Origin of the sequence: Bacillus sp. ok061 (assembly GCF_900108285.1) — a bacterium.
GTDB classification, from domain to species: Bacteria; Bacillota; Bacilli; order Bacillales; family Bacillaceae_G; genus Bacillus_A; species Bacillus_A thuringiensis_S.
The window spans coordinates 1-57,671 of record NZ_FNUW01000018.1; the positions used below are offsets into that span (position 1 = coordinate 1).

Here is a 57,671-nt window from a genome sequence, read left to right on the forward strand (position 1 = left end):
ATTTCCGAAGTGTTTCATAAGACGGTATATTGAAAAGTGCCGCTGTTTCTCTGATAGATGTCCCGTGTTCATTCATATAATAAAGTACATCTAGTTTATACTGGGCTGGGTAGAATGTATAGCACTTTTCAAAGGCCTTTTCACCTGAAGACTCATATCGTCTAATCCACTCACGAAGTACGCTAGGGTTAACTCCTATAGATTTAGCAATTGTTTTTCCACTTTCTGTACCATCTAAATATCGTTTCACCGCTTGGATTTTTTCTTTTGAAGAAAATTTAGCCATAAAAAATGCACCTCCAATTGTTAGGCTGTGTCTAACAATTGGGGTGCACTTCATAATTAGATGGCTTTTGTATGTTACTCTATCGTTTCAACTTCACGTGGATTTTTCATCTCTTCCACATACACAACTCTAAATCCGTGATCTTCTAAATCTTTCAATAATGTCTCTAATTCACCGTCGTTAAACTCTTCTCCTAATGTAAACATAATTCTACGAACTAATAAGGCATCATTATCAAAAGTCATCAAACTTTGAATACCAGTGTATTTCTTTAAAACTGTCGATAACTTTTGGATTGCGCCATTATAGTCTTGCGTTCCAATCATGACAGAGTATTTACTAGAGTGAACGCCCCATGCATCCTCTAATAACTCAAAAACTTTTTTATGCGTTAAAATTCCAAGGAAAACCCCTTTTTCGTCAACTACTGATAAATATGGCAATTTTTTTATTGTAAAAAATACTTTAAAGAAAGATGAATCTTCTCTCACAAATCCTTCTTTATCGTTTAATAAATGTATTACACTCTCATCAAGCGATCCTTTATATTCTAAAATATCTACTTTATATATATTCCCTAAAAATTTCTCTTTTTTTTCATCTAAAACTGGTACACAACGATACCCCGTTTTATTTAAATGCTCTAACGCCTCCCCTATCGTAATCGAACTTGAGCACAGTAAAACTTCCCTTTTTGGCACGTAATTCCCTTTAATCCTCATAAAAAGCCTCCTTATATTAAAATACTTTCTGTGCCATAACTATATTATATTTTCAGAAAAAAATAAATAATTTATTTTATTTTTCTGAAAATTATTCATTTTCTTGTCATAATTTATTCATGAATCCTTCACTTGCACTTTCTTCCGCATCCAAAACCCTCTCTCTGAATTCTGAATCACTTCAACGTATCATTGTACGGACCTAATTGTTTTTTAGAAAAGTAATAATTTGTCTCCTTACTTTTCATTAACATATTTCCTTTTATAATTAAAAAATAGGTAGCTATTAGAAAGTAGATCACCCCAAATAACCAATCCAAATTTGTAGCCAGATTGTGTAAAAGAATATATCTCATATATACATAACCAATTGGAACATGTAGTAATACAACCGCACCTAATCCCGGATTATATATGGTTTTAGCTTTTATATTCGCAAAAATACCATGCCATATGAATTGAAAAAATCCCATTAAAATAGGTGCCAACCCAAGCCATATTATATTTTGAAAGAAAACCGGGAGTAAATAAAAAACATACGCAATCAAAATATTTATTACCATAGCAGATTGCGTATTTAATGGATAGCGATCTGCTATATCACTTTTAAATATAACTACATTAAACAGACCAGCAAAATAACCTGGCCAACGATACTCTTCAAATTGATGCACTAAAATGGCCACAAAACTTAACCATAACAGTACTTTTATTTCACTCATTTCTCCCAAATTCGCGACTAAACAAACAACGACAACAACAGCGACAACTAACCCTATATCACACCAATGCTTTCTAAAGAAACTAGCCACCTCTATCACCCACTATCTCAATTTTTATAAAAATAGCGTTCAAATAGGAAATCAATCTGTTTTTCTACAGATGGTACTTTTATATCTGCCCCTGATTCGAGAATTGGCATCATTAATGTGGGAAGAAAAATGGATCCAAATATTTGTACTGTCATCATCATTAAAATTTCCTGATCCGTTTCATTTGTTATTTCGCTCAAAATATTCTTCACTTTACTAAAACCTAGCCTCTTCAAAAAATCCCCATATTCGTATTGAGATGTAAATACCGTAGTTCCCATTGCAATAATCTTCCTAACTAACTCCGGATATTGCCGAATTACTAGTACATAATCCAATAAAAATATTTTTAATCTTTCTTTTGCTGGCACTGTAATATTATCTAAAATAGAAAAAGTGCCTTGAAAGCTAATTAATAAGACTCTAATCGTCTCACTAATCAACTTTTCTTTTGAACCAAAATGGTAATTTACAAGCGCAATATTTACATCTGACAATGCTGCAATTTTTCTTATCGTTACCCTTTCAAAACCTTCTTTTTTAATTAATTCCAATGTTGTATTTAAAATCTTTTCTTTCGTTGATACGTTTTCATTTCCCTCCAATTTATATCCCCCCCTCTAGAATTCATTAGTTAAACAAAGATTTAAACACCGTTTAATTATATGGTATCACTTTCAAATTAAAAAAATCTATTTAATCCTTTCGACACTTCCCTACATTTCTCTTCATTCCATACAAAAAGTGTGAAAACGCAAAACTGTTCACGCTTTTTGTATTTGTACTGTTACATACCCGTTTCTGCTTTATATTCCACACATAAAATAGATTTCTAAAAAGAATTTAAAACTATCCATGTACCGATACGTAAAGAAAAATATATTGTAACTTGCTCCAAAAACGGCTAAAATAAGAATAATAATTTTCTGAATATTCCAAGAGTAGGTGGTTATATGTCCTTATTACGCTCACATATATACAAATTAATAATTGGTGTTATTGTTATTTTTGCCATAAGTCCAATTCCAGCTCTTTTTATTACACACAATTACTCTTATCAAAATGGCTTTATTAGCATTTTTCAAAACTTCGCACAGCTTTCTTCTTTATCAATTCCAAAGGTTGATTGGATGCATGAATCTATCTTTTTCTCAGCAAACCAAATGGTACATACTTCTAATCATTCAACACCATTATTCCCTTACATATGGGAAATATATTTTATATCGATTGTTCGTTTTACTTTTACCCTTGCGATCGGATTTTTCATAAGTTTGGGTATCGGCCATTTATTTTTCAAATTACCTAACTCCTTTAAAAAGTTTACTACCCTATTGAATTGGATTCCTTACTCTTTTTGCACTGTAGTATTACAATGTTCAGTCTTATTACTACTTCTATACGTCGCACAATTTATAAGCCTTCCTTACTACTCATCTTTTATCATCATATGTAGTACTTCCATGATTATCGTTATGCAAGCAGTAAAAAAATGGCTTCCTTTCTTAAAAAACACAAATGAATATGAAATAAAACATGATTCTTTTCTTGTAGATACATTGTTTTTAGCGCTTACTTCGAATCATAAATCAATTTTAGGTTCCATTATTCTTTCATTCGTTTTTATGGAATGCGTTTTTCATGCAAATGGACTGTTGCAATTTATCGTTCAATTTGGCGGAAATTCACCCATAATTGTTACAATCGGCTTATTACTACTCTATATCCCATATAGCATACTTTCTTTTCTTCAAACACTATGGACCACAAACTACTCCAAGCAACAGTCATACACTTTAACAAGAAGTGTTCCAAAACCTTAATTTGAAATTACCCTCTATAATCTAAAAGTAGGGGGTTATTCCTTTTGTATAGCGGACAAAATAACAGCAAATTCAAAAACTATTACAGAAACATACCAATATTTACCCTTTTCCTTTGACTATTCTTTTCATTTGGATTTATTATAAAAGTATAACATAATTGCAGGAGGTGACATCTTTATTCCAAACCTTGGAATAGAGAACACACTTGGACATATTAAATATTTTTCTCATCTTTGTACTTATTCTTATTTCTGGCTTTTTCGTCGCATCAGAATTCGCTGTTGTAAAAGTACGTAAAAGTCGAATTGACCAACTTGCAAATGAAGGTAATAAACAAGCTTTAGCTGCAAGAAGTGTCCTATCTAATTTAGATGTTTATTTATCAGCTTGTCAACTCGGAATTACGATCACTTCTTTAGGGCTTGGTTGGCTTGGTGAACCGACTGTGGAGCATATACTACGACCGCTCTTTGAAAAAATTAATATTACTGGAACAATGGCTAACACTTTATCTTTTGTTATTGCTTTTAGTGTTATTACATTTTTCCACGTTGTATTAGGTGAGTTAGTTCCAAAGTCTTTCGCAATTCAAAAAGCAGAAGCAATCACACTCAAATTTGCAAGACCGCTTATTTTATTTGATAAAATTATGTATCCATTCATTTGGCTACTAAATAGTGCAGCTATATTTTTCACAAAACTACTCGGATTAGAACCTGCGAAAGAAAATGAACTTGCTCATTCTGAAGAGGAATTGCGACTCATTTTAGGTGAAAGTTTTAAAAGCGGTGAAATAAACCAAACCGAATATAAATATGTAAATAACATTTTTGAATTTGATGATCGAGTTGCGAAAGAAATTATGGTTCCTCGTACCGAAATGATTTGCTTATCTACTGAAAATACGTTAGAAGAAAATATGGATATCGTCGCTACTGAAAAATATACACGCTATCCAATCATTGAAAAAGATAAAGATGATATCATTGGGATGATCAATACGAAAGAAGTATTCCATGATCAAACGAAAGGTATTTATAAACCACTTGAATCTTATATACATCCTGTTCTAACTGTATTTGAAACAGTTCCAATTCGTAAAACGTTAGTCCACCTTCAAAAAAATCGCGTTCAGATGGCAATCGTTATGGATGAATATGGTGGCACTGCCGGACTTTTAACGATGGAAGATATTCTTGAAGAAATCATTGGAGAAATTCAAGATGAATTCGATGCGGATGAACCACCTATGATTGAAAAGCGTACACCTAAGCTTACTGTTGTAGATGGAAAGGTACTTATTTCTGAAGTAAATGATATGTTTGGCCTACATATTGATGATAGTGATTTAGATACAATCGGAGGGTGGATTCTCTCTCAAGCAGTTGATTTAAATATTGAAGCTGGCTATTCCATTGAATACGCTGGTTTTCAATTTAAAGTATTAGAACTTGATGGACATCAAGTCAAAAAAGTTGCTGTACATAAACTAGATATTAAAAAGGAGCTATAAAGTGACTGTTTTACTAACAATTTGTATCATTGCCTGTTTCATTGTTTCATTTCTCGCCTTTATTTATCCAATTATCCCTGGCATACTAGCTGTCTGGGCTGGATATTTGATTTACCATTTCGGTATAAATGGAGGAGAATTAACAACTTCTTTTTGGATTATTCAAGTCATTTTCACTCTTTTCATTTTCGTTGCTGATTTTATTGCAAATGGATATTTCTTAAAAAAATACGGTAGTTCTAAATGGGGCGAACGTGTCGGAATGATTTCTATCATTGTTGGATCGTTTTTCTTCCCACCATTCGGACTTATTATCATACCGTTCTTATCAGTATTTATAACAGAACTAGTGCATAAAAAAGCGCCAAAAGATGCCTTTCTAGTTGGAGTCGCTACTGTAGTTGGTTTTTTAAGCAGTACAGTAGCGAAAGCAATTCTCCAAATCATTATGATTATCATCTTCGTATGTTATATCATCTTTTAACCATCCCGAATTCGGGATGGTTTTTTAATATGCAATACCTACTCGCCTATTTTCATATATGTTTTTCTTACATAGATCCCATGCAAAGTGTGCCGTATCACCCACTGTAATTTTTGATCCACCTTCTGGCAATATATCTTTTTCAGTTCGATATACCTCTGTCGCCTCACCATCTATTAAATGTGTCGGACAAACAACTGTCCAACATAAATTATTACTATTACTTAGTACCTTATATGCAGCCAAATGATCTTCTGCTGCTGTTGTCGTTTTCCTTTTGGATTCCGTTGATTGGAAACGATATAAATTTGGATTTGCTCTTGCTTGTAAAATACCGGCTGTTCCTATTGTAATAATTTTATGAACCCCTGCTTCTTCCATTTGCTTTATAATTTGTGGCATACTCTTCGCTAATGTTCCATTTTGATCCGTTCCAAGTGCACTAATTACTATATTGCTTCCTTCTATCGCTTTCTTTATATCATTTTCATTCAATACATTACCTTCTATCACTCGTAACCTTTCATGATGTATTTCTATTCTATTTAAATCACGTGCTAATGCAGTCACTTCAGCTGAATCCTTTAATGCTAAATTTATTATGTTTGAACCTACTCGCCCTGTTGCTCCCAATATACATACTTTCATTTGTTTTCCCCCCTCTTTCATTCTCTTTCTATTTTTCAATAATCTCTGTTAATTTACAATCAAAAAGCTTCCTCACATATGAGAGGAAGCTTTATTATTACTTTATTTCTTTTCTTTAGAATCAGTAGACTTCTCGGTTCCACTTGTTTCTTTATCCTTTTTGTCCTCTTGTTGTGTTGTTGTGTCGTCTTCTTTCTTCTTGTCCTCACCTTTACTGCAACCTACCATTAATAAAGAACTTGCAAGTGTCATAGCAGTTAATGATTTAACCCATTTGTTCATTTGCGTTTCCTCCTTGTGATAGAATATGTACAACCTCATATTACTCTCTATTTTTAAAGGAGAGATTGAAAAACAGTAAATATACGGTAAATTTTTGTAAATTTTCTGATAACAAAACCTAATTTTAATTTATATATTTCATTTCCAATTGATACACAATAAAACTAGTTTTTTTCTCTCAATGGACGTAAAAAAACTAAGGCGCACACCATTCCGCCTTAGTTTCTCATGCAAACTTTTCATTTTCATATAGATCTGTAATCTTATATTCTTTCTTCATAACATATTGCCACACACTATAAGCATAACGGTTCATTTTCAGGAAACAATTTTCCAAAAATGAGCGAAACTCCGGATTAGCAACTTCCACTGCAACTTGAGCAAACTTTAAAGCTAATCGTTTCAAGTGCGCAATATAACAGGTTGCAATATGAATGTCCCCTGTATATTTACTAACTGTTTCCTTTTCCATTTCATGCAAATCAAACTCCGTTGTTTCACAGGTTATATGCTGCACATTCTCTCCTTCTTGAAAATTTACTTGTTCATTATATGCTTGTAACATATATGGTAAATGGTGCTGTAATAGATTTTTTAATTCTTCGTCTCTAACCTTTCCAGCATACTCTCCAACCTCATATATTAGCATATAACTATATCTCATTAATTCTTTCATACAGTCCATTAAAGCGCCTCCCTTCTCTTTTGTCCATATGCTCTATAAATATGATGCTAAAACATTCGCTATTCTTGCTAAAAACCAATCCCATCTACTAATTTTCTCAAAATCTTCTTCAGAAAATCGTTTTGATTTATGAAAGTCTACCTGTAATCGACTCCATACTTCATCAACAACTGTTTTATCATATATGATACAGTTAGACTCGCAATTTAAATAAAAACTTCTATTATCAAAATTCGCTGTCCCAATATCAACAATTTCTCCATCAATGATTGTTACTTTCCCATGAAAAAATCCATTTCGATATTGATAAATCTCCGCTCCAGCATGTAACATATCTTTCAAATATGGATAGGCAGCTTGTTTTAACATTATGGCATCACTTTTAAATGGCACGAGAATTTTTACGTTAACACCACGATTCAATGCAGCTTTTAACTCTTTCACCATTTCTTTACTTGGTACAAAATATGGTGTAGCGATAATTAAAGACTTTTTAGCCTTCTTTAAAAGTGCCCCATACTTTTTCCATAAGCTTTTTCCATTTGAAAATAAATATTGATATTTCACATTCCCTAATGTAGGTATACTTTCATGTATAGGCATTTTTTCTCCTGTATCTTCTTTCCAATCTTCGGCGAACTTTCTTTCCATATCCGATGCACCATCACCATGGATGCGCACGTGATAATCACGCCATGGCCCAAACTTCGGATCTTGTCCAAGGTACTCCTTTCCGATATTAAAGCCACCAACGTATGATACCTTTCCATCTATCGTAACAATACGTCTATGATTCCGTTGATGCAAAGAATAGAACACATTTTTCAGTTTCAGTTTTTTACTAAATGTAAACTTCACACCGTTTTCCTTTAATCGGCTAATTACCTTTTTCTTCAGCTTATATCCGCCTATCCGATCGACTGACAATTTCACTTCTACTCCGCTAGATGCTTTGTTCTCTAATAACTGTAAAAATTCTTGGCTTATTTCATCTTTTCCTACAATATAAAAATGGATATATATATACTTTTCTGCATCGTTTATATCCTCAAATAATTTTCTATATAACTCTTCACCGTTCGTATATAGTTGAAATTCACCTAATCGATCTTGTCCTAATTCATATTCACTAGCCATTTCCTTCCCCATTTCCACATCGATGTTCATCCAAATGAATACACCTATTAAACAAAGAAATATAGCGAAAAAGTGCCTCATGGATAAATTCCTTTCTCCACTTACTGTTATTTCTATATCTTCCCTTTTTTATTACATTATCATTCAAGAAAATATGTCATTACATGATATATGTCCATATCAAACAATAGCTCATTTGCATATTGTATGTTGTATCTTAAAATAAAAGGAGGAAATAACAATGGGCTTCGCACATGGTAATGGATTTGCGCTATTAGTCGTATTATTTATCCTCTTAATCATCGTCGGTGCTGCTTGCTTCTGCTAAGTAGCTACTGTCATATGATATGTGGATGAAAAAACTATAAAAGCGGACACCTATTTTTAGGTGTCCGCTTTTCATTTTAAAACCATTTCCGCCTGCTATAGTAACTTAAATGGCTAAATATTCATCTCAAAAGGTTAACAATGTGGCTACTTTCTTACTCTCCGCCTTACGTATATGACGCTGTTCTGCACGTAAGACAGCAATACGATGTAATTCTTTCTCTTCTTCTGTTTCAGGAATAACACGCGGTACAGGAATTGGATTATTTTCCTTACTAAGTGCAACAAAAGTAACGAATGACGTTGCTGCTATACGCTTCTCACCTGAAATTAAATCTTCAGCCACTACCTTCACAAATACTTCCATCGAAGTTCTTCCCGTCCAAATTACGAAAGATTCATAACTAACACAATCTGAAGAACGAACAGGATGTAAGAAATCGACCCAATCCATAGATGCTGTGACACATTCCTTTCTTGAATGTCTGGATGCTGAAATAGAAGCAACCATATCCATCTCCGCTAATATCTTTCCACCAAATAGCGTGTTATGATCATTTAAATCCGTTGGGAATACTCGGCTCGTTTTGAACACTCTTGACTCATTAGCAGTTTTTCCTTTTACTTCTGTCATTGTTATCACCCCTTTAATGATTTATCCCTAATATTTCAATAATCACTATACGAAATGAACTACACGTTTAATATTAACAACATTCAGAACTTTTAGTCCACAAAAAAGAACCGATTTTATCAATCGGCTCCTCTAAATACATATTGTTCTTTCGGCTGTTCAACTTTATTCCATTTTGTTACTTCTAATACAGGAATATTCGCATGAAACGGCTGATAAAACTCAGTAGTTATCTCTCCTTCTACTTGAATCCAGTCATCATTATTCCACTCTACACCTTCTGGTTTTTTCACTAACATACCATACACACCAGAATCTGCTACGCAATGTATAATACCGAAACGGAATAAGAAGTATTGTTCTTTTTTAGAAGAATCATCTCTAAAAACAAACCCTTTAAAAGATAATTTTTTCCCAGTAAACTCGCCAGGATAATTATAAATTGTTTCCATACCCTTTAGGAAGTCTTCGTCTTTCAAATTAATATTGTCTTTCGTAACAAACTCTTTCTTCCCTTTTTCCATTACACCGCGGTATCCTTCTTTCCCGTAATAAATGCTCGTATCAGGTCTTAGAAATTGTCTTGTCATAAATGGATCCTTACTTTCTGCTTGTGCAACAGGAAAATGAAATCCTTTTGCCTTAACAATATCTGAATCTAACGTTGCAATCGGGAAAAATAATCCTGAGATAATTGGAAAACAAAACAAGGAGTACGAAAATGCTTTTTTCCACCATGTATTCTCATCTTTTGAATGATCATGCCCGCAATGGCTATGGTCACAACTGCAATCATTTTTTTCTTTTTCCTTTTGGTGCTCTTTTTGGAAAACGACGATAATTTGTACAATCGTTAAGAAACCTAAAATAATTGCTGCTGTTGTTGATAAATAAGCATACTTCATATTGATATACTTCGTAATGTTACCAGAAATATGAAGCTGCGCAATTAATATTGTAAAACCTAATAATATATACGCTCGAAACATAACCTACCACCCCATCGCATAAATGAGTAGTGAGCTTGCATAAACAACGAGTGTAACTGTAACTGTAACGACAATTACAAATTTCGTTTTAAATGTCGCAAGCATCATAAACATATTTTTAATATCCACCATCGGTCCATAAACAAGGAACGCGACAAGTGATGCTGTTGAAAATGTACTTTGGAATGATGAAGCAATAAACGCATCCGCTTCTGAACAAAGTGATAATATATAAGCAAGTCCCATCATAACAGCTGGTGAAGAGAACGGCCCTTGTCCTATAGCAAGAAGTGTTGAAGTTTGTACGAACGTTTGAACTGCAGCTGCAATTAACGCACCTAATACTAAATATTTTCCCATCGAGAAAAATTCTTCAACAGCATGCGTACATACATCCCACATTTTTTTACGTAATGGACGCTTATGATTCACTTCTGGGAAGTGATCATCTCTTAATTGATGTTCTTTAAACATAAATGATAATATAATTCCAACGATAATTGCTACAATAATCGCTACAATAGAACGATACCATACCATGTGCATACTACTTCCAAAGGCAACGTATGTTGCAAATAAAACAACTGGATTAATAATTGGCCCAGTTAACATAAATGCAATCCCCGCATATGGCGGAACCCCTTTTCCGATTAATCGTCTTACAATCGGAACGATTCCACATTCACAACCTGGAAACAACATCCCTAAAAAAGTAGCTACTAAAACAGACAGAAATCGGTTTTTCGGCATCCATTTTGCTACCATATCTTCTGTCACGAACATTTGAATAAATCCTGAAATAAATACACCAATGAGCACGAAAGGAAGTGCTTCGATCAATATGGAGATAAAAATTGTATTCATTTGCAGGAATGCTTTCGGTAATTGAAACAATTCCATGATGTATTTCCTCCAACTTTTCATTAACAATATGTAATTTTAACCCCATTTCATTAATTGGACAAGGTTTATATGGAATACATACCCTTTATATACATTACATTGTACAAGTTATATTCTATTCAAAATTTGAGATTTCATAGCAAAAAAGCTGCTCTAGCGTAGTTATATAACTATGCTAGAGCAGCTTTTTTATCGTTAAAAGTAACGTTTCTTCCAAAAAACAAAAGCTAACGTGAAAGATAGTGTTACACATATGATGAGTACAATTACAAAACCGTGGGCTTCCCCTTCAAACGGAACCTTTACGTTCATTCCAAAGAAACTAGAAACCATCGTCGGTAAAGATAAAATGATCGTAATTGACGTTAACAGTTTCATAACACTATTTAAATTATTTGATATAACGGAGCTAAAAGTATTCATCATTCCACTTAAAATGTGACTATATATTTCCGCCATTTCAATAGCCTGTTTATTTTCAATTAATACATCTTCTAATAAATCTTGATCGTCTTCATACATTTTTAAAAATGTACTATTACGCATTAACTTTTGAATTACAATTTTATTAGCCTTTAATGACGTTGTAAAGTATACTAAACTTTTCTCAAGGCCTAATAATGTGAAAATCTCTTTATTTTTCATTGACTGATTTAATTGATGCTCTAAATCAATTGTTTTTCGATTTATTTGCTTTAAGTATCTTAAATAATAAGTAGAAATCGTATATAAGAGCTGAAGTGCAAAGCGCGTCTTCTTAAACGTATAAAATTCTTTAATACGTTGATTAATAAAACGTTCAAAAATTGGATTCTCTTCTAAGCAGATTGTAACAAAACAATCTGGCATCACAATCATACCTATTGGAATCGTGTCATAAATCGAATTTCCTTCTTCGTCATGTCTAACTGTCGGAATATCCACGATAATTAAAGTATTATTGTCTTCCTTTTCAATACGAGAGCGTTCTTCATCATCCAAAGGGTCTTTAATGAAATCTAAGTCTACATTTAAAGTTTGTACTAGATATTGAATTTCTTCTTCTGTTGGATGAAGTACATTAATCCAGCACCCCTTTTGCATTTCCTCAATCTCTTGTAGTTTTCCGTTTCGGTCTGTTAAATATATATTTAACATACTATCACCCCGATTCTTTTTACATGTAGGAATCTACCTCTCTTAAATCACAGTTTTTAAACCGCCATTCTCAGCATATGAAACATACGTTTAAATTTCAATAGAAAAATTATTTTGAAAACGTTTTTATAAGAAAAATATTATAAACATAGAAAAAGACAGAGTGCTCTCTGCCTTAAAAGCTTATGTTGCCTTTATAACATATTTAGAAAGCATCCACAAGTTAAACCCGACTGAAATCGTATAGCCCGCGTATGTTGAAATGATAAAACTTACATAATCGAAATACGGAAGCAATACAATATTTAAAACTATCTTCACAATAATTCCAATCACTAGTCCTAGCACCGTCTTCTGCTGTTGATTGATTCCTTGTAGCATAGCAGCCGTTACTGTAAAAAGAGAAAATAATATGCAAGCAGGAGCATAATACTGTAAAATGATTCTCCCCATCTCTGGATCATTTCCAGCACCGAATAAAAGAGTATATACAGGCTTGGCTAACACCATCATTCCAATTGCCGCCGGTACCGTAATCGCTACTACTAATACATTTGTTCTCGTAAAATGTTTGTACAATAGCTTCGTATTTCCTGCTGTGTAAGCTTTCGTCATCTCTGGTACGAGAGACATACTAAAAGCTGTCGCAACGGATACCGGGATGAGCACAACCATTTGAACAAGACCAATTATCGCATTAATTTTTTCCGCTTCTCCTTGCATATACCCTATTTGTATAAGTAGTTTATTAATTGTAAATGTATCAATCGTCTGATACAACGGAATTGCTAAGCCCACCACAACAAAAGGAATAGAATATGTAAAGAGCTCCTTATACAATGAGAAAAAGGATTTTGTTGTTTGTGGTATACTTGCCATCTCTTTTTTCTTTAAATGCCTTCTCCTTCTTATGTAATATGCACTTAAAACAGTTAATCCACCTACAGCTCCCATAAATGCACCGAACGTTGAAATACCAACCGCTAATGAAACAGACGCTTTTAAAACATATAAAACGACAAAGCTTCCTATCAAAATGGTTAAGACGCGAAAAAATTGCTCCACAACTACGCTTAATGCAGAAGGTCCCATTGACTGAAATCCTTGAAAAAAACCCCTTAACAAGCTCATTACTGGTACAAGTATTAACGCAAAACTTACAATTTGAATATTATTTGTAACCGCTGCTACACTATTCCCCGTTTGATCATTCCCATCGATTACAAGTTTAGCTAAATGTGGAGCTAGCATATATAAAGCAATACACGAAATTACTCCCATTATAAACATAAACACAATTCCACTTTTCAATACTCTCTTAACCGTATGATAGTCATTCAGTTGATCATATTTTGATACCATCTTTGAAACAGCTAGCGGTAATCCCATTGTTGCTATGCTGAGCATGATGGTATAAGGACGATATGCATATGTGTATAGAACGTAACCACTCGTACCGACCATCGCTGTAAATGGTATAACATATATAAACCCTAACATTTTTGATATCATCGTTGCCATCGTTAAAAATATTGTTCCACGTATAAACGGTGACCCTTTCATCACATTCCTCCGCTACGCTTTATTATTATACATTATGGACAACTCTTTTTTTTTAGAACCGAAACAAGTCAACTACCCCCACTGAGATGAAGCGTTTCAGTGGGGGCTTGAGTTAGAACGCTAGGTCTTTTCGTCTATCGATAGACAGTTTGACGCTCTAGCATTCATGCCACCTTACGGTAACACCCCAAGTAAGTTTTTGATTAGTACTGGTAACGAACGATTATTTCCCACTTGCACCACCCTTTCGAAAAAGAGCAACTCTTCCTTGCAGAAGAAGCCACCACTCAGATGAATCCGGCGTGTGCTACAAGCCCCGACAAGTCGAGTACACATGGATGGTTGACACACCCACTAAGCTATGCGCGAAGCAACAGCCTTACGTTTTTGCACTTCTAATAGAATCGGTGTTTTCACTTTGAGATTGTCATCCCATTCTACAACTTTTGATTTTTGCAATGTATTCAATGCACCATTAATATCAGCGTGGATACATATTCCTGCTTTACTTTGGTACAGACCACGAGTGATTCGTTTTCCACTAAAGCGATAATACGTACTATCATCCTTAGACCAAACTGGAACCGGATCTTTATCAAGAAAACTAGCTTTTGAAGTATAGCTTTCTTCTTGTTTTAAAAATCGTATACCTTCTTTTACACATTTATTCTCAATTGCTGCCATCAGTTTATGAAATGGAATTTGAACAAACTTTTGATTATTCTTTTTTCCCATATCAGATTTTTGTTTCCAACCCGTGTTATACCCTACGACAATCGTATCTATATCGAATGCTTTCACTTTTTTGAACAACAAGCCTACCGTTTGTGAAATGTAACCATTGATTTGTCGTTCTCGTTTATGCCAAAGTGCAGCCATTTTATTCGTTACAACACGTTTTGAAAGTCCGTTTTCCACATTTTTCTGTTGGAGATTACGTATCATTTTGTTGAAGTACTGGTTAATGGATTTTAATTTTTTCCCATCAATTAAAAATGCATCACCTGTATTTGTTACGCAACTTAATAACCGATCTACACCTAAATCGCAACTCAAAGCGTTACTCGTAGTCGTGGATGGTTTCTTCATTTGAGAAACATGCATTTCATATGTGTAATGCACCTCAAAGAACCGACCTTTTTGCTTCGGTACAATCTCAATGTAGGAGATTTTTTTATTTCTTAAGTTTTTAGGCATACATATTTTAATGGAACCGAATTTTTTTCTGAATGCAACATTCATTGGGATTTTCCAATACCCGTTATCATCCACTTTTGGAACTTGATAGATTTCAATGATTCGTTTGTCAATTGAACGAGAATAATTTGGAAATTTAGGACGCCCTGTGAACTTCTCAGGATTTCCCCCCCACTGTTCCATTGCTTTAAAAAAGCTTTTTACCTCTGTAAATAAGGCTCTACGAATCGCTTGAACAGAGTTTGATTGCATGCCCCAGTAGTAGTTCCTATCGGTTTGCATGGCAGTATCCACTTCTTTTACAGTAGCCATTTTATTATGGTTCAAATAACTTTGTTTAATCGTGTACAATCCAACATTTCGTAATGCTTTTGAACTATGTGACATGCGTTGTAGTAAGCGAAATTCTTTTGCAGTAAGGCAAGCTCGTCCGATATTTTGTTTCTGCGTGAATCGTTGCATGGTTTCTCTTTTCTTTTGTTTCCGTAATACTTTCACTGCTTTCTTTCTAGCCATTGTTTTCACCACCTTTCTTAGAGAGTTCATTAAACTTATTAATTACTTTTGGTGCAAGTAACCAAATGATGATTATTATCCAATTTCGTTATCTTAAGAGATATTCCCTCCTTATCTAAGGGCAGATTGTATCGTAAGACAAAAAGAAACATAAGAGCTCAGACTACCTTCTGACGGCAATTCATCTCCCCCTGAATTGTTGGGTTTCACCCGTAACACAAATCAGATGGAGCCTTCTTGCCGAAACAAATAAAAAAAGCCAATGAAAAATCATTGACTTTAACGCGCTGCTTTTTTCTTTTTGAAATACTTTAAACCAAAGTATAGAGCAATAAAAAGAACAGCTCCTATAATTATGTAATGTGTGTAATCAGATGCATACTCTTTAATTTGTCGCCAATTCCCACCAAGTTTTTCACCTAAGTATATAAATAGAATTGACCATGGAATGATCGCTACAACCGTATAAAGTGTAAATAGTTTTAATGGCATCTTAGCTAGTCCTGCTGGAATAGAGATCGCATGACGTACTACTGGGATAAAGCGCGCAGAAAATATTACGCCTGCTCCATAACGCTTAAACCAACCTTCCGCTATGTCTAAATGATGTTTATTAATAAGTAGATATTTCCCGTATTTCTCTACAACCGGACGCCCTCCGTAGTATCCAAGCCAGTATAAAAAGATTTGTGCTAAAGTACCACCAATCGTTCCGGCGATAACTGCACCAACAAAACTAATTTTACCATTCGCTACTAAAAAGCCAGCATAGGAAAGTACAATTTCACTTGGGATTACTTCAATCATTAAAGCAAGAGCTACTCCAAAGTAACCTAAGCTTGCAAAAAATTGCAATAACTGATCTATTATGTTTGCTAACATGTTCTTTTTTATCTCCTTTTTTCTTCACATACCATCCCATTATTACATAAAGGCTGCAATCTGCCAATATCTTCATTTTAACAATATGTACAATTCAAACAGGATTAATCTATTAATTTCTCTTTCTGCGGGTCTTTCATGTAGGCAAACATCTCTTTAATTTGTTCTTCTGTATTTCTAGCAATTGATAAATTAGGCAATTCATTTTCACCAAAAAACTCCACCTCTTCTGTTTCAATGCTAGTTTTCTTTTCTCCACCAATAATCTCGCATCCAATGAAAATCTTATATACATGCGTCGCCGATGGAGATGGTTGATGTTTTTCTTTATCAAATATAGCTAGTAACTTAAAATGATCTACCTCATAACCTGTCTCTTCGACAACCTCTTTTGCTGCAACTTCGGTTGGCGTATAACCGACATCAGCCCATCCACCTGGCAATGCCCATTTCCCATCGCTTTTTTCTTTCACAAATAATAACTTTTCATTTTGAAAAACAACCGCTCTTATATCAACTTTAGGTGTTTGATAGCCTGTCTCACTTGCAAATAATTCCTCTACGACTTCCCAATCTGTTTTCGTGTAATGTGACATCATTGAAATAGAAATATCCCGTAATTGCTGGAAACGCTCAATATCATACACATCCTTAGAATACGTTAAACCTGCTTGAGCTATAGATTGTATTTGTTTTACCCAATCAATCCATTTAATCCTCATATATCCGCATCCCCATTCTCTATCAAATATATTACTTCATTTTTATTGATACATCTTTATTATACAAAAAAAAGAGATTGATAACGTTTCAATCTCTTTCAAAATTAATCCAATTCATGTAAGTGGTCTTGTATATACTTTCTTCTTTTATTTATATATTCATAAATCATATCAGCCTCTTGATCAAATGTTTCTAGTTTTTCTTTCATATATGGATCTTGTAGTAAATATGGACGAATCAATTCACACAACCCTTCTACTTTTGGCCTCATAAACGAAATTGTAAATTGGTCTTCTAATATTTCTTCTAAAATACTTCGATACTGCTTTCTAAATACAGGTATGTCTAACAATCTTGCACTTAACGTGTTATACCCTTGAATGCGAATATATTCATGATTAAGCGGTCTCCCTTGTACATCTCGCCCCCAAGTCGCATCATAATCCCACGGTATAACTTCAAATAAATTTGTTTCATCGTTATGATATAGTGCATAGTTATGAACAAAACCATCAAAGTTTTGCGTAAAAATAACTCCTGCTAACCATCGTAAATATTTATCTACATGTAGAAACTTCCCAATCTCTTTTTCATAGACTTCCCTCGTCAAAGTATTCGCTTGAAATACAAATTCACTCAGTTGTTCTTCACTATTTTTATTCGAATATTTAAATTCATAACCCGCAAAGAGCTCTGTCTTAACATCTTTATCTCGTTCACTCATTAATGAAAAATTCGCATCATCATCTATCGCATAATAAATAGAACCACTCGGTAATCCTCTATTTTTCAAAAAGTTTTCGTCAACTGATTCTAACTGTAAATACACACCTTGAATTTGACCATTAATTTTTATGAATACATGTTGTGATTTTGGCGAAAGTACACCAATATCATGAAAGAAGTCTAGTGATAATTTATTTCGTATGAGAGACGGATCCATAAACTCAGAATTCAAATGAAACTCTTTCGCACCTTGAAATCTTTTTGGTTTATAAAACATAACATGATAAGATTTTTTCTCAAACTCACGAATATGAGCTCCTCGGTATACGATATCAATGTCATATTTCTTTTTTCCATAAGTTAATTTTGCTGGCACTGGACTATCTGACCAAATGTCTTTTTTCAATTCCACTAAGTACATTGGATGAACAAAAAAATCATATGAAGGCAGCATGTTTTCTCATCCCTTCTCAGTTCTCTTCCTTCAATGTATGCGCCTTGTCTTGTCCATACATCCGCTATCATCTATTTATAGAAAATTACACTCTTGTCTTGTTCAGAAAGACTTCATCTCTCATATCATGTTAAGGAAAAAGAATACCTTTTCAACTTAATACATGATAAGGAGGATTTCTATGAAACGTGATATTAGAAAAGCTGTTGAAGAAATCAAAAGTGCTGGGATGGAGGATTTCTTACACCAAGATCCAAGTACTTTTGAATGCGATGATGATAAATTCTCTCATCATAAATGTACTACAGAATGTAAATGTACTACAGGGCGTAAATGTCCAAGAACAAGATGTACTCGCGTGAAACATTGTACTTTCGTTACAAAATGTACGCATGTAAAAAAATGGACATTTGTTACAAAATGTACTCGTGTACGTGTTCAAAAATGGACGTTCGTTACGAAAGTGACGCGTAGAAAAGAATGCGTTTTAGTTACAAAACGCACTCGCAGAAAACATTGTACTTTCGTCACAAAATGCATACGCTTTGAAAAGAAATTTTTCTGGACAAAACGAAGTTTCTGTAAAAAATGCGAATTCTTCCCTAACAGACACGGTCACTCTTGCGATGATTCATGGGATCATGGTAAAGACTGTCACGATAGCGGACATAAATTCCCATCTTGCAAAAATAAGAAATTCGATCACTTCTGGTATAAAAAACGTAACTGCTAGTTTTTATACCACCCAAAAAAGGCCGTTTTGCGGCCTTTTTTACATTTATTGAAAGTGACTTATATCTGCAAATTGTTTCACTTTACCATTACCCTCTTCAAATTCTATTATGCTCAAACTGGCACTATGCATAAATGGATCATCCCACACATTTTCTATTTCAATTCCCGCAAAATGCCCTACAAGTAATTTTGCTGCTGCCGCATGAGAAACAATCAATATGTTTTCTCCTCTATGTTTTTCTAAAAGAAGCTGCATCCCCTCCATTACTCTTTTATGAACAGCCTCAAAATTTTCTCCTGATGTTGACTGAAAAAGATGTGGCTCATTCCAAAATAGATGTACTTCTTCTGGAAATAGCTTTTCTATATCCGCGATTGTTTGTCCTTCCCATATGCCCATGTTGATTTCATAGAAATGCTCATCCGCTATAATGGGTATATCGCGTTCTCCTTTTATTAACTCTGCCGTATGAAGTGTTCTTTCGCTCGGACTACTATAGATCGCATGAATTGGTAAATATTTCATTCGATTCCCTAATTGTTTCGCCTGAACTATACCATTTTCAGTTAAAGCAGAATTTTTCCGTCCTTGCATTCGCTTCGCTACATTCCACTCTGTTTCACCATGCCTTGTTACATATATAGTTGTTTTCATTTCTTACTCCCCCTCACCATTTCGGTCGTAATTCCCACGGTTCAGCTCTCCCTACAATCCACTCCGCTCGTTTACTTTCAATCCCTTTTATAACTCCATCAGCTATCTCTTCATGAGTAAGCCATCTTCCATATGTATCTTCTAAAATAAAACCTAAAATAATTCTATGATAACTACATCGCGTACTCCCTATTTTTTGTGCAGTCATACGTGATGCTTTACTACCTAAAATATGAAATAAACTATATGTTTTAGACGATAAATCTAGTTCTTTACAAATATTTGATAGTGCATGCTTTGCACTTGAGTGTACCCATGCAACAACTAATGTGATTGGGCCATTTTTCTCAACTGTACTTTTAATAGCTAGCTTTACATCTTCATCATTATGATAATCTAACGAAAGGCATGTAATATTTTCTGGTGTAGAACTCATCCGCTTAACATTTTCTAATTTCACTTCATCTCGCCCGATAATAGAAACATGAAACCCTTGCTCACAAAGCCACATAGAAACTCTCTTTAGCATTCCTGTTCCACCAATTACAAGTGCATGCAAATGCTATCCCTCCCTAATAAAATGTCATATGAGGTTTCTCATCTCTATAATAATTTAAACGATCTTGCAGTGTCCCTGAGTGAAACTCAAATTTATGACCGTCAGGATCAACAAAGTATATAGATTCGCAATCTCTGACATCACGTTCTCTTCCTTTTAAAATATGAACATCATTTTCTTCTAATCGCTGTATTAGATATTCAAAGTCTTCTTGTTCAACAGAAAATGCAATGTGCGTATAAGATTGATGAATCTCATTTCTCGGAATATGTGTCTCTTCATTAAGCGCTATCCATACTCCACATATGTTAAAATACGCCAATTTCCTCCCTTTAACTAATAATTCTCCTTCTAATACTTTTTCATAAAACATAATAGAGTTTTCTAAATTAGATACCGAAAAACAAATATGATTGATTCCCCTTAACAACTATAATTCCTCCTTATACAATAAAAGATGAGCGAACATTCGCTCATCTTTTATTGTACTATTTTTTTGTAATATATGCCCATTTATAACTAAAGTCCCCACCAAACGTATGATTAGCAATACCTTTTACAAATGGCTTCTCTAAATAAGCTGTACTTTGTTGGTACGTAGGAGAAATTGCTGCGTCTTGACCAATTAAGATTTTTTCAGCTTCCGCAAGTGCATTCCAGCGTGCTTTATCATCTTTTAATAGCTCTCCTTTTGATTTCGCTACTAAATCATCATACTTCGGATTAGAATAATCCATTTCATTAAATGAGCTTCCAGTAACAAACATATCAATATAAGTCATTGGATCCGGATAATCAGGGCTCCATGCAGATAATGAGAATTCATATTGGAATTTCTTTTCTAAATCTAGCTTCTGCTTGTATGGTTGCTGTTTCAAATTCACTTTAATACCAGGCAAGTTTTTCTCTAGTTCTTCTTTAATAAAGTCGCCTACTTTTTTACGGCTACCGTTATCATCGTTTAGTAATTCAACCGTAATTGTATCTTGACCAAGCTCTTTCTTCGCTTCTTCCCATAATTTTTTTGCTTTCTCTGCATTATCTTTACTATCACGGAAGTTTTTATTTACAGAGCGGAAGTCTTTTCCATCCGGACCTGTCGTGAATTTTTCAGGTACTAAGAAATATGCTGGCAATGAACCGTCATTTAAAATGACATCAGCAATTCCTTTTTTATCATATGCCAAATCAATTGCTTCACGTACTTTTTGGTTTTTAAATGTTGCATTTTTTTGGTTAAAACGCAAGAAATATATGCGTGGATCTAACTTCGTTTTAAATTCATCTGGTTTATTCTTTTTATATTTATCAACAAATTCAGAAGTTAAAATAACTCGATCTGCTTGATCACTATCATATAAATTTACTCCCGTGCTTGTTTCCTTCACAATACTTACATTAATTTCGTCTAACTTTACAGTATCTTTATCCCAATAATTAGGATTTTTCTTTAACTGATAATTTTGTTCATGTTTCCATTGACTCATTGTAAATGGTCCATTATATAATAATTTATCTGCTTCTAATCCATATTTATCTCCTTGCTCTTTCACATATTTTTCATTTAATGGGAAAAATGTAGGAAATGACGTAAGCTCAAGAAAATAAGGTGCTGGTTGCTCTAATTCTACTACCAACGTTTTATCATCCTTCGCTTTAACCCCCAATTGATCTGATGGTAATTCTCCTTTATTTACTTTCTGTGCATTTTTCACATCAAATAAGATGAATGCATATTCTGCCGCTATTGCTTTATCTAATGTACGTTGCCATGCATATACAAAATCTTGTGCTCGAACTGGATCACCATTTGACCATTTCGCATCACGTAATTCAAATGTATATGTCTTTTTATCTTCACTAATCTTCACATCTTTTGCCATGCCTGGTGTTGGTTTATTATCTTTATCTAGACGATATAAACCTTCCATTGCATTTACAAATACCCGGAAAGATACAGAATCCGTTGATTTAGATGTATCCATTGAAGGAATTTCAGCTGTTTCTAGCAAATTTAAAACTTGTTTATCTGCCATTCCCTTATTCGATTCTTTCTTCGTTGTCGAAGCCTTCTCACCATTCCCACATCCTGCAACCAATACACTCGTCGTTAACGCAAGTGCAGCAATTGTTGTTGTCTTTCTCTTCATTCTTCCTTCCCCCAATCTATATGTATAAGTTGAATCCTATATAATATATTTCATTATACAAAAGATTCTGATTATTTTAAATATTTATTTTAACAAACATAGAAAAAAGCGGTCAGAAATTTCTTTCCAGCCGCTTTTTTGAATAGCATTTACTTGTAATCCATCCTCTATATCAAATGGATTTTGGACCTTAAATATTTCTTCCATCATCTTCAAAAACTCTTCTTCATTTTTAGATTCACCATTAACCGTAAGTGAGTATGGTTCCACTTCACCCAATTTATAATCGACAACAAATTGAATCGCCACTTTTTGCCTTGGCGTTCCGGCGTTATATCCTTGGAATTCTACTAATTCTAACCCTTCCGTTCCACGATAATATATCCAACCTGAATTTTGAAAATAATTTTCGAAAGATTCACCTATTGAAAAGAAAGGATATTCATAAAGCGAGCTGGTACGAACCTTTTGAATAACGTCTCGGTCAGTCGGAAAAAAGAAATGACTAAAAAATATGCTAGCAACTGCTAAAATAGTAACAATTGTCGCTCCCATTTTGCTCGTTCCGCCGCTATCATGGATAAGATAGTTTTCAACTGATTTATCTTTTATTTCTCTTGCTTTTATTCGGTATATACGTCTTTCCGCAAATTGATAGTATAATCCATTTGCAAAAATCCCCATTCCAAACAGAATAAAAATGAGTAATAAAAACGTAAGCGGCACCATATTAATGATTGGCAACGCTACATTAAATCCCATATAATACGAAAATGCATCACACGCTACTAATAACAACATAAATAAAGCAGCTGGTACATAATACTTACGATATCCTAGCCAGCCTATATTGAAAATAGCAGCCCAACCATTCCAGCTCCACCTAGCAATCCGCTTATTCTCAAGCTCCCATTTCCTTTTGTAATACGGATATTGTCTCCCTACATATACTTCTAGTTCTTTATCTATTAACGAGCTACCTTCACCTTGTTCATTATCCAAGTTTCGCTGACAACTTGTACAATTTAACTGTTCCTCCTCGCAAGGTTGCCCACAATTTATACATTTCAAAACAATCCCTCTTCCCATCCATACGTCATTTCAAAATACCTTCGTGTTTTAATAACCACTCTTTCCTCCATAAACCACCAGCATATCCAACAAGCTTTCCACTCTTTCCTATTACACGGTGACATGGAACGATTATTGAAATTGGATTCCGACTATTTGCCCCTCCTATTGCCCGTACAGCTTTTGTATTTCCAACTTTCTCTGCAATATCTAAATATGAAGCACTTACGCCGTACGGAATAGTATAAAGTGCATCCCATACATTTTTTTGAAATGCGGTTCCCTCCGCAGACAGCGGGACCGTAAACTCTTTTCTTTTCCCTTTAAAATATTCATCTAACTCATTTATACATTGTTCTATCATTTCATTTTTATTCTCTTCTTGTCGTTCATCAACAAATATAACAGACGTAATTCCTTCTTGATTTGCTGTAATTTCTAGCAAACCTACTTCGCTTTCATAATAAGCCTGGTACATATGTCATCCTCCAATTCAGTTCATATTAGTCATTGTAACACGAATAAACAAAATTTTTCGTATAAGCGTTTTATTAGGGAAACAAAAAAGAAAATGTTAAAATATAAGAAAATTCAATCAAGGGGGCTATTTGATGAATTCCAAGCTTTTTTCACCTTATACAATTAAGAACGTTACACTAAAAAATCGTATCGTTATGTCGCCTATGTGTATGTATTCATCGGGGAATGAAGATGGCCGCGTTACGAATTTCCATCTCATTCATTATGGAACTCGCGCTGCTGGCCAAGTAGGTTTAGTTATGGTTGAAGCAACTGCGGTTTTAGCTGAAGGACGAATTTCTAACAAAGACTTAGGCATTTGGGATGACAACCTAATTGAAGGCTTACATAAAACGACTACTTTTATACATGATAACGGTGCAAAAGCTGCCATTCAACTCGCTCACGCCGGAAGAAAAGCTGAATTAGATACGAATGCTTTCGCTCCTTCTGCAATTCCTTTTAATGATACGATGAAAATACCCGTAGAAATGAATATACATCAAATCAAAGAGACTATATTAGCTTTTCAGAGGGCCGCGTTACGTTCAAAACAAGCCGGATTTGATGTTATTGAAATACACGGTGCTCACGGTTATCTTATTAATGAATTTCTTTCTCCGCTTTCCAATAAGCGGACTGATGAATATGGTGGTTCACCTGAAAACCGCTATCGTTTCTTACGCGAAATCATTGACTCGATAAATGAAGTTTGGAACGGACCGTTATTTGTCCGTATTTCAGCAAATGATTATCATCCTGACGGGTTAACAGTTCAAGATTATGTTCAGTATACAAAATGGATGAAAGAACAAGGAGTAGATTTAATTGATTGTAGCTCTGGGGCTGTTGTCCCTGCACGCATCGATGTTTATCCTGGGTATCAAGTACAATATGCTAAACATATTAAAGAGCATGCTAACATTGCAACTGGTGCAGTTGGATTGATTACGACTGGATCTCAAGCAGAGCAAATTTTAAATGATAACGAAGCAGATTTAATTTTCATCGGACGTGAGTTACTTCGCAACCCGTACTTCCCGAGAATAGCAGCCAATGAACTTGGCTTTGAATTGCAAGAACCTCACCAATATAAGCGAGCACCAGGAAAAATTCATACGAATAAATAAAACCGAGAAGTCATTCTTCTCGGTTTTATTTATTCTATCGTTGGAATTTCATTTGAATTATAAGTATGGATACCCGATTCTTCGCGCAGCGCGGTTATATACATCCCTTTCGCCACATCTTTAGCTGAAATTGGTTTATACTTTTTGAAAGCCCCTTTAAAGATAAAAGGAATAATACGAGATAACTTTTCAGCCATTCGTTCGCCGAAACGAAATTCTTGTCGATTTCCTACTAATAATGATGGTCTAAAAATGTGAATACCACCGATCACTAACTTTTGCAATTCTTCTTCCATTCTTCCTTTCACTTGTGAATAAAAGAAAAATGATTTAGGATTCGCTCCCATAGAAGACACAACAAGGAAATTTTGTACCCCTTGTTTTTCAGCTAAACAAGCAGCTCGTAACGTATATTCATAATCTACTTTTTTAAAATTTGCTTTTGTTTTTGCTTTTTTTATTGTTGTTCCTAAGCAACTAAAAACATCATCCACAGCAAAGAACTCTTTATATTCCTCTAATACCGAAAAATCAACTTGTTTCTGCTGTAACTTTTCATGTTGCCATTGCATTGGCTCTCTTACAAAAATAGTAACCGAATCATAGTAATCTGATTCAAGTAATAGACGCGTTATCTCTTGTCCAACTAAACCACTTGCACCAAGTATTAACGCTGTTCGCTTATTCATATATGCATATACCTCTTATTTTACTTTTCTCTCCTTCAGTAAAATACAACCTTCAGGAGTTTCCTGCTCTTATTTTACCACAAGTAAAACACTATGCGTACGCATAGTGTTTTACTCACTCTTTTTTCTCATCTCTCTCTTGTAATTTCGTTATTGTTGTAGCGTCCCCTAAATTACTTATTAATCTTCTTAAAAAAATTAATACAAAAGATAATGGCAATACTACCGCTAATATTAATAAAATAGCTTCCATTAAGTAACCCAAGCGCTCATCCCCCTCTTTAACCTCCTTTTCAATATATGAAAACAGCGTTGTCACATATGCATGCATTTGCAAAAATAATACACTTATATTTGACAACTTTATAACAAAAACAAATCGGAATGATTATTATTTATTGCAACTTTATTAAAGATGTATTATACTAAGTTCGCAAACTAAAACGTAATTATTCCGTTTTGTATTAAAATGATATTTTTCTTCTATAATTGGGGAAAATATATCCGTAAAAAAGAAAAGAGGAGAACTTCATGCCTAAAAGATTGACTATATTTTCATTCTTACTTATTTTCACCTTAATTTTCGCTGGCTGCTCAAATAAAAAAGAAAGTAATGCCAAGAAAGATGGAAAGCTAACAGTTTATACAACGATTTTCCCACTTGCTGATTTTGCAAAGAAAATCGGTGGCGACTATGTAAATGTTGAAGCAATTTACCCACCTGGTGCAGATTCACATACATTTGAACCAAGTCAAAAACAAACAGTACAAGTTGCAAAAGCTAATTTATTCGTTTATAACGGCGCTGAATTAGAACCATTTGCTGAAAAAATGGAAAAAACATTACAAAAAGAAAATGTTAAAATTGTAAATGCATCTAAAGGTATTGAGCTTCGTGCTTCTACTGAAGAAGAGCATCATGATCATGGAGATGGCCATAAAGAAGATGAACATCATCACGATAAAGACCCGCATGTTTGGTTAGATCCTACTCTAGCAATGAAACAGGCGGAAAAAATTAAAAATGCACTTGTAGAATTACAACCTGAACATAAACAAGAATTCGAAAAAAACTTCGCAGCACTTCAAACTAAATTTACTGATTTAGACGATCAATTTAAGGCAGCTGTAGCGAACGCAAAAACGAAAGAAATTTTAGTTTCTCATGCTGCCTATGGTTACTGGGAACAACGATACGGCCTAAAACAAATTCCTATCGCTGGAATTTCAGCTTCTGATGAACCATCTCAAAAGCAGCTTGCTGACATTACAAAAACAGTAAAAGAACATAGTCTAAAATATATTTTATTCGAAACGTTCTCTACTCCAAAAGTAGCATCCGTAATTCAAAAAGAAACTGGTACAAAAGTTTTACGCTTAAATCACTTAGCTACTATTTCTGAAGATGATGCGAAAAATAATAAAGATTACTTCACTTTAATGGAAGAAAACGTAAACACATTGAAAGAAGCAATAAACTAATCCATTATATTTTCTAGGCAGCTGAATCTGGTATTCAGCTGCCTTTTTATGTATTTATCCTTGACTTGACCAAAATAACAAGTAAAATTATCCATATTAGCTTTAAAGCTATATTAATTTAGAAGGTGAGTTGGAATTATGAATCTTCACATTTGTGAAGTAACAGCAAAAAATTGGCGTTCAGTAGTTGCTTTAAACGTTACAAAAGATCAGCAACAATTTATTGAAAGTAACGCGTTTTCTTTAGCAGAATCATTATATGAAGGAAACGGAACGTCAGTAGGTTTATATGATGGAGAAACACTTGTAGGATACGCAATGTATGGATGGTATTCAGAAAAACATAAAAGCGTATGGCTCGATCGCTTTATGATTGACCAACAATATCAAGGAAAAGGATACGCAAAACGTTTCCTTCGCTTACTCATTCAATTCTTACAAGAAAAATTCGAATGTAAAATAATTTACTTAAGTTTACATCCAGACAACAAACTTGCAATGGGACTATATGAATCATTTGGTTTCCGCTTAAATGGTGATATTGATGATGAAGGTCCAGTTGTAGGTGTTGTAATGGAGTTACTAATAGACGAAAACATAAGCCTGTGAAAGCAGGCTTTTTATTATACATTTATCCCGCTATTTGCGGACAGTAAGACCCTCATCTCAAAATTCAGCGGAAGCAAAGAAGTTAGGCGGGGGGCCCTGTTGCCCGTAAAAGCCCGATTGGTGAGGGCTGATAATCAGTGGGGGATGAACAACCCCCCCCCCCACTGATTAAAGTTTCACTTTATCAATTTTTAGTTTCTTTTCCTTATTTAATTCTGTTTTGCAATCTAATAGAATGCTCATAAAAAATAAGCCTGCAATTTACGCAGACTTATTTCACACACTCCTGAAAATGTTCTTGGAACCACTCTTTATTAATATCTCTTCCGATAAAAACTACTTCACTTACTCGCTCTTCGCCCTCTTGCCACTCTCTATCGTACGAAGCGGCAAATAACGTATGTACACCTTGGAAAACGATACGTTTATCTACTCCGTCTATCGATAAAATTCCTTTGTAACGATATAAATATTCCCCTAGCTCTTGAACGACAGCTGACATCCACTCATTAAGCTTTTGTAAATCTAGCGGACGTTCTTCACGTAATACAAATGATTTCACACCTTCTAAGTGGTTATGTTCTTTATGAGGGTAAATTTGCAACGTATCTTTCGTTTTAAACGTTTGAATTTGTAATAAAGATGGTATATCTACCTCACAGTTAGTCGCCTCGATTAACTTTGCAGTCGGATTAATTCCTTGAATTTCATGCAAGAGATTTTCTTTCTCACTCTCTTCAATTAAGTCTAATTTATTTACTAAAACGACATCAGCAAACGCAATTTGCTCTTTTGCTTCTAATCCTTTTTCAAAATGTTTATGTATATGATAACTATCTACCACCGTTACAACACCATTAATTTGGTATGCAGATTGAATGACTGGATCTAAAAAGAATGTTTGAATAATCGGCCCTGGATTTGCAAGGCCAGTCGTTTCAATTACTAAACCATCAAAATCCATTTTCCCTTCTGCTTTTACGTCCAGTAACTGTTTTAAAGCAACAAGTAAATCTTCACGTACAGTACAACATAGACAACCGTTTGTCATTTCCATAATTTCTTCTTCCACATTCATAATCAACTGATTATCAATGCCAATTTGTCCTATTTCATTTACAATCACCGCTAATTTCTTACCGTGATTTTCTGATAAAATACGATTTAATAAAGTCGTTTTCCCTGATCCAAGAAAACCAGTTAATATTGTTACTGGAATCATTCCTTACATCTCCTTATAGCTATATGTTTCTACATTATAGCATATAGAGAAAATCATTTTTTTAGCAAAACATATTTATTGTATGTACGCCCTCCAAACTATATAATAATACGTAGTAAGAAAGCCTTTTCAAAATAATAATCATTCATCAAGGGGGTACTTATAATGGAACGAGTTCAAATGAATGAAACGCTAGAATTCTCTCGTATTATTCAAGGATTTTGGCGTTTAGCAGAATGGAATATGACGAAACAAGAATTACTTTCTTTCATTGAAGATTGTATGGATATGGGAATTACTACTTTTGATCACGCTGACATTTACGGCGGATATACGTGTGAAGGGTTGTTTGGAGAAGCTTTACAATTAAAGCCTTCCTTACGAGAAAACATGCAAATTATTACAAAGTGTGGAATCGCTCCCCCATCACCAAAATTTCCAGAGCGATATGTTGCTCACTACAATACTAGTGCAGAGCACATTATTCAAAGTGCAGAAGCATCACTAAAAAATTTACATACAGATTATATTGACGTATTACTTATTCATCGTCCCGACCCTTTTATGGATCCAAATGAAGTGGCAAAGGCATTTTCACAATTAAAACAAGACGGAAAAGTTCGTCACTTCGGTGTATCTAACTTCTTACCTTCACAATTTAATATGTTAAGTTCTTACTTAGATTTCCCGCTTATTACGAACCAAATTGAAGTTTCTGCATTGCAGCTTGAGCACTTTCAAAAAGGGACAATTGATTTATGCCAAGAAAAACGAATCAATCCAATGATTTGGTCACCTCTTGCTGGTGGGGAAATCTTTACTGGTCAATCAGAACGCGCCGTACGTGTACGTGAAACTGTGCAAAAAGTTGCTACTGAGCTCGGTGTTACTAGTATCGATACGGTTATGTATGCTTGGTTACTTGCGCATCCAGCTAACATGATACCAATCGTTGGATCTGGTAAATTAGATCGTGTAAAAACGGCCGCTCTTGCTACAAACGTTAACTTAGATCGTCAACAATGGTTTACAATTTTCGAAAGCTCTAATGGACATCCTGTACCATAATACACAAAAAGAAGAGCTGTTTCTTACAGCTCTTCTTTTTTATATGTATTTCTCGTCATTGCAAATACACACATATCCCTTAATCCATTTCCATCTACTGCAACACTCGCACTTTCTAAAATCCCCTCTAATTTAAAGCCCAATTTCTCAGGTATCGCTCTACTCTTTTTATTTAGAGAATCACAACGAATTTCTACACGGTTTGCTTTCAATTCAGAAAAAGCATAATCCGTTATACCTTTCGCAGCCTCTACCATATAGCCTTTTCCGCTAAACCTTGTATCAATCCAATATCCGATTTCAAATTGAGGTATATCCCAATTAATGCGATGTAATCCGGCAGAAGCAATAAATTCACCTGTTTCTTTCGAAAATACTAGTAATCTTAAATCCTCACGTTGCAAAAATTGAATATGCGATTTTCTAATACTCTCTTCTATTTCTTCCTCTGTTTGCTCTTTTTGTGCAAAAGCCATCCAAGGTTTTAGTTCTTGTATTGAAGCTTGAATTGCATCATATACAACTTTACCATCTCCTGGTTTCGACATTCGAATAAAAAGCCTGTCAGTATAAAATTCAGAAGGAAAATCGAATAATAACGGATTCACTGTAAACACTCCCTATAATTCTTTTATATATAATAATATCCATCTCAAGTTATATAGTAAAGAATTTTCTGAATTAAATACATTTTACTCATTCACTTCCATCGCTACACGAATTCCAGATTCAATCGCACCTTGAATCCATCCGTGATATAGCGTTGTATGATCTCCAGCGAAGAATATTCTCCCCTCTGGTTTGACAATCGCTGGTTGTAGCTCAGATTCTTGACCTGCTTGAAAAAGCGCAAATCCTCCAAGCGCATACGGATCCAATGTCCAGCTTTTTGATATTCCAGATATGAACTCATCATACACTTGACCATCTAATATTGTTGCTAAGTTGTGTAAGGCGTAATAAATACGATCGCCTTTTGATAAACCATCCCATAACAATGCATCGTAAGACCATGTATAGCTACCTAACATCATAGCAGGTCCTTTTTCTCCAATTCCATGACTTGGATAATAGGCATAACGAATTGGCAAATCTGTTATAATTCTGCCACCTAATTGCCCTTGTTCTTCCCAAAATCTGCTTTTAAATTGAATTCCTATTTTCGTCGCAGGCATGTAATGCAATTCACGAATTGCTTTCCATTTTTCATGAGATATAGAATCAAACGGATCTACTTCTACAAAACGCATTGTCGAAAACGGGATAGTAACAATAACTAAATCTCCTGTAATACTACTATATTCAAAAGTTTCCTCGTTCCGATAGAAAGCTGTCACACCATTATCGTGTTGATGTAACTTCATTAATTTTTGATTATATATAATATTTTCTTCTAATTGCGGTAAAAATGACTTTGGTAATCTATCATTCCCGCCCATAATTTCACAAAATCCGCTCTCCTCTTGCATAATGTATAGAAATCGTAAAGTCTCTACAAACGACCGTTCTAAAAAACCTTCTAAATCTAATAGAACACCGATCATCTCAATTGTTACTGGCGAAAAGTAAGTATTATACTGATAAGGGTGATACTTTAAAAATTGTCCTGTGGAATATCTCCCAAAATCCTTCACTACAACATCCCAATTTTCCTCTGGATTTCTTTTAATAAAATTTATTATCGGCTGTACTGCTAATAACAATAGTTCTTCAGACGTTTTTCCCACTTCGTTCATTTCCACAGGATACCTTAAAATACTCGGATCCTTTTCATATTGTTTCAACGTCGTTTTCCGTCCATTTACATAGATAATATCCGTCTCATTCCTATTAATAAAAGGGCTCACCTGTAGCCCAAATTTTCTTATATATGCCATCGTTAATCTATGCGTATACGGAATTCTCATTGCTCCAACATCTAAATATAATCCGGTATCTTCCATTCTAACTGTCTCTATACGGCCACCTACCCGGTTGTTTGCTTCAAAAATTTTCACATCATGTCCTGCAGCCTTTAATAAAGATGCTGAAACTAATCCAGCCATACCAGCTCCCACTACAATAATTTGTTTTGGATTTATCGTCTTCTTCAATCCTTTATCTATAACTTTTAACGCTTCATCCATTTCAGTGTTATACATTATATCTTTCTGCACAATTCCACCCCTTATTTCATCAAATGGACGTTAGTGGTTTAGTGCATTTTATTCATAGATCCCCATAAACATAACACCATTGCAATTTGAATATTCACTAAAAATACATAAGAGACAGATTTCATATTTCTTTATGCTTCGTATAATATAGCAACTGCAAAGAAGGAGTGGTTAAAAATGAAACATACTTATGACTACCATGCTACAAAAAAACATTTAGAATTAAAGAAACAAAACTTATGTAAAAAACTTAGCAATATGACACTATCTGAAAAAGAACGTGAACAGCTAAAACGTGAAATTGACAACTATGAATATATTTTAAATCTAGTCGAAATGAATCATTATGAACGCGGATTTTCTCGTTAAAAACGGAAATAAGATTATCCGCTTTTCATTTTGAGCATTTCGCTACGCATTTTTCATAAGTAAATATATAATAGGATGTACATTAAGATTGAGAGGTATATTCTATGATCAAGTTAAGTGTATTAGACCAATCACCTATTTCAGATGGTAGCACAGCAGCCCAAGCTTTTTCACATACAGTTACGCTTGCACAAGAAGTTGAAAAACTCGGATTCACACGTTTTTGGGTATCCGAACATCATAATTCCGTAAGCTTAGCTGGTTCAAGTCCAGAAATACTTATTTCTCATATTGCCACGAAAACGGACCATATTAGAGTAGGTTCAGGTGGTGTTATGTTACCGCATTATAGCCCATATAAAGTTGCTGAGAATTTCCGGGTTTTAGAAGCACTGTATCCAAATCGTATCGATCTCGGTGTTGGTAGAGCCCCTGGTGGTATGCCAATAGCAACTCGCGCACTTCAAGAAGGGAAAATGGTCTCACTTGATCAATATCCAGAACAAATTGCAGACGTTGCAATGTACATACATGATCAAGTACCAGAAAACCATCATTATGCAAACTTAAAAGCCACTCCAGTTATCCCAACATCTCCTGAAATGTGGATGCTCGGTTCTAGTGGAGAGAGCGCTAAAATTGCTGCAAACAACGGAGCTTCTTTCGCATTTGCACAATTTATTAATGGCTTTGGAGGCCCTGAAGTTATGAGGGCTTACCAAGAACAATATCAGCCTTCATTTTTAGGAGATAAACCAAAGTCAATCGTTGCTATTTTTGTTATTTGCGGAGAAACAAATGAAGAAGCAGAAAAAATTGCTTCTAGTTTAGATTTATCAATCTTATTATTAGAGCAAGGAAAACGAACTACTGGTACACCTTCTATTGAAACTGCTCAAAATTATTCATACAGCGCTTATGATTTATTCCGTATAAAAGAAAATCGTCAACGTATGATTGTTGGTGATCCGTCTTCTGTAAAAGAAAAAATAATAAACTTAAGCAAAGCATACAATACTGACGAATTTATGATTGTCACGATTACTCATCAATTCGAACATAAATTAAAGTCTTATCGCTTACTAGCAAATGCTTTTAATTTATAATTCTAAAAAGAGATGCATCACATATGATGCATCTCTTTTTCTTACTACTTATTGTTTTCATTTCCTATATATTCAATAGCTTCTTTTAATAGCTCATCAAAGTTAATAGGATAATTATGATCTAAGTCAGGCACAACTTTATACTTATGTTCTATATTCTTATCTCTTAATAGTTGTACAAATTGCTGCACGGATTCGAAACAATCTTCATCTTGATCCCCGCATACTATATATCCTTTTATCTGTTTATCCTGCAGCACACTCAACAACTCATCCCATTCTTCAATCTTGGGAAGCCAGGGTGCCATAAAAACAAAACCATCTACATCTATATCTTTTTGTAAAATCGTATATAAAGCTACTCTTGCCCCTGTAGAAAAACCACCAATTATTACATTTTCTACTGTATGATTTTCTATAAACTTATTGTAATGCTCTTTTAATTCCCTTTCCCTCTCTCTAGATCATCCCAAACAAATCCATCTGAAAACTGAATTTGTGAAGACTGTGGTAAAGCTAACGTGTAATCTTGTGTCAAAACTGATTTCCAATATGGCTCTACTATTTGAATATTTTCTTGATCACCATGTAATGTAAGTAGTAGATTTCCCTCTTTCTTGCTGTATATATATTTCACGTCTGGTCTTTCCGTTTTATATGCTAATTCTTCTCTTTCTTTACATAATTGAACCATTGTATGAAATTCTTCAAATTTATGTAGTGATTTTAAATCATCGTCCGAAATTAAATACTCATTTCCATACCAGAATCCCTTTTCTATAATGGCCTCTCTCATTAAATGTAATGCTTCTTTTTCAAGTCCCGATGCACCTGCGAGCGCATACTTAAAATTATATATTTGCGCCTCATTCCCTATTACACCTGTAGCATTTTCCATTATATAATTGTACGCTTCAAAACTTCCTTTATTTGCATAACAACGTAGCGTTTCATTTAATAATTGAATGTAAGTCATACTATTTTTCATGTACCAATTCCCCCGAAACCTTTTATAATATTTTTTTGCGAATCTTTATACCACTTTGTATAACCCACGCTAACAATATCTTATTCTCAGAATGATGCTTAATAGTTACTCTTCCCTGTCCAATGCATTTAGTATAAATAAAAATAGACTGAAAAATCAATATTTTAACAAACAAAAAAAGACAACAATATATGTATTGTTGTTTTCATTACATCTACCCGCTCTTTTGTTTTTTTCTATCTGGTTTACTTGAAACTAAATAATGTTTTTCTGAAATATATAAGTCTCTTTTTAAGCTACGATTTAAGTAAGGTCCTAGTTTCATTCCGCATATGAGGCGATCTTCGCTACCTTCAACAATTGGGAACATTTCTTTTTCTGTTACGTATTGATCTACTGCTTTTTGTACGACATCAATTTCTTTCACTAGGTTTAAATTTTCTGCTGTATGTTCAAATACCTCAAGCGTTTCCTTCGTTATGAGAAAATCATTTGTTGGAAATGCAGGTAAATACGGTTTTAACAAATCATAATTCACTGTATAATCGTCATTTACTAATACTGTATAAACAATATTAGCATTCGTTTCTAAAAACTGAGCCATCGCTTGTTCTAATTCATCTTTCGTAATTTCCCGCTCTTCTTTTCCAGTTCTGAAAAAGCGAAACATCGCATCGCCTCCTTTTTACTATATTATAGCATAAAAGAAAACTGAAAAATCATAAAAAAACCCATTGAAATAATTTTTCAATGGGTTTCTATATATTTATCGTTATTTTAAGAATGCACTTAGCATCCATACATGTTGTTCTAATGTTGTATGAATTGCTAACAACATGTCAGCTGATGTTTCATCGCCAGCTTCGCCCGCAACTTCCATACCTTCTTTTAATTCTTGAATAAGTGCAGAATAATCATTCACTAATGTTTGCACCATTTCTTCTGCAGATTCTTTGCTTGTCCCTTCGCTGACACTAGATGTTGCGAGATATTCTTTCATTGTCGCTAATGGTTTACCTTCTAAAGCTAAAATACGTTCTGCTAACTCATCAATATACGTTCCAGCTTCATTATAAAACTCTTCAAATTTCTCATGTAATGTAAAGAAGTGTGGCCCTGTCACATACCAGTGATAATTATGTAGTTTCACATATAACACATTCCAGTTTGCTACCTGCTTGTTTAATACTTCAACAACATTTGTTTTCGTACTCATACAACCCACTCCTCTTATCATTTTGTAATGTTTATCTTTTAATAACCTAATTACATTTTACCATACATTTCCTTTCCTTTCGAACAATCGGCTTATATGTAACAAAGTTTTAACACCTTTAATACTTCCCTAATATCATTTAATTCATGTATTTTTTCAAACACTTCATACGTCTAATTGTCCAAGCTCATACATATGCATAATAGTACATCAAGCTCATCATAGTAGAAAGAGGGATAACATGGACAATCAACAATGGCAAGTAGCAAAGAAAGTAGCTGCTACTTATATCGGAACTGTCGTTGGAGCTGGATTTGCTACTGGACGAGAAATTGTTGAATTTTTCACAGTGAATGGATTATACGGGACAATTGGCATATGTGTAAGTGGATTTTTTTTTATTTGGCTCGGCACAAAGATGATGTTACTTTCATCGCAAATTGGGGCATTTTCAGCGCAAGAATTTAACAAATATTTATTTGGGGATGTATTTGGGAATGTTGTAAACACATTATTATTACTCGTTTTATTCGGCGTAACGAGCGTTATGTTATCAGGGGCTGGTGCAGTATTTGAAGAGCAACTTCGCTTACCAAGACAACTCGGTATTCTCATTACAGTTATCGCTTGTCTCATTATAAGTAGCCGCGGATTACAAGGTGTTTTTGAAGTAAATACACTTGTCGTACCTATTATGATGATTTTTATTATCGGACTTGCTATTACAACCTTTTTTCACGGTACACCTTCCATTAATAACACTATTCCTGCAGAGAGTTGGAATATGAAATGGATTACTAGCCCTATTACATATGTCGCCTTAAATCTTTCTCTCGCCCAAAGTGTTCTCGTCCCATTAGCCAGTGAAGTTAAGGATCGAAAAGCCATTTTTTGGGGTGGGATTTTAGGGGGTGCTGGACTTTCTTTAATTTTATTATGCAGCCATTTAGCAATCTTATCAGTCGATCAATTTTATCAATATAACATCCCAATGGCTGAAGTCATAAGAAGATTTAATGCAACTTTTCACTTCTTCTTCGTTCTCATTATTTTCGGTGAAGTTTTCACAACTTTAGTTGGTAATGTGTTCGGAATGACAAAACAGATGCAATCTATTACTGGGTGGAAAAATAACAATATTATTTTCTTTATTTTACTAATTAGTTATTGCTTTAGTTACATCGGTTACAGTGACTTACTTCACATTCTATATCCTATCATCGGATGGGTAAGTATTGTTATACTTCCAATCATTGCATTTAAACAACTTCAAAAAACATAAAAAAGCATCCATGTTATTGGATGCTTTTTTATGTTCATTCACAATCATCACATACTTCCCAGTACGGCCCCATTTCTAATGCTAAATACGGCTTTAATTGCAACCGAATCATTCGACTAGGCATGCGCTCTAAAACAAATTGAATACCCTCTTCCTCTTCGTCTAATTCAACTTTTGAAATCGCAATTCTTTGCATAGTCGTAATGGGAATTCCATCTTTATATAAAGTGATTTTCACCTCATCGTATTCATTAAAATACAATTCGACACTCATTTGATTTTTCAGAATTTCATCAACAATTTTATATGTATCATTTTGTTCTTGGATTATATATTTCCATCCGCCTCTATCTTCTTTCGGAGCTGTTTGAAATAATGTCTCCAAATCCTCGTATAGCATAAGATAACCCCTCTCTTACTAAAAACGATGAGTATTTTATATACCCTTTATCTCTATCACTATCCATAGCTATTGTACCATATATCACCGTTCTTACCGTATTCATTTGCTTCATACATACTTATAAAATAACTAATTCTATCTCCATTATTATGTATATTACCTCATTACTCCATACCCTCTTACAAGTTCAAATAACATCAGACTTTAATCAATGCAAATATTGTCTACAGTCTGCTTTTATTAGCTCACAGCATTCACACTTTTACATATAGTAAGACTAACACAAATAAAAAAGGAGAGTGACTTATACCACTCCCCTTAAAAGAACTTCCCTATAGCTGCTAAAACTAATACGATTATTAACATTGCGAATAATAATGAGACAATGAAACTAAAAATAGGTAACGCTTTCTTTTCATTCTTCTTAAATAGTAACTTTAAACTAAGAAAAATATTTACTGGTACAAGTATAAAATAAAAATATTTAACAATTTGCACCGAGCTATTCGAAAGTGTTTTTAATATAAACACTTCAATTAGAAAAACAATAAAAAATGAAATACTTAGCCAAAATGAAACGTAACTAAGCCAAGAATGTCTTTTTGTCCCCCAGTACACTCCCATAATACTCTCCTTTTATTTGTATTCTATAGGTTAACAATTATACACAAAGCTAACAAATACCTCTATTTTTCGACAAATATTATGCAAAATACCATTTTAAACGTCATAAGAGGACTCTACATCCCACATTTAAATTTACATAATAAAACAGACTACCCCAATACATACTGCTATTTTAGGGACAGCCTGTTCTCTGTTAAACTTTAAATCTATCAATTAGTCCTTGTAACTCTTCAGCCATTTGAGATAACGTGCCCGCTGCGGATCCAATTTCCTCCATCGAAGCTAGCTGTTCTTCAGCTGAAGCCGCAACATTTTGTGTGCTTGTTGCATTATTTTGTGCTGTCATTGCAATTTGTCCTACCGAAATAGATACTTCATTTGCCCCTTTTGACATTCCATTAGCCGTTTCAACCATCGTCTTAATTTGATTAGCTATTTCATTTGTAGATTGTAAAATTTCAGCAAAGTTTTGCTTCGTTTCATTTGCGATAACAAGTCCAGATTGAACTTCCTCATTTACATGATTCATAGATTTGACTGTCTTACCCATATCATCTTGTATTTCACATATTAATTTACTAATTTCACTAGAAGATACGCTAGACTGCTCTGCCAATTTACGCACTTCATCTGCAACAATCGCGAAACCTCTTCCATGCTCACCGGCTCTTGCAGCTTCAATCGCCGCATTTAGAGCTAGAAGGTTTGTTTGATCTGCAATATTTTGAATTACTTCTAAAATATCACCAATTTGTTTTGATTTATTATTTAGTAATTGTATAACTGCATCTGATTGTGACACAGATTCTGCAATAGACTGCATCTGGTTTACTGTTCTTCCTACTAGTTTCCCACCATCTTCTGCTTTTTCACGAGTATGTGCAGAAGCCGTATTAATAGATGATGAACTATTTGCTACATGCTGAATTCCTTCCGTTACATCAAACAGTAACATAGCGCCATTTTCTACGCTTGTTGTTTGCGTCGTTGCCCCACTTGATATTTCATCCATTGCGATTGTGATTTGCTCAGTCGCTTCACTTGCTTGCCTTACACTTGCAGTTAGCTCTTCTGATGCCGCTGCAACATGCCCAGCTGAATCGTTAATTCTTCCGATTAACGTCCGTAACGAATTCGTCATCTCATTAAAGCCTTTAGCAAGTTGGCCGATTTCATCATTAGAATGAATTTCAATTGTTTGCGTTAAATCCCCTTCACTTATTTCTTTAGAGGTAACAACTAATCTCTTTAAAGGCTTCGTAATTGAAAGTGTTACAAAATAAATAAGTGCTCCACCTATTACTAATGAGATAAGCATAACAATTAACATATTATAAAATACAGGTTGAGCAGCTTCAATTACTTCACTTGAGTACATAGTCCCACCAATTTTCCAACCTGTTTTTACATTTGTAGCAAATACCATATTCTTTTCACTACCGCCATAAGAATATGAAAAAGCACCGTGATTATCTTCATAAATTTTCTTTGCCCAAGAATCAGCCGCTTTTTCCCCTGACTTTTCTTGTGGATGAGCAATTATTTTTTTCTTTCCATCTAAAATGAAGGCATATCCTTTTTTACCAATATTAATTAACTTTGATGTTTTTAATAAATTATCTAAACTTAAATCTAGCGCAACAACCCCATTTTTATCTTCTGTTTGTTTTGCGATTGTTACGACAATATGTCCATTTCCTTTTGCCTTATATGGCTCAGTAACAACAATACCACCTTGTTTTGCAACTGCATCTTTATACCAAGAACGCTCTGTTGGATCATAGTCTGCTGCCATTTGTATATTTGGTTCTTGTACAAATTTTTTATCATTTCCGGCAACATATACTTGTTCAATATCTTTATTTAAATTTATATATTGAGATAACATTTTTCTTAATTCATCCTGATTATCTCCTTGATACATATTCCCCTGAATCACCCGTGCAAAATTATTCACATCATTAAATTTCGCATCAATCATTTGATTGATTAAATTATCCAGTATTTTTATATTATCGTTAGCACTACTCTTAATTTGTGATTCAAAATTCTTTTTGGCTGTTTGATAAGACATGCCTCCGATAATAGACACAGCCGCAATTAAAATTACAAAGAATGAAATTAATAGCTTTTTTGCTACTTTCATATCACGAAACAAATTTAATAGTTTACCCATTATGAACCTCCTAATTTTCAAATTTAAAAGTTAAATTGAGTTAATTATGAATATTTCCCAATCCCTAATTATTATTTTCATAACCTATTATGATGAATACTTTGTAAAGTTTAAACAATTAATTTCCCTTTGTCTATATATATAAATAATATTATTATAAAATTTACAAATAGAAAAAACCAAAGGGGCACCCTTTGGTTTTTACATTTTTTTATGTTGTTTAGAAAGCTTTTTCCACTTATCACGCTCTGCTCTGGCAAGGATTGCATCTTGTTTCCTCATAAAATACGCTAATTCTCTTTGTAATTTTTTATAGCTTTTCAAACGATCTATAGTAATAAGTCCGTTATCAATTGCACTATACACCGCGCATCCTGGTTCATTCTCATGCTTACAATCACGGAAACGGCATGTTGTCGCAAGTTCTTCAATATCAGAGAATGTTGTTTGAATCGCTTCGCTTCCTTCCCAAAGTTGCAATTCCCTCATGCCAGGCGTATCAATCACGAGAGCGCCACTAGGCAATTGGAATAACTCTCGATGCGTTGTCGTATGCCTCCCCCTACTATCCTCTTCACGTATATCTCCCGTTTTTGCTACATCAATTCCTATTAGCGCATTTAACAAAGTTGACTTTCCTACCCCTGATGACCCAACTAAAGCAATTGTTTTCCCTGAAGAAACAAATTGCTGCAACGATTCAATACCTGTATGCTCTAAACTATCAACAACGAAAATAGGAACACCAATTGCTATAGCTTCCGTTTCTACAATTTTCTGTTCCACATCATTACATATACTACTCTTTGTTAAAACAATAACTGGCATAGCGCCGCTTTCATACGCTAATAATAAATAACGCTCCATCCTTCTAACATTAAAATCATGATTAAGTGCGTTCACTAAAAATAGATAATCTACATTTGCTGCTATTACTTGTTCTTCCGTTCGAGTACCAGCCTCTTGTCTAGAAAAAGAGCTTCTTCTCGGAAAAATACGATGAATGATAGCTTTCTTTTCATTCTCTATTTTTTTTATATACACCCAATCACCAACTGCTGGATAATCGCCTTTCGTTACTGCTTCATGCCGAAACTTCCCAGACAGTTCTGCCATATATTCACCATCGTTACAAATAATGCGATATATATGCTTATGCTCAAGTAAAATACGACCTACTTCAAATTTCTCTACAGCTTGTTCCTCAAAAAAAGAATCCCAGCCATACGATTCTAAAATATTTTGATTCAAATTGATATCCTCCCTAGTTTAATCTAAGTGGAAGGATAGTGCGCTCACTTATATCGTTTCGCCCTTTCCATCCACCTTTGTATTTGGTTTATTATTCATATAAGTTATTTTCGCCATAATACATCACCCCGTTCTTATTTTAATTACTCTCATTATATGGAATTCTCCTATAAAAATCCACATTATTTAACATAATTTTCAAATAACTTGTTTTTAAGCATTCTAATTTGTCCTCGGTGACTAATTTCATCTTCTAGCACATGAAACCAAAGATAGTGCTGGTTATATGCTACATCGTTAGGCCACTTTCTTTCTGACATGAGCCACTCATCACCTTGTTCACTTAAATACTTCAGAGATTCTTCTCGAACACTTTGTAGAAGTTGTACATAATACTGTATTTCATGACCACGGATCGCTCTACCCCCTTCCCCTAAATACAGTGCATCTTCCCATATTTCTAATTCTTCTTTTGTAAGGTCACGATCTTGAAATGAAATAAGCTGATGAACTTTTTCAATAGCTGCTATATGTTTTAATAAGGCACCAATTGAATTTCCGCTACTCTGCATAATTAAATCTAATTGCTCAACTGATAAATTTCTTACTTCGCCTAATGTTACAGCTCTCGTATGCTCAAGCATGCTTACTAATTCCCCTATTTTTTTTGTATAACCATCTACACTTCTTATTCGATAATCTATATTCATATCACGCACCCCTTTCTGCATTCATATTATTGTAAAAATGATTCATATAATAGACTAAAATCTATCGAAATTTTCTGTTATAATTAAATTGAATACAAAATATACCCAAACAAACTTTCTCAATATGCTTATATGAAATATTAAAAGGAATCAATATAAAATAATCGAATCTTATTCACTAAAAGGAGTGGATTCGATGGAAATGTATCAATGGCTAACCGCTGTTCTCGTTGGTGGCATTACTGGCTTCGTTTCCCATCTAATCAATAACCAAGGTAAGTTATTGCTTCCACGCCGTTTGAAAACATTTTTTCATTTTGGATTTTTAACTGATATTTTTACCGGGGGCCTAGCCGCACTTCTCGGACTCGTTTTATTCGATGTCACCGCAATAAAAGAAATTATAAAAGTATCCATTGTAACTGCTATTTCCGGTCAAACTTTCTTACTACATCAAGCTCTTGGTGGCGAACAGGCTAAAAATACGCAAATTGGGAAAGCTGATGAGAAGATTCAAGAAATTGACAAATTATTGCGACGTTAGTGTATACTTTCTTTTAAAATTATTGTTATAATGAGAAATAAATATTTTCTATTGCGTCGTTTGTCAGGAGAAAGGGTGTTTCGTATGACAAAAAAGAAAATAGAAGATTTCTTAACAAACTCCGAAAAAGAGGAACTGCTAGAAAACTATAAATGTTTACGAGAAGCCCGCACAAAAAGCGAAGCTAACTATTTTGGTGAAGCAGTAAACCATCTATTAAATAAAGCAAAACAACGAATTATTAAAGATGCAGGTATACATGATGAAAATGCTGCAACTGTTCAATCAAAGAGAAAAGCACTGTTTTAGCTACATTAGCTAAAACAGTGCTTTTTATTACAATATTTTTCACATTACTTTCACATCTATTTCACAAATATAAGTACTTCTATATGTTAAACTAGGTATATCCTTTTCCGAGGAGCTATATGCCGATATATAAATCCCTATAACCATAGGGATTTTTTATTTTTCCATAATTTTATTACAATTCCTTTTCAATAATATAGCTGAACAAAGAATTATTAAAGATGCAGGTATACATAATGAAAATGCTGCAACTATGCAATCAAAAAGAAAAGTACCTTTTAGACTTAACCAAAAAAAGTACTTTTTGATTTACTAAAACTTTATGATGCAATTCCTTTTTCATTATCTTTACTAATGTTTTCACTGTTTCTAAACAGAAATAAAGCTACAACATATAATAACGCAGTAAAGCTACCTACTAGTATAAAATTGTGAGATGTTGCAAATAACATTCCTGCTATTGCCGCACCAATCATTTGGCCAATGTACATCGCGGCATTTGCAAGAGCAGCACCTGTTCCTCTTGCTATAGTAGACATGTTTTGTAAGTGTCCCATCATTAATACAAACAAAATTCCTGTCACAAAAAATAAAACAAAGAAAAATAATTCAACAAATATAATACTCTTTAAATAAGGGAGTATTACATATAACACTGCTGTAAATACAATTCCACCATAGAAAGAAAAATTGTAACCAATTTTATTTACGAGTCTAGGGCCAAAAATATTACCAGCTAAATTTCCTAATCCTAGTACAAGCATAGCCGTACCTACTTCATGAACCTGTAACCCAAATTGAACGGAAAGCCATACACCAAAGAATGAAAATGCAGCAAAATTTCCGGTTTGAAAAACAAAGTAGGCAAAATAGGAAAGTGAAACCTTTGAATCTGTAAGTAATTGTTTATAACGCTTTAAGATAGATTTTTTATTTCCACTTATATAAACCGGTTGTATTTCTGGTAATACAACATAAATAAGAATGACAAGTAGTGCTGATAATATACCAATGAAGTAGAATGGCATCGTATAATGTATCGTTGCTAAATAAGCTCCCATTGGCAGCCCTAAAATTTGAGAGATTGATAACCCTGCTGTTGCAACCCCAATTGCTTTCACAATTTGCTTTTTCTCTATAAGGAGCGGAATGGATGCCCACACTTGTGGAGATACAAAAGCTGCACTTACACCTGCTAAAAATCTAAATGTTAGCATCCATAAAAAACTCGGTGCAATTCCACACAAAAACGTACTTATTGCAAAAAAACTCATACCTAGTACCATCACTTTTTTTCTGTTTAATCCATCTGATATAGGACCAGCGATAAGCGCAAATCCAGCATACCCTAAAGCATACGAACTTACCATCCATCCTGACAACTCAGTTGAAACATGATACACCTGTTGTAATGTCGGCAACAGTGGTGAAATTAAGAAAGTATCTGTACCGATCATAAACATTATCGTGAAAAATACAGCTAGTACTCTGTTCATTTAGACCTTCTCCTTATATAAACAGAGGGTACTATCCCTCTGTTTCACTAATCTTCTAAAATAGATTGGATTTCTTTCATGACTCTTTTATTCAATGAAACGTCTACCACTTTCACACTTTCTCTTATTTGCTCTGCCCGCTTTCCACCAGGTATAACTGTATCAATTCCTTCTTTATTTAATAACCATGCTAACGCTAAATGAGACACTTCAATATCATTTTCTTTAGCTATCCCTTTTAACTTTTCCACTTTCTTAAAATTACTCTTATATGTATTTTCTTCAAATAGATTTACATTTTGGCGCCAATCGACTTCGTTCAATTTAAAATCTTCTCTATATTTTCCACCTAATATTCCAAAAGCAAGAGGCCCATATGGAATAAATGAAATACCCGCTTCTATACAATACGGCAACAGTTCTTCCTCAGCCGTACGTTCTAACATATTGTACGGAGATTGTACAACATCTATATGACCATGTTGGTTCGCTTCTTTTAATTGTTCTATGTTTACGTTCGATATTCCAATTGAACGAATTTTCCCTTCTTCTTTTAAACGAGTAAGCTCTCCGATTGAATCTATGTAACTTGTTTCAGGATTTGTAAAATGTAAATAATATAAATCAATATAGTCAGTCTGTAACCTTCTTAAGCTATTCTCCACAGCATTTCTTAAATAACTTGGTTCATTGTTAATATAAGTTTCTCCATTTAATAACGGTTGAATTCCACCTTTTGTAGCAAGTATAAGCTTATGGCGTTTTCCCTTTAATACTTCTCCTACCAATTCCTCAGATCTACCGACACCATATGAATCTGCTGTATCAAAAAATGTAATCCCTTGCTGAATAGCTTCTTCTACTAATTGCTTTCCTTCTTCTTCATTCACATCAGCATATAAATTATGTCCCCCTACTGCATTTGTACCTAAACCCAACTTTGAAATATTTAATCCTGCCTTTTGCAATTTTGTATACTTCATTTTTTCTCCCCCTATATTTCTATTGTTCGAATATATTCGAACAATAGAAATATACCACTTTATATGTTATAGTGCAAATATCTCAACTTATACAAGCAGGTGAAATATGCGTACACTCTATCATCCAAATCGAGAAGAAATTCAATTTTCTTCTGTCTTATATGCACTTAGCGATCAAATTCGTTTACAAATTGTAAATATGTTACTAGAGAAAAACGAACAATCTTGTGGCGCTTTAAACATTCCTATTGCGAAATCAACTTTATCTCACCATTTCAAAGTTTTACGTGAGTCAGGTGTTATGTACACGCGCCTTGAAGGAACACAACGTTTCATTTCAATTCGTGAAGAAGATTTAAATGCTAGATTCCCAGGTTTGTTACAAGTTGTATTACATGCGACAAAGCCATATTAAAAAACATCTCATATGAATATGAGATGTTTTTTAATATGGCTATTCTTTTAATAAATCTATTAATCCATTTCCTTCAGATGTACGTTCGTACCCTAAAGGTACAGTTCTTTTAATGAGTTGTGCATATATTTCCGGCTCCGATAACTTTCGACCGTATTCTTTCTCACACTGTTTAATGAGCAAGGCGAGCGCTCCAGCAACGTGCGGCGTCGCCATGGAAGTTCCACTTAACACAGCATATTTTCCATCTGGATACGTAGATAATATTTCATCACCTGGCGCTACTAGATCAATTTCTTGATTTGAATTACTAAAACATGTAATCTTCCGCTCTAAATTAACAGCACCAACTTCAATTACCTCAGAATAAGCACCTGGGAAATCTAATTCCTCTGTTTCATCATCGCAATCTCCATTATTTCCAGCAGCACATACAACGAGAACATCCTGATTTACCGCATTTTGAATTGCTTCATGTAATTCTGGAACATCTTGCGGACCACCAAGTGACATTGAAATAATTCTCACTTTCTCTTGATTCGGCCCTCTCCAATTTACAGCATAATGAATTGCCTCAATAATTTGCTCATAACTTCCAGAACCATCTCCCGCTAAAACTTTTAATACTAACATTTTAGCAAGTGGTGCAACTCCTAATACACCGACACCATTTTCAGTCGCGGCAATCGTCCCCGCTACATGAGTACCATGTCCGTTATTATCAAGATACACATTTGGATCAGCTTCATAATCTTTTGTGAAATTTCTTCCGCCGATAATACGATCCTTTAAATCTATATGATTGGTATCACACCCTGTATCTAATACGGCAACGACTACATCTTGCCCCTTCACACTCTTTTCCCATACTTGTGGAGCGTGAATCAGTTGTACACCTGGTGGAATTTCATTTACTTGTTCTACCACCTTATTTACGGTAAACGGAATCAATTGTATACCTTTTTGTTTATTCACTGTACTACTCATCGTAATCCCTCCTGAAAATGTATTATTTTCATTTCAGACCACTTTTGAATACGTGTAAATGTAATATTCGTTTTATTCTTTTTGTTTTCCTTCTTTTCAAATATTTCTCAACATCATTAACTAACTCTATACTACTTTTTTATTTCCCCTATGATTTGTAGGAAGTAACAGCCCGTGTCGTTCAACTAATAACCAAAATAAGAGGACCAATTAATGGTCCTCTTACAGTCTTTTAAAAGAATGATATGTAATTTGAAAAATAATATAAATTAAGACTAAACCTCACTCTTGTTTAAAAACTTTTCTATTTCTTTTACTAAATATTCCGCTCCCTCTATCCCAACAGTAATATTTCCATTTGCTAATGATATGTTCTGTTCTGAAACATCACCTGTGATTTGGCAAGCATTGTAAGGTTGATATTTTTGTAAAATGATTTTATCTGCTTCTACAAAAATTTCAAGCGGTGATTTGATTTGTATTCCCAATACATCGCGTAATTCTTTCGGGATAACAATTCGTCCTAATTCGTCTACTTTTCGAATAACTCCTGTTGCTTTCATATTTCTCCCCCCTTACTCTCTATTAATTTTTCCACCTCGCTTTTTCCATTTTATCACTTTTTGACAATACTTGCCTCTTTTTAGAAAATTTTGTACTCGAGTTAAAAAAACACATTTAATGCATACGTAATCTCTCTTTCAATTGTTTTACATAACGAGATCTTATAAGTAAGAAGTATACAACTTGGATACCTATGAAAATACTTAATACAACTGTATTTTCTTTAAACAATGAGTACTCAAACATTTGCCCTAACGCCGTTAGGGCTACTGCCCCATGTAATGTTGCAACACCAATTGGAACGAAGAATAAAAGCGCCAATCGAATTGTAACTACCTTCGATAATTCCCCACTCGTCAATCCAACTTTTCGAATCATTTCGAACAAGCGAACATCATCCTCCAAATCGGAGAATAAACGGAAGTAAAGGAAACTTCCTGCGCAAACGAAAAATACTATACCAATAAAGAAACCTACAAATAAAATCGGTCCTGCAATTTGTAAACTTTGGTTTTGCTCGTACTCTTCCGCACTAAACGTTGAGTGTTCTTGATACGGTTTAATTTGATGCGTAAGCTCTTTACCAATTTCAATCTCATCTTTCGTTCTTTCAGTTTTATACATATAATCTTTTGTCTCTATAAATCCATCTTGTAATGAATCATATTGATTATTAGAGATTACATAAACATTTCCTCTTAATATTTTCCCCAATGAAGATGAAGTAACTTTTTTCACCTTTAAATTTTCATTCATATTGGGTAAAGTAATTTCTTTTCTTTCTTTCATCGCTGGCCCTGGTATATTAGCTGACAAAAATACAACCTCTTTATTTGCTACAGTATTAAATGGTTCTCCTGTTAACTTTGCATATTCCTTATAGTCTGATTCTTTTATAAAAGTGGCGCTTCTTAACGACTGTTCCTCCGTTTTCTTTGTCGAAATATTAGTTTTTGAAGCTGCTATATTATGTTTCTTTAATCCTTTGTCAATCATTTGTATATGTTGTGATTCGTTACTATTCCCTTGCTTAGAATGGTAATGAAACGCAATTGGTCTCTCCATTATCCCTTTCGTCATGGATGCGAAGCCAACTAATGTCCCTATTGCTGAAAATGCTACAGTAGAAATAATGGTTACAATAAAGAACATTCTTGCGTTATCTCTCATGCGATACGCTAAATCTGATAACGTAATAATATTAGTCTGTGTCCAATAGAAACGTTTACTTTTTTTACATAATCGAATAATAAAGACACTCAGCTGCTTGTACAACAAATACGTCCCAATAGTAACTACCGTTGTAACAGGAATCATCATAATAAATACCATTGCGCCATGCGATAGAAGAGCTCCTATATAGCCAACACTAAGCAATACTACTGCTAATATTGAAGAAATGATTGATGCTTTCGGTTCCGGTTTTGCCTCTGCTGATCCTCTAAACAACTTCATAATTTTATTTTTACGGATCATTCCTGCACTAAACAATGATATGATCATAAATAATATAAAAAACATAATACTCGTTACAACAATTGCTTTCATCGGTATGTAATAGGATAAGGAGATATCTAGTTTTAATATCATCGGGGCAACAAATAGTAATACCCCTGAAAATAACATACCTGAAAGAATACCAAAAATAATTGCCCCTATTCCAATCATAATATTTTCAAAAAAGATAAGACGCTTTAATTGATATTTCGTCATACCTAGCATCATTAAAATTCCTAGCTCACGCTTTCTCGTTTTTAAAAACATTCCCATCGAATATAAAATAAAGAAGAATGTAAATAAGTAAATAATAGACTGTGCAAAAGACATACTTACGAATACGTACTGACCTAATTCTCCTGCACTTAATGCTGGATGAAACGCAAAAAATGAATACACAAAAAAGGCCATAATTGCAAATGCACTACTTAAAAAATAGGCTGAGTATGTCCGTCTATTTCGCGTTACATTCCGATATGCGAGTTCTCTAATGTTCATATTACTTCTCCGCCCTTCTTTCTACTAACTATGTTTTTATATTAGTAAAGTGCGGAAATACCTTCCATCGATTCAAATGACAAAAACCTTACAGTTTTGAAAGGTTTAAAAAAATTGATTATACGTAGTACTTTATTTATAATGACTACATTCATATTCATACACACATCCTATTGTATATTCGTTAGTTTTGCGAAATAATAAAGGATAGAAGTATGTACCAATATAATACATAAATTTTTTTACCGCTTTAATATGAATAGGAGGAAAATATAATGACATTACAAGAACAGATTATGAAAGCATTACATGTTCAGCCTGTAATTGATCCGAAAGTTGAAATTCGTAAACGAGTTGATTTCTTAAAAGATTATGTAAAAAAAACAGGTGCAAAAGGATTTGTACTTGGGATTAGTGGCGGCCAAGACTCTACATTAGCAGGACGCTTAGCACAGCTTGCAGTTGAAGAAATTCGTAACGAAGGTGGTAACGCAACGTTTATCGCTGTACGTCTTCCTTACAAAGTACAAAAGGATGAAGATGACGCACAATTAGCGTTACAATTTATTCAAGCTGATCAATCAACTGCATTTGATATCGCTTCAACCGTTGATGCTTTTTCAAATCAATACGAGAACTTATTAGGTGAATCATTAACCGATTTCAATAAAGGTAACGTAAAAGCTCGTATCCGTATGGTTACACAATATGCAATTGGTGGACAAAAAGGGCTACTTGTTATCGGAACAGATCACGCTGCAGAAGCTGTAACAGGGTTCTTTACAAAATTCGGAGATGGTGGTGCAGATTTATTACCATTAACTGGATTAACGAAGCGCCAAGGACGTGCATTATTACAAGAGTTAGGTGCAGACGAGCGACTGTACTTAAAAATGCCAACAGCTGATTTATTAGATGAAAAACCAGGTCAAGCTGATGAAACAGAGTTAGGTATTACTTATGATCAATTAGATGATTATTTAGAAGGTAAAGCAGTTCCAGCTGACGTTGCAGAGAAAATTGAAAAACGTTACACAGTAAGTGAGCATAAAAGACAAGTACCAGCGTCAATGTTTGATGATTGGTGGAAATAGAACATAAAAAAGAAGCTAATCTTTTAGCTTCTTTTTTATATGTTAGCGATATACCCCTACTCTTTTCTCCAATAAATCTTGCAAGCAATCTTCATGTTGTTTACAAAATAACGGTGGCATGTCGTCTAACGGGAAAAACTTCAAATCTAACGTTTCATCACCATCTACTTTTTTGTCGCCTCCAACTATTGAGCATGAAAAACACATCACAATTGACTGTGCCTTATCTCCATTTGGATATGATTGAAAATATTTTGTATACACTCCAATAAGCTCATTTATTTCTACATCATACCCGGTTTCTTCTTTTATTTCTCGAATCGCAGTTTCCGCAGCCGATTCTCCTATCTCCATTGCGCCACCTGGAAATCCCCAAGCGTTAAAGTCTCCTCTTTTTTGCAATAATACTTCTCCCTCTTTATTAAATACACAACCACCGGCAAAATTTAAGAAAACATAATCATGCCCTACTTTTTCACGTAATTCTTTTATATAATTGGCCATTCTCTTTCCCCTTTTCATACTTCTTCTATCGCTATTTCTTATCTTTTTCAAGCAACTCAATAATTCGATCTAGCTTCTGGTTCATATTAATTACATAGTGTTTCTTTGCAGCGCTGCTTTGTAATACTCTTCTAATAAACAAAGTAAATGATATGAAAAACAAAACGATACGTCCGATTACTAAACAAGTATATATCAATGTAAATATATTACTTTCGAACAAATTCATTCAGCATTCACATCTTCTCCTTTTTATTTTATCACATAATTCCCAATTTTTTAAAATAATCAACAAATATAAAAAGAGCATCTTTTACAGATGCTCTTTCTCATTACTTAATACGTAAATGTAATTGTCGTTAATGAATAACCGGCCATTGCACTATATGGTGCTACTTGATAAGACACACGCTTTGCACCTTTTGGCCAATTTATTTCATTTAATACTTTCTTTATATCTTGCATCGTTCCATCCATGGACTGCTTATATCGTACTTCTACTTTTTCTGGTTTGGCTGCAAACTGTTGCTGTAACTTTTTCTTAAATTCATTATAATTTTCTGCTCCGTATTCTGCAGATAAGTATTGTAAATTTGTTTCTTTTAACATTTGCTCATATACGACAGTTTTTGAGCTACCAGCTTTTATTTTATTTGTTAATTCACCAAAATAACTTGTAGTTGCTGCTGGATATTTACTACGATCCCAGTCGTGATCTTTACTTAACTGTTCGTCAGACATGTTAAAATATGAGTAAGTTACACGCCCTGCTTTATCTGGTACTGGATCATCAAATGTAGTATCTAGGTGATACCATTTGTTTTCAATGTTCACTAAATTCCACGCGTGAGCTTGTCCGTTTCCTGTGCCTGTTACAATATGATTTTGAATACCTGCCTCTTTTAACAACTCATACGTTAATAATGTATATCCTTGGCAAACGGCAGAACGATTCGCTAATGCTTCATATGCCGTATACGCTTGATAAGACGTATCATAAGACACATGCTTAACAACGTAATCGTGAATAGCTTTTACTTTCTCATGCTCATCCATCCCTGGTTTTACAATTGATCCAACAATTGCTTTCGCCTGAGCTTTTACATATTGAGTTTGTTCTTTTGATTCACGGTATTTTACTTGCAGTGTAAACGTATAGTCCCCTGGCATTCCTTTAATAGAATATCTAGTAGACGCTACATTATATTTTACATACTCATCAGCATCTACAATTTTATTAAACTCACCATACAATTGATCCATAATATTTCTAGCATTTCTATCTTTTGTTTTATATGTGATCGTAATATTTTCTTCTCGATTATCAATCTGTTTTTTTAATTCTTTTCTAAAATCATCTAATAACTTTACATCTGATTGTGCTGTCACTGTAGTCGGATTTGTAGCTGCATAAGATACAGATGACGCTTGTAAGCCTCCCATTACTATAGTTGAACAAAGTGCGGCAGCTGTCACATACTTACTTGTCTTTCCCATCTTGTCACTCCTTATATTCTATAACTATACGAAAAAGTATCGTATAGTTTCAGAGTATACAATACTTTTTCGTATAGGTCATATGAGATTATGCATATTAACTAATTCACATAAAAAGGTTGTTCTTTTTAAAAGAACAACCTTTTTTCATTAGCAAGTTTGTAATACGCAGCATGTATTTTCAAAACGTCGATTTTTCAAATCTTCATTACTAATGCAGAAATATAGCATTCCTAGTTCTCCCCAAACCATATTACAATTTTTATGATCTGAATCAATTTGGAATAAAAGGGTCATTTGCTGCGGGTCTACTCCCATATATTCTCCTGTCTCATATAACACTTCTTCTTGTACAGAGAATGGCTCACCAAACATTTGATGGTTATCGTAGTTATCCGGAATTAGCTCTTCAAGTAATTGCAAGAAACGATCTGAATCAGCCTCATCTTCAATGAAAAGTTCTGGTAATTTGTATGTCAGTTCAAAAGTAATTGCACACTGGTTATATTTCGCTTGTATTTCATTTTCTCTTCGTAATTGCTCTACAGGAATATCATAATAAAGTACATGCCCAGCTTCTGTTAGGTTCACATTTTCTTCAAAATAATTTTCAATGCAAAAGAAATACAGCATCCCCGTTTTAGGAAGATTGTGATCCATACCAACATTTTGTAAATCACTTAAGTTAAATTGTGCGATAAATTGTAGTGGATTTCCTTTATGCTTTGGATATTCAAATGAAGCTGGTAAATCAGGAAATCCCCCCATTTTCGAACTACCTATCGCAACAGTTTCCTGCTGCTTTGGCACAACTTTTATACAAGGAAATATAGTATTAATAAGTTCCTCTTTCAAGTGTGTTAGTTCATATTTATCAATTAATACTTCAATTTTTTTATTCATAAATTCTCCTTACATTTACATACTTATTTATATCATAGTACAAAGATTATACTTCATTCTTTACAAAATCAACAAGCCTCCAAAAAACGGGCTTATCCTTCGTACGCGAACAAGTTTAAAAAAGCATACTATACATTGTTCCTACAAACACGATAGTTCATTATTTCTTCCAGTACATTTTCCCTCGTTCATTTTTATTTTTAATTTAAGGAGGAATTCCACATGGGTTACGGATATAGTTGCGGCGGTTATGGTTACGGCGGTAGTTGTGGTGGATGTGGTTATGGAGGTTTCGCTTTATTAATCGTTTTATTTATCCTTCTAATTATCATCGGAGCTAGCTGTTGGGGCGGCTTTGTAGGCTGCTAGTAAACTTAAAAACTATTGTAAAAAAGCACGTACAATACGTGCTTTTTTTCCATTTCCAAATCTTTTATTCGAAAGGAAGTATGTTTAATGAAAATTGATGGTGTTTTTGAAGGAGGCGGTGTGCGCGGTATTGCGCATGTTGGGGCAATTTGCGCGTTAGCCGAAAAAGGTTATGAATGGGAACGTGTAGCTGGTACATCGGCTGGTTCGATTATTGCAGCGCTCCTAGCGGCGGGATATTCTTGTTCAGAGTTAAAAACGATTATAACTGATATTGATTATAATAAATTTATGAAAAGAACTTTTATTGATAGAATTCCTTTTATCGGTAAGGGACTAAGTGCATGGACTACTCTAGGTATATACTCTAATGTATTTATAGAAGAATGGATTGAAGAATTACTTCGAAAAAAAGGTGTTCATTTATTTACTGATTTACCAGATCTAAACAAACTCAAAATCATCGCCTCTGATATCAGCAATGGTAAAATGGTTGTCTTTCCTGACGACTTACCAAACTACGGATTTTTAAATTATCGCTTCTCTATCGCTAAAGCGGTAAGAATGAGTAGTACAATCCCCTTCTTCTTTGAACCCGTAAAATGGAGAACTCCAAAATGGAAGCAGCCTTGTTATATGGTTGATGGAGGAATTCTAAGTAATTATCCAATTTGGATCTTCGATTCACCTATCACTCCTCGCTGGCCGACTTTCGGATTTCATTTTGTAAAAGATGAGATTCAAGCTGACCCTGCTCACTATAACGACCCTATTTCCATGTTCAAAGGACTCTTTAAAACAATGATGCAAGCTCATGATTTACGTCATTTAGATAATGAATCAAAAGCAAGAACCATTACAATTCCAACAGGAACGATTACAAGTACTAATTTTGAACTGACAAGGGAAGAAAAAGAATGGCTTTACAATTCTGGTTATAACTCTGCTAATAAATTTTTACAAGCTTGGAACTTTAGGCAATATATTGATGAATATAGAAAAGGGAATCAAGACCGAAAGACAAATCGATTTTTCCGTCAACTTGACTCATAATATTATTACTTTGCATATAAATACGAGAACGTTTAACAACTTAATAGTAAATAAGCCTAGTAATTTCTTATATTACTAGGCTTATTTACTTCCTATATAATCTCGTACATTGTTTAAGGATACGTTAACCCTTCGGCTTCTTCTGCAGTAATAACTATGTAACGATTTCCCGTTCTTAATCCTAACAGTTCTGCTTTTTCAATCGCCTCTTGCTTCGTCTCCGCATAAGCAGCTAAGTATTTATGTCCACCAATCATTTGGCAAATTACATATTGTTTCATGACTTTCTCCTCTTACTTTTTCATTAGTTGTGCAAGTTTTTTTATACCTATTTCAATTTCTTCTAACGTTGCATATGAATATGATAGGCGCAAAAATTGATTTGCACTTCTATCATACAAAGTACCTGGGTTTAATAAAACCTTTTCTTGCAGAGCTTTATCAAATAAACTACGATGTGAAATGGGTACTTTTATATATACCCATATATAAAACCCACCTGTTGGTTCATGCCAAGTTGCTATTTCACGAAGATATTTATCTAACATTAGTAACATAAAATCTCTTCGTTTTTTCAATTCACTTCTTACAAATCGCAAATGCTCATCATATAGACCATTTGTAAACCACTCTGCTGCAATTTGCTGGGATATAGAGCTTGAACCATAATCTGTTTGCATTTTTATGTCTGACAATCTTTGAATTACTGGCTCAGGTCCAACAATCCATCCAATTCTTAAACCTGGACTAATTACTTTGGACATGCTTCCAATATGTAATACGATTCCATTTTTATCATAGGCTTTTAAAGGTTTTGAACAAGGTGCATCAAACCATAAGTCTTGATACACTGCGTCCTCTATAATAGGTAATCCAATTTCATTACATACTTCCATTATTTCTTTTCGCCTCTTAGTATCCATACTAAAATTCGTCGGATTATGAAAAGACGGAATTGTATATAAAATAGAGGCATTAAATTGCTTCTTATATTTCTCAATATATGATGGATGTAAGCCACTCTCATCCATTGGGATTCCAATTAAACGTATTCCTACTGATTGAAAAACATTAAGTGAATATAAATAGGATGGTTTCTCTAATAAGATTGATGCCCCTTTCGAAAGAAGCCCCATAGAAATAAGTTGCAGCGCTTGAATTGCTCCCGAAACAATTAATATAGAGTCAGGAGATACATATACACCATGCCCCTTTAAGTATTCGGAAATCTTTTCCCTTAAATAAAGATTTCCTTTCGGCTCTTCATACCCAAGCGTCACATTTGACTTTAAAAGCTTATTCATAATTTCTTTCATCTTTTTCTCAGGTAAGAGACTCGGCGCGAGCTCACCTGTTCCTAACCGAATTACATGTGGATAAAATTCAGCTTGATTAATCTCTTGAATAGCTGGGAGATTCGGATAATGAAGTCCTGTTTCTACATAAGACTGCCAATTAGGCGGGGGTGCGTAAGTTGAAGCATTCTCATTATTATTTACAACAATTGTTCCTTTCCTGCCATTCCCTTCAATGTATCCCTTTGCAACTAGTTCATCGAAAGCCATTACAATTGTGCTTCGATTCACACCAAATGTATGTGCCAAATCTCTTTGTGAAGGTAATTTCGTTCCAACGGTCCATTCTCCATTAACGATCCTTTCTTTTATATACGTTTCTATTTGTTTATACAGCGGAGTCGCTAGAGACATATTCGGTTTCCAAACGAATCTTTCCATCATATCACCTTATATTCTTTTTGGTTGGTAACCTCCCCAACCATATGGATGGATACAAATTTTCATTTCTTCTATACAATATACACTATCATAATGAATTAAAATAGGAGGTAATATAATGAGTGAAGCAATTGTTCATGGTATCATTCTTGCATTTGGACTTATCATTCCATTAGGTGTACAAAATGTTTTTGTCTTTAACCAAGGTGCGAGCCAACCAAACATTTGGAGGGCCGCCCCTGTAGTATTAACTGCCTCTATATGTGATACGTTACTCATATTGGTTGCGGTGCAAGGTGTCTCCCTTGTACTCCTTACTTTTTCTTGGCTAACTAACTCGTTATATATAATTGGATTTTTCTTTCTCCTATACATGGGCTTTGTTATTTGGAGAAGTAAGCCTTCCAATGATATAAAACAAGAAAAAAGTATGCCCTTAAAAAAGCAAATCCTTTTCGCAGCATCAGTTTCATTATTAAATCCACATGCAATTTTAGACACAATCGGTGTAATTGGAACAAATTCTATTCAATACATAGGAAGTGAAAAATGGGCTTTCACACTTGCAACTATTATCGTTTCTTGGATTTGGTTTATAAGCTT

Annotated in this window: 65 protein-coding genes and 1 pseudogene (1 of these 66 running past the window's edge); 19 read left to right on the forward strand and 47 right to left on the reverse strand. The window is 34.1% G+C overall.

Annotation, left to right across the window (positions count from 1 at the left end; genetic code table 11):
- The 4 genes from C4S65_RS21355 to C4S65_RS21370 form a co-directional block, all read right to left on the reverse strand.
- Positions 1 to 286 (reverse strand): helix-turn-helix domain-containing protein (locus C4S65_RS21355; RefSeq protein ID WP_142391563.1); only part of this gene is annotated, 286 nt, incomplete at its 3' end.
- Between the two features lie 74 nt (positions 287 to 360).
- Positions 361 to 1,008: a cyclic di-AMP binding protein CbpA gene (gene cbpA / locus C4S65_RS21360; RefSeq protein WP_001220520.1), complete on the reverse strand. Its 648-nt coding sequence runs from the start codon at positions 1,006 to 1,008 to the stop codon at positions 361 to 363.
- A 176-nt stretch (positions 1,009 to 1,184) separates the two neighbouring features.
- The gene (locus C4S65_RS21365) at positions 1,185 to 1,829 is read right to left on the reverse strand and encodes an HXXEE domain-containing protein (protein ID WP_061667480.1); all 645 of its coding nucleotides are present in this window, start codon (positions 1,827 to 1,829) and stop codon (positions 1,185 to 1,187) included.
- Between the two features lie 8 nt (positions 1,830 to 1,837).
- Positions 1,838 to 2,425: a TetR/AcrR family transcriptional regulator gene (locus C4S65_RS21370; RefSeq protein WP_000398853.1), complete on the reverse strand. Its 588-nt coding sequence runs from the start codon at positions 2,423 to 2,425 to the stop codon at positions 1,838 to 1,840.
- 348 nt (positions 2,426 to 2,773) lie between these two features.
- Between C4S65_RS21370 and C4S65_RS21375 the strand changes: the two genes are divergently transcribed.
- From C4S65_RS21375 to C4S65_RS21385, 3 genes are all read left to right on the forward strand, one after another.
- Positions 2,774 to 3,643 carry a hypothetical protein gene (locus C4S65_RS21375; RefSeq protein ID WP_061667479.1) on the forward strand — a complete coding sequence of 290 codons (870 nt, stop codon included), beginning with the start codon at positions 2,774 to 2,776 and terminating at the stop codon, positions 3,641 to 3,643.
- A 208-nt stretch (positions 3,644 to 3,851) separates the two neighbouring features.
- Positions 3,852 to 5,159, forward strand: a complete 1,308-nt coding sequence (locus tag C4S65_RS21380; protein ID WP_000353734.1) for a hemolysin family protein — start codon at positions 3,852 to 3,854, stop codon at positions 5,157 to 5,159.
- Position 5,160: 1 nt separating this feature from the next.
- Positions 5,161 to 5,643: a DUF456 family protein gene (locus C4S65_RS21385; protein ID WP_000217335.1), complete on the forward strand. Its 483-nt coding sequence runs from the start codon at positions 5,161 to 5,163 to the stop codon at positions 5,641 to 5,643.
- 24 nt (positions 5,644 to 5,667) lie between these two features.
- Here the strand turns inward: C4S65_RS21385 and C4S65_RS21390 are convergent, their stop codons facing one another.
- The 4 genes from C4S65_RS21390 to cls form a co-directional block, all read right to left on the reverse strand.
- Positions 5,668 to 6,291 carry an NAD(P)H-binding protein gene (locus C4S65_RS21390; RefSeq protein ID WP_000861640.1) on the reverse strand — a complete coding sequence of 208 codons (624 nt, stop codon included), beginning with the start codon at positions 6,289 to 6,291 and terminating at the stop codon, positions 5,668 to 5,670.
- A 102-nt stretch (positions 6,292 to 6,393) separates the two neighbouring features.
- Positions 6,394 to 6,573 carry a hypothetical protein gene (locus C4S65_RS21395; protein WP_001045970.1) on the reverse strand — a complete coding sequence of 60 codons (180 nt, stop codon included), beginning with the start codon at positions 6,571 to 6,573 and terminating at the stop codon, positions 6,394 to 6,396.
- 226 nt (positions 6,574 to 6,799) lie between these two features.
- Entirely contained in the window at positions 6,800 to 7,258 is a 459-nt protein-coding gene (locus C4S65_RS21400; RefSeq protein WP_000340539.1) for a spore coat protein, read from the reverse strand.
- 33 nt (positions 7,259 to 7,291) lie between these two features.
- Entirely contained in the window at positions 7,292 to 8,476 is a 1,185-nt protein-coding gene (gene cls, locus C4S65_RS21405; RefSeq protein WP_142391564.1) for a cardiolipin synthase, read from the reverse strand.
- Positions 8,477 to 8,636: 160 nt separating this feature from the next.
- On the opposite strand from cls, the gene C4S65_RS21410 reads away from it, so the two are divergent.
- Positions 8,637 to 8,723: a YjcZ family sporulation protein gene (locus C4S65_RS21410; protein ID WP_000505094.1), complete on the forward strand. Its 87-nt coding sequence runs from the start codon at positions 8,637 to 8,639 to the stop codon at positions 8,721 to 8,723.
- A gap of 126 nt (positions 8,724 to 8,849) precedes the next feature.
- Here C4S65_RS21410 and C4S65_RS21415 read toward each other — a convergent pair whose 3' ends face one another.
- From C4S65_RS21415 to cotH, 9 genes are all read right to left on the reverse strand, one after another.
- Positions 8,850 to 9,356, reverse strand: a complete 507-nt coding sequence (locus C4S65_RS21415; protein WP_000141163.1) for an acyl-CoA thioesterase — start codon at positions 9,354 to 9,356, stop codon at positions 8,850 to 8,852.
- A gap of 119 nt (positions 9,357 to 9,475) precedes the next feature.
- Complete coding sequence (locus C4S65_RS21420; RefSeq protein WP_000488059.1) at positions 9,476 to 10,345, reverse strand: TIGR03943 family protein; 870 nt, start codon at positions 10,343 to 10,345, stop codon at positions 9,476 to 9,478.
- Between the two features lie 3 nt (positions 10,346 to 10,348).
- Positions 10,349 to 11,245, reverse strand: coding sequence for a permease (locus C4S65_RS21425; protein WP_061667476.1), 897 nt, complete (start codon positions 11,243 to 11,245; stop codon positions 10,349 to 10,351).
- A 198-nt stretch (positions 11,246 to 11,443) separates the two neighbouring features.
- A complete protein-coding gene (locus C4S65_RS21430) occupies positions 11,444 to 12,385 on the reverse strand; it encodes a magnesium transporter CorA family protein (RefSeq protein WP_000932389.1) in 942 nt (313 codons plus the stop codon).
- Between the two features lie 183 nt (positions 12,386 to 12,568).
- Entirely contained in the window at positions 12,569 to 13,948 is a 1,380-nt protein-coding gene (locus tag C4S65_RS21435; RefSeq protein ID WP_000678848.1) for a polysaccharide biosynthesis protein, read from the reverse strand.
- Positions 13,949 to 14,302: 354 nt separating this feature from the next.
- Positions 14,303 to 15,661 carry an RNA-guided endonuclease TnpB family protein gene (locus tag C4S65_RS21445; RefSeq protein WP_097888698.1) on the reverse strand — a complete coding sequence of 453 codons (1,359 nt, stop codon included), beginning with the start codon at positions 15,659 to 15,661 and terminating at the stop codon, positions 14,303 to 14,305.
- A 279-nt stretch (positions 15,662 to 15,940) separates the two neighbouring features.
- Entirely contained in the window at positions 15,941 to 16,543 is a 603-nt protein-coding gene (locus C4S65_RS21455; RefSeq protein WP_000880691.1) for a DedA family protein, read from the reverse strand.
- Between the two features lie 104 nt (positions 16,544 to 16,647).
- On the reverse strand, positions 16,648 to 17,265 hold the full coding sequence (locus C4S65_RS21460; RefSeq protein ID WP_001220924.1) for an NUDIX hydrolase: 618 nt from the start codon (positions 17,263 to 17,265) through the stop codon (positions 16,648 to 16,650).
- A 104-nt stretch (positions 17,266 to 17,369) separates the two neighbouring features.
- Positions 17,370 to 18,446, reverse strand: a complete 1,077-nt coding sequence (cotH, locus tag C4S65_RS21465) for a spore coat protein CotH (RefSeq protein ID WP_000938006.1) — start codon at positions 18,444 to 18,446, stop codon at positions 17,370 to 17,372.
- Positions 18,447 to 18,627: 181 nt separating this feature from the next.
- On the opposite strand from cotH, the gene exsB reads away from it, so the two are divergent.
- Positions 18,628 to 19,179: an exosporium protein ExsB gene (exsB, locus tag C4S65_RS21470; RefSeq protein WP_000817490.1), complete on the forward strand. Its 552-nt coding sequence runs from the start codon at positions 18,628 to 18,630 to the stop codon at positions 19,177 to 19,179.
- Positions 19,180 to 19,224: 45 nt separating this feature from the next.
- Here the strand turns inward: exsB and C4S65_RS21475 are convergent, their stop codons facing one another.
- The 6 genes from C4S65_RS21475 to C4S65_RS21500 all read right to left on the reverse strand — a co-directional run bounded on the left by C4S65_RS21475 (position 19,225) and on the right by C4S65_RS21500 (position 24,094).
- Positions 19,225 to 19,836 carry a phosphoserine phosphatase 1 gene (locus C4S65_RS21475; RefSeq protein WP_000858836.1) on the reverse strand — a complete coding sequence of 204 codons (612 nt, stop codon included), beginning with the start codon at positions 19,834 to 19,836 and terminating at the stop codon, positions 19,225 to 19,227.
- Between the two features lie 13 nt (positions 19,837 to 19,849).
- Positions 19,850 to 20,395, reverse strand: coding sequence for a short-chain dehydrogenase (locus C4S65_RS21480; RefSeq protein ID WP_000543155.1), 546 nt, complete (start codon positions 20,393 to 20,395; stop codon positions 19,850 to 19,852).
- A gap of 13 nt (positions 20,396 to 20,408) precedes the next feature.
- Positions 20,409 to 20,825, reverse strand: a complete 417-nt coding sequence (fosB, locus tag C4S65_RS21485) for a FosBx1 family fosfomycin resistance bacillithiol transferase (protein ID WP_000943764.1) — start codon at positions 20,823 to 20,825, stop codon at positions 20,409 to 20,411.
- A 58-nt stretch (positions 20,826 to 20,883) separates the two neighbouring features.
- On the reverse strand, positions 20,884 to 22,545 hold the full coding sequence (locus C4S65_RS21490) for a peptide ABC transporter substrate-binding protein (RefSeq protein WP_061667472.1): 1,662 nt from the start codon (positions 22,543 to 22,545) through the stop codon (positions 20,884 to 20,886).
- Between the two features lie 84 nt (positions 22,546 to 22,629).
- Positions 22,630 to 23,616, reverse strand: a complete 987-nt coding sequence (locus tag C4S65_RS21495; protein ID WP_141551107.1) for a DUF2628 domain-containing protein — start codon at positions 23,614 to 23,616, stop codon at positions 22,630 to 22,632.
- A 25-nt stretch (positions 23,617 to 23,641) separates the two neighbouring features.
- A complete protein-coding gene (locus C4S65_RS21500; protein WP_000283913.1) occupies positions 23,642 to 24,094 on the reverse strand; it encodes a methylated-DNA--[protein]-cysteine S-methyltransferase in 453 nt (150 codons plus the stop codon).
- A gap of 133 nt (positions 24,095 to 24,227) precedes the next feature.
- Between C4S65_RS21500 and namA the strand changes: the two genes are divergently transcribed.
- Positions 24,228 to 25,265, forward strand: coding sequence for an NADPH dehydrogenase NamA (gene namA / locus C4S65_RS21505; RefSeq protein WP_098301073.1), 1,038 nt, complete (start codon positions 24,228 to 24,230; stop codon positions 25,263 to 25,265).
- 29 nt (positions 25,266 to 25,294) lie between these two features.
- On the opposite strand, the gene C4S65_RS21510 is transcribed toward namA, so the two are convergent.
- Positions 25,295 to 25,954: an oxidoreductase gene (locus tag C4S65_RS21510; protein ID WP_001042739.1), complete on the reverse strand. Its 660-nt coding sequence runs from the start codon at positions 25,952 to 25,954 to the stop codon at positions 25,295 to 25,297.
- A gap of 115 nt (positions 25,955 to 26,069) precedes the next feature.
- A complete protein-coding gene (locus C4S65_RS34550; RefSeq protein ID WP_000540932.1) occupies positions 26,070 to 26,219 on the reverse strand; it encodes a hypothetical protein in 150 nt (49 codons plus the stop codon).
- 266 nt (positions 26,220 to 26,485) lie between these two features.
- On the opposite strand from C4S65_RS34550, the gene C4S65_RS21520 reads away from it, so the two are divergent.
- Together C4S65_RS21520 and C4S65_RS21525 are read left to right on the forward strand one after the other, a co-directional pair.
- Positions 26,486 to 27,436, forward strand: coding sequence for a zinc ABC transporter substrate-binding protein (locus C4S65_RS21520; RefSeq protein ID WP_001126156.1), 951 nt, complete (start codon positions 26,486 to 26,488; stop codon positions 27,434 to 27,436).
- 138 nt (positions 27,437 to 27,574) lie between these two features.
- Complete coding sequence (locus C4S65_RS21525) at positions 27,575 to 28,045, forward strand: GNAT family N-acetyltransferase (protein WP_001048683.1); 471 nt, start codon at positions 27,575 to 27,577, stop codon at positions 28,043 to 28,045.
- A gap of 271 nt (positions 28,046 to 28,316) precedes the next feature.
- On the opposite strand, the gene C4S65_RS21535 is transcribed toward C4S65_RS21525, so the two are convergent.
- A complete protein-coding gene (locus C4S65_RS21535; protein WP_000613427.1) occupies positions 28,317 to 29,267 on the reverse strand; it encodes a GTP-binding protein in 951 nt (316 codons plus the stop codon).
- A 165-nt stretch (positions 29,268 to 29,432) separates the two neighbouring features.
- On the opposite strand from C4S65_RS21535, the gene C4S65_RS21540 reads away from it, so the two are divergent.
- Positions 29,433 to 30,335: an aldo/keto reductase gene (locus C4S65_RS21540; RefSeq protein ID WP_061667471.1), complete on the forward strand. Its 903-nt coding sequence runs from the start codon at positions 29,433 to 29,435 to the stop codon at positions 30,333 to 30,335.
- A gap of 23 nt (positions 30,336 to 30,358) precedes the next feature.
- Here the strand turns inward: C4S65_RS21540 and C4S65_RS21545 are convergent, their stop codons facing one another.
- Positions 30,359 to 30,943 (reverse strand): GNAT family N-acetyltransferase, encoded by a 585-nt coding sequence (locus tag C4S65_RS21545; protein WP_001068753.1) that lies wholly within the window; start codon positions 30,941 to 30,943, stop codon positions 30,359 to 30,361.
- Positions 30,944 to 31,027: 84 nt separating this feature from the next.
- On the reverse strand, positions 31,028 to 32,491 hold the full coding sequence (locus C4S65_RS21550; RefSeq protein WP_061667469.1) for a flavin monoamine oxidase family protein: 1,464 nt from the start codon (positions 32,489 to 32,491) through the stop codon (positions 31,028 to 31,030).
- Positions 32,492 to 32,668: 177 nt separating this feature from the next.
- Between C4S65_RS21550 and C4S65_RS21555 the strand changes: the two genes are divergently transcribed.
- Together C4S65_RS21555 and C4S65_RS21560 are read left to right on the forward strand one after the other, a co-directional pair.
- Positions 32,669 to 32,860: a DUF3896 domain-containing protein gene (locus tag C4S65_RS21555; RefSeq protein ID WP_000683368.1), complete on the forward strand. Its 192-nt coding sequence runs from the start codon at positions 32,669 to 32,671 to the stop codon at positions 32,858 to 32,860.
- Positions 32,861 to 32,964: 104 nt separating this feature from the next.
- Positions 32,965 to 33,966 carry an LLM class flavin-dependent oxidoreductase gene (locus tag C4S65_RS21560; RefSeq protein ID WP_000594050.1) on the forward strand — a complete coding sequence of 334 codons (1,002 nt, stop codon included), beginning with the start codon at positions 32,965 to 32,967 and terminating at the stop codon, positions 33,964 to 33,966.
- A gap of 44 nt (positions 33,967 to 34,010) precedes the next feature.
- On the opposite strand, the pseudogene C4S65_RS21565 reads toward C4S65_RS21560, so the two are convergent.
- The 3 genes and pseudogenes from C4S65_RS21565 to C4S65_RS21575 form a co-directional block, all read right to left on the reverse strand.
- A pseudogene (locus C4S65_RS21565) lies at positions 34,011 to 34,954 on the reverse strand (alpha/beta hydrolase).
- A 214-nt stretch (positions 34,955 to 35,168) separates the two neighbouring features.
- The gene (locus C4S65_RS21570) at positions 35,169 to 35,624 is read right to left on the reverse strand and encodes a DUF3939 domain-containing protein (RefSeq protein ID WP_000488205.1); all 456 of its coding nucleotides are present in this window, start codon (positions 35,622 to 35,624) and stop codon (positions 35,169 to 35,171) included.
- 102 nt (positions 35,625 to 35,726) lie between these two features.
- A complete protein-coding gene (locus C4S65_RS21575; RefSeq protein WP_000105199.1) occupies positions 35,727 to 36,170 on the reverse strand; it encodes a Dps family protein in 444 nt (147 codons plus the stop codon).
- A 241-nt stretch (positions 36,171 to 36,411) separates the two neighbouring features.
- Between C4S65_RS21575 and C4S65_RS21580 the strand changes: the two genes are divergently transcribed.
- A complete protein-coding gene (locus tag C4S65_RS21580) occupies positions 36,412 to 37,452 on the forward strand; it encodes a GerAB/ArcD/ProY family transporter (RefSeq protein WP_000370209.1) in 1,041 nt (346 codons plus the stop codon).
- Positions 37,453 to 37,486: 34 nt separating this feature from the next.
- On the opposite strand, the gene C4S65_RS21585 is transcribed toward C4S65_RS21580, so the two are convergent.
- The 5 genes from C4S65_RS21585 to C4S65_RS21610 form a co-directional block, all read right to left on the reverse strand.
- On the reverse strand, positions 37,487 to 37,852 hold the full coding sequence (locus C4S65_RS21585; protein ID WP_000965065.1) for a DUF3979 family protein: 366 nt from the start codon (positions 37,850 to 37,852) through the stop codon (positions 37,487 to 37,489).
- Between the two features lie 321 nt (positions 37,853 to 38,173).
- A complete protein-coding gene (locus tag C4S65_RS21590; RefSeq protein ID WP_061667468.1) occupies positions 38,174 to 38,479 on the reverse strand; it encodes a hypothetical protein in 306 nt (101 codons plus the stop codon).
- 196 nt (positions 38,480 to 38,675) lie between these two features.
- Positions 38,676 to 40,658: a methyl-accepting chemotaxis protein gene (locus tag C4S65_RS21600; RefSeq protein ID WP_098285900.1), complete on the reverse strand. Its 1,983-nt coding sequence runs from the start codon at positions 40,656 to 40,658 to the stop codon at positions 38,676 to 38,678.
- A 201-nt stretch (positions 40,659 to 40,859) separates the two neighbouring features.
- Positions 40,860 to 41,909: a ribosome small subunit-dependent GTPase A gene (gene rsgA / locus C4S65_RS21605; protein WP_061667467.1), complete on the reverse strand. Its 1,050-nt coding sequence runs from the start codon at positions 41,907 to 41,909 to the stop codon at positions 40,860 to 40,862.
- Between the two features lie 182 nt (positions 41,910 to 42,091).
- Entirely contained in the window at positions 42,092 to 42,619 is a 528-nt protein-coding gene (locus tag C4S65_RS21610) for a DinB family protein (protein ID WP_098838644.1), read from the reverse strand.
- 196 nt (positions 42,620 to 42,815) lie between these two features.
- Here C4S65_RS21610 and C4S65_RS21615 point away from each other — a divergent pair, with 196 nt between their 5' ends.
- Positions 42,816 to 43,163, forward strand: coding sequence for a DUF4257 domain-containing protein (locus C4S65_RS21615; RefSeq protein ID WP_098838643.1), 348 nt, complete (start codon positions 42,816 to 42,818; stop codon positions 43,161 to 43,163).
- A gap of 84 nt (positions 43,164 to 43,247) precedes the next feature.
- A complete protein-coding gene (locus C4S65_RS21620) occupies positions 43,248 to 43,472 on the forward strand; it encodes a hypothetical protein (RefSeq protein WP_000162602.1) in 225 nt (74 codons plus the stop codon).
- Between the two features lie 320 nt (positions 43,473 to 43,792).
- Here the strand turns inward: C4S65_RS21620 and C4S65_RS21630 are convergent, their stop codons facing one another.
- Both C4S65_RS21630 and C4S65_RS21635 read right to left on the reverse strand, forming a co-directional pair.
- A complete protein-coding gene (locus C4S65_RS21630) occupies positions 43,793 to 44,968 on the reverse strand; it encodes an MFS transporter (RefSeq protein ID WP_001082502.1) in 1,176 nt (391 codons plus the stop codon).
- Between the two features lie 47 nt (positions 44,969 to 45,015).
- Positions 45,016 to 45,951 (reverse strand): aldo/keto reductase, encoded by a 936-nt coding sequence (locus C4S65_RS21635; protein WP_000877947.1) that lies wholly within the window; start codon positions 45,949 to 45,951, stop codon positions 45,016 to 45,018.
- A 106-nt stretch (positions 45,952 to 46,057) separates the two neighbouring features.
- On the opposite strand from C4S65_RS21635, the gene C4S65_RS21640 reads away from it, so the two are divergent.
- On the forward strand, positions 46,058 to 46,366 hold the full coding sequence (locus C4S65_RS21640) for a helix-turn-helix transcriptional regulator (protein WP_061667464.1): 309 nt from the start codon (positions 46,058 to 46,060) through the stop codon (positions 46,364 to 46,366).
- 39 nt (positions 46,367 to 46,405) lie between these two features.
- Here the strand turns inward: C4S65_RS21640 and C4S65_RS21645 are convergent, their stop codons facing one another.
- From C4S65_RS21645 to C4S65_RS21655, 3 genes are all read right to left on the reverse strand, one after another.
- Entirely contained in the window at positions 46,406 to 47,353 is a 948-nt protein-coding gene (locus C4S65_RS21645) for a serine protease (protein ID WP_000099758.1), read from the reverse strand.
- Positions 47,354 to 47,628: 275 nt separating this feature from the next.
- Positions 47,629 to 47,916, reverse strand: coding sequence for an AbrB/MazE/SpoVT family DNA-binding domain-containing protein (locus C4S65_RS21650; protein ID WP_000648324.1), 288 nt, complete (start codon positions 47,914 to 47,916; stop codon positions 47,629 to 47,631).
- Positions 47,917 to 48,031: 115 nt separating this feature from the next.
- Positions 48,032 to 49,912, reverse strand: coding sequence for an ABC transporter permease (locus C4S65_RS21655; protein ID WP_001026003.1), 1,881 nt, complete (start codon positions 49,910 to 49,912; stop codon positions 48,032 to 48,034).
- 275 nt (positions 49,913 to 50,187) lie between these two features.
- Here C4S65_RS21655 and nadE point away from each other — a divergent pair, with 275 nt between their 5' ends.
- Entirely contained in the window at positions 50,188 to 51,006 is an 819-nt protein-coding gene (nadE, locus tag C4S65_RS21660; RefSeq protein WP_000174897.1) for an ammonia-dependent NAD(+) synthetase, read from the forward strand.
- 42 nt (positions 51,007 to 51,048) lie between these two features.
- Here the strand turns inward: nadE and C4S65_RS21665 are convergent, their stop codons facing one another.
- The 4 genes from C4S65_RS21665 to C4S65_RS21680 all read right to left on the reverse strand — a co-directional run bounded on the left by C4S65_RS21665 (position 51,049) and on the right by C4S65_RS21680 (position 53,910).
- Positions 51,049 to 51,510 (reverse strand): NUDIX hydrolase, encoded by a 462-nt coding sequence (locus C4S65_RS21665; RefSeq protein ID WP_000024996.1) that lies wholly within the window; start codon positions 51,508 to 51,510, stop codon positions 51,049 to 51,051.
- 31 nt (positions 51,511 to 51,541) lie between these two features.
- The gene (locus C4S65_RS21670; RefSeq protein WP_001048108.1) at positions 51,542 to 51,739 is read right to left on the reverse strand and encodes a DUF4083 domain-containing protein; all 198 of its coding nucleotides are present in this window, start codon (positions 51,737 to 51,739) and stop codon (positions 51,542 to 51,544) included.
- Between the two features lie 107 nt (positions 51,740 to 51,846).
- Complete coding sequence (locus C4S65_RS21675) at positions 51,847 to 53,007, reverse strand: transglutaminase domain-containing protein (protein ID WP_103945422.1); 1,161 nt, start codon at positions 53,005 to 53,007, stop codon at positions 51,847 to 51,849.
- 150 nt (positions 53,008 to 53,157) lie between these two features.
- On the reverse strand, positions 53,158 to 53,910 hold the full coding sequence (locus tag C4S65_RS21680) for a YwqG family protein (protein WP_001034831.1): 753 nt from the start codon (positions 53,908 to 53,910) through the stop codon (positions 53,158 to 53,160).
- Between the two features lie 222 nt (positions 53,911 to 54,132).
- Here C4S65_RS21680 and C4S65_RS21685 point away from each other — a divergent pair, with 222 nt between their 5' ends.
- Together C4S65_RS21685 and C4S65_RS21690 are read left to right on the forward strand one after the other, a co-directional pair.
- Positions 54,133 to 54,279 carry a YjcZ family sporulation protein gene (locus C4S65_RS21685; protein WP_000540425.1) on the forward strand — a complete coding sequence of 49 codons (147 nt, stop codon included), beginning with the start codon at positions 54,133 to 54,135 and terminating at the stop codon, positions 54,277 to 54,279.
- Between the two features lie 87 nt (positions 54,280 to 54,366).
- On the forward strand, positions 54,367 to 55,332 hold the full coding sequence (locus C4S65_RS21690; protein ID WP_061667459.1) for a patatin-like phospholipase family protein: 966 nt from the start codon (positions 54,367 to 54,369) through the stop codon (positions 55,330 to 55,332).
- A 113-nt stretch (positions 55,333 to 55,445) separates the two neighbouring features.
- Here the strand turns inward: C4S65_RS21690 and C4S65_RS21695 are convergent, their stop codons facing one another.
- Both C4S65_RS21695 and C4S65_RS21700 read right to left on the reverse strand, forming a co-directional pair.
- The gene (locus C4S65_RS21695; RefSeq protein WP_000816388.1) at positions 55,446 to 55,613 is read right to left on the reverse strand and encodes a DUF3933 family protein; all 168 of its coding nucleotides are present in this window, start codon (positions 55,611 to 55,613) and stop codon (positions 55,446 to 55,448) included.
- A gap of 12 nt (positions 55,614 to 55,625) precedes the next feature.
- A complete protein-coding gene (locus C4S65_RS21700; protein WP_086790645.1) occupies positions 55,626 to 57,068 on the reverse strand; it encodes a PLP-dependent aminotransferase family protein in 1,443 nt (480 codons plus the stop codon).
- Positions 57,069 to 57,186: 118 nt separating this feature from the next.
- Here C4S65_RS21700 and C4S65_RS21705 point away from each other — a divergent pair, with 118 nt between their 5' ends.
- Positions 57,187 to 57,671 carry the 5' portion of a LysE/ArgO family amino acid transporter gene (locus C4S65_RS21705; protein WP_001287338.1) on the forward strand. Its footprint extends 130 nt past the window's final position, so 485 of the gene's 615 nt are visible here — the first part of the coding sequence; it begins with the start codon at positions 57,187 to 57,189; its stop codon lies off the right edge, out of view.

Excerpts from the sequence above, each read along its gene's own strand:
- C4S65_RS21555 (WP_000683368.1), top strand. The coding sequence starts at position 32,669 with ATGAAACATACTTATGACTACCATGCTACAAAAAAACATTTAGAATTA.
- C4S65_RS21590 (WP_061667468.1), bottom strand. The coding sequence starts at position 38,479 with ATGGGAGTGTACTGGGGGACAAAAAGACATTCTTGGCTTAGTTACGTT.
- C4S65_RS21415 (WP_000141163.1), bottom strand. The coding sequence starts at position 9,356 with ATGACAGAAGTAAAAGGAAAAACTGCTAATGAGTCAAGAGTGTTCAAA.
- C4S65_RS21540 (WP_061667471.1), top strand. The coding sequence starts at position 29,433 with ATGGAACGAGTTCAAATGAATGAAACGCTAGAATTCTCTCGTATTATT.
- C4S65_RS21375 (WP_061667479.1), top strand. The coding sequence starts at position 2,774 with ATGTCCTTATTACGCTCACATATATACAAATTAATAATTGGTGTTATT.
- C4S65_RS21395 (WP_001045970.1), bottom strand. The coding sequence starts at position 6,573 with ATGAACAAATGGGTTAAATCATTAACTGCTATGACACTTGCAAGTTCT.
- C4S65_RS21585 (WP_000965065.1), bottom strand. The coding sequence starts at position 37,852 with ATGCTATACGAGGATTTGGAGACATTATTTCAAACAGCTCCGAAAGAA.
- C4S65_RS21700 (WP_086790645.1), bottom strand. The coding sequence starts at position 57,068 with ATGGAAAGATTCGTTTGGAAACCGAATATGTCTCTAGCGACTCCGCTG.
- C4S65_RS21685 (WP_000540425.1), top strand. The coding sequence starts at position 54,133 with ATGGGTTACGGATATAGTTGCGGCGGTTATGGTTACGGCGGTAGTTGT.
- C4S65_RS21490 (WP_061667472.1), bottom strand. The coding sequence starts at position 22,545 with ATGAAGAGAAAGACAACAACAATTGCTGCACTTGCGTTAACGACGAGT.
- C4S65_RS21675 (WP_103945422.1), bottom strand. The coding sequence starts at position 53,007 with ATGGGAAAGACAAGTAAGTATGTGACAGCTGCCGCACTTTGTTCAACT.
- cbpA (WP_001220520.1), bottom strand. The coding sequence starts at position 1,008 with ATGAGGATTAAAGGGAATTACGTGCCAAAAAGGGAAGTTTTACTGTGC.
- C4S65_RS21410 (WP_000505094.1), top strand. The coding sequence starts at position 8,637 with ATGGGCTTCGCACATGGTAATGGATTTGCGCTATTAGTCGTATTATTT.
- C4S65_RS21615 (WP_098838643.1), top strand. The coding sequence starts at position 42,816 with ATGGAAATGTATCAATGGCTAACCGCTGTTCTCGTTGGTGGCATTACT.
- C4S65_RS21670 (WP_001048108.1), bottom strand. The coding sequence starts at position 51,739 with ATGAATTTGTTCGAAAGTAATATATTTACATTGATATATACTTGTTTA.
- C4S65_RS21435 (WP_000678848.1), bottom strand. The coding sequence starts at position 13,948 with ATGAAAGGGTCACCGTTTATACGTGGAACAATATTTTTAACGATGGCA.
- C4S65_RS21620 (WP_000162602.1), top strand. The coding sequence starts at position 43,248 with ATGACAAAAAAGAAAATAGAAGATTTCTTAACAAACTCCGAAAAAGAG.
- C4S65_RS21425 (WP_061667476.1), bottom strand. The coding sequence starts at position 11,245 with ATGGAATTGTTTCAATTACCGAAAGCATTCCTGCAAATGAATACAATT.
- C4S65_RS21430 (WP_000932389.1), bottom strand. The coding sequence starts at position 12,385 with ATGTTAAATATATATTTAACAGACCGAAACGGAAAACTACAAGAGATT.
- C4S65_RS21510 (WP_001042739.1), bottom strand. The coding sequence starts at position 25,954 with ATGAATAAGCGAACAGCGTTAATACTTGGTGCAAGTGGTTTAGTTGGA.
- cotH (WP_000938006.1), bottom strand. The coding sequence starts at position 18,446 with ATGCTGCCTTCATATGATTTTTTTGTTCATCCAATGTACTTAGTGGAA.
- C4S65_RS21520 (WP_001126156.1), top strand. The coding sequence starts at position 26,486 with ATGCCTAAAAGATTGACTATATTTTCATTCTTACTTATTTTCACCTTA.
- C4S65_RS21475 (WP_000858836.1), bottom strand. The coding sequence starts at position 19,836 with ATGAAAACAACTATATATGTAACAAGGCATGGTGAAACAGAGTGGAAT.
- C4S65_RS21535 (WP_000613427.1), bottom strand. The coding sequence starts at position 29,267 with ATGATTCCAGTAACAATATTAACTGGTTTTCTTGGATCAGGGAAAACG.
- C4S65_RS21455 (WP_000880691.1), bottom strand. The coding sequence starts at position 16,543 with ATGTTAGCAAACATAATAGATCAGTTATTGCAATTTTTTGCAAGCTTA.
- C4S65_RS21650 (WP_000648324.1), bottom strand. The coding sequence starts at position 47,916 with ATGAAAGCAACAGGAGTTATTCGAAAAGTAGACGAATTAGGACGAATT.
- C4S65_RS21635 (WP_000877947.1), bottom strand. The coding sequence starts at position 45,951 with ATGAAGTATACAAAATTGCAAAAGGCAGGATTAAATATTTCAAAGTTG.
- C4S65_RS21640 (WP_061667464.1), top strand. The coding sequence starts at position 46,058 with ATGCGTACACTCTATCATCCAAATCGAGAAGAAATTCAATTTTCTTCT.
- cls (WP_142391564.1), bottom strand. The coding sequence starts at position 8,476 with ATGAGGCACTTTTTCGCTATATTTCTTTGTTTAATAGGTGTATTCATT.
- C4S65_RS21680 (WP_001034831.1), bottom strand. The coding sequence starts at position 53,910 with ATGAATAAAAAAATTGAAGTATTAATTGATAAATATGAACTAACACAC.
- exsB (WP_000817490.1), top strand. The coding sequence starts at position 18,628 with ATGAAACGTGATATTAGAAAAGCTGTTGAAGAAATCAAAAGTGCTGGG.
- C4S65_RS21695 (WP_000816388.1), bottom strand. The coding sequence starts at position 55,613 with ATGAAACAATATGTAATTTGCCAAATGATTGGTGGACATAAATACTTA.
- C4S65_RS21575 (WP_000105199.1), bottom strand. The coding sequence starts at position 36,170 with ATGAGTACGAAAACAAATGTTGTTGAAGTATTAAACAAGCAGGTAGCA.
- C4S65_RS21665 (WP_000024996.1), bottom strand. The coding sequence starts at position 51,510 with ATGGCCAATTATATAAAAGAATTACGTGAAAAAGTAGGGCATGATTAT.
- C4S65_RS21445 (WP_097888698.1), bottom strand. The coding sequence starts at position 15,661 with ATGGCTAGAAAGAAAGCAGTGAAAGTATTACGGAAACAAAAGAAAAGA.
- C4S65_RS21400 (WP_000340539.1), bottom strand. The coding sequence starts at position 7,258 with ATGGACTGTATGAAAGAATTAATGAGATATAGTTATATGCTAATATAT.
- C4S65_RS21570 (WP_000488205.1), bottom strand. The coding sequence starts at position 35,624 with ATGTTTCGCTTTTTCAGAACTGGAAAAGAAGAGCGGGAAATTACGAAA.
- C4S65_RS21580 (WP_000370209.1), top strand. The coding sequence starts at position 36,412 with ATGGACAATCAACAATGGCAAGTAGCAAAGAAAGTAGCTGCTACTTAT.
- C4S65_RS21460 (WP_001220924.1), bottom strand. The coding sequence starts at position 17,265 with ATGAGGATTAAATGGATTGATTGGGTAAAACAAATACAATCTATAGCT.
- C4S65_RS21630 (WP_001082502.1), bottom strand. The coding sequence starts at position 44,968 with ATGAACAGAGTACTAGCTGTATTTTTCACGATAATGTTTATGATCGGT.
- C4S65_RS21655 (WP_001026003.1), bottom strand. The coding sequence starts at position 49,912 with ATGAACATTAGAGAACTCGCATATCGGAATGTAACGCGAAATAGACGG.
- C4S65_RS21610 (WP_098838644.1), bottom strand. The coding sequence starts at position 42,619 with ATGAATATAGATTATCGAATAAGAAGTGTAGATGGTTATACAAAAAAA.
- C4S65_RS21390 (WP_000861640.1), bottom strand. The coding sequence starts at position 6,291 with ATGAAAGTATGTATATTGGGAGCAACAGGGCGAGTAGGTTCAAACATA.
- C4S65_RS21525 (WP_001048683.1), top strand. The coding sequence starts at position 27,575 with ATGAATCTTCACATTTGTGAAGTAACAGCAAAAAATTGGCGTTCAGTA.
- C4S65_RS21560 (WP_000594050.1), top strand. The coding sequence starts at position 32,965 with ATGATCAAGTTAAGTGTATTAGACCAATCACCTATTTCAGATGGTAGC.
- C4S65_RS21600 (WP_098285900.1), bottom strand. The coding sequence starts at position 40,658 with ATGGGTAAACTATTAAATTTGTTTCGTGATATGAAAGTAGCAAAAAAG.
- C4S65_RS21690 (WP_061667459.1), top strand. The coding sequence starts at position 54,367 with ATGAAAATTGATGGTGTTTTTGAAGGAGGCGGTGTGCGCGGTATTGCG.
- nadE (WP_000174897.1), top strand. The coding sequence starts at position 50,188 with ATGACATTACAAGAACAGATTATGAAAGCATTACATGTTCAGCCTGTA.
- namA (WP_098301073.1), top strand. The coding sequence starts at position 24,228 with ATGAATTCCAAGCTTTTTTCACCTTATACAATTAAGAACGTTACACTA.
- C4S65_RS21500 (WP_000283913.1), bottom strand. The coding sequence starts at position 24,094 with ATGTACCAGGCTTATTATGAAAGCGAAGTAGGTTTGCTAGAAATTACA.
- C4S65_RS21420 (WP_000488059.1), bottom strand. The coding sequence starts at position 10,345 with ATGTTTCGAGCGTATATATTATTAGGTTTTACAATATTAATTGCGCAG.
- C4S65_RS21645 (WP_000099758.1), bottom strand. The coding sequence starts at position 47,353 with ATGAGTAGTACAGTGAATAAACAAAAAGGTATACAATTGATTCCGTTT.